Source organism: Geomonas diazotrophica, assembly GCF_019063885.1.
Lineage (GTDB): Bacteria > Desulfobacterota > Desulfuromonadia > Geobacterales > Geobacteraceae > Geomonas > Geomonas diazotrophica.
Genome location: NZ_CP077684.1, coordinates 3577543 through 3634944 on the forward strand (window position 1 = coordinate 3577543; position 57402 = coordinate 3634944).

General features: G+C 62.7%; 51 protein-coding genes (2 of these 51 cut by a window edge). 17 read left to right on the plus strand and 34 right to left on the minus strand.

The features are described from left to right. Positions 1–126: the 5' portion of an aspartate-semialdehyde dehydrogenase gene (asd, locus tag KP003_RS15625; protein ID WP_216789113.1), read on the minus strand. It extends 972 nt beyond the left edge of the window; only the first 126 of its 1098 coding nucleotides appear in the window; the start codon lies at positions 124–126; its stop codon lies off the left edge, out of view. Positions 127–194: 68 nt separating this feature from the next. Beyond that, positions 195–1283, minus strand: a complete 1089-nt coding sequence (gene leuB, locus KP003_RS15630; protein ID WP_216500018.1) for a 3-isopropylmalate dehydrogenase — start codon at positions 1281–1283, stop codon at positions 195–197. Positions 1284–1716: 433 nt separating this feature from the next. Between leuB and KP003_RS15635 the strand changes: the two genes are divergently transcribed. From KP003_RS15635 to KP003_RS15645, 3 genes are all read left to right on the plus strand, one after another. Beyond that, entirely contained in the window at positions 1717–2976 is a 1260-nt protein-coding gene (locus KP003_RS15635; protein ID WP_216789115.1) for a ChaN family lipoprotein, read from the plus strand. Positions 2977–3026: 50 nt separating this feature from the next. Continuing rightward, positions 3027–4268, plus strand: coding sequence for a glucose-1-phosphate adenylyltransferase (gene glgC, locus KP003_RS15640; RefSeq protein ID WP_216500016.1), 1242 nt, complete (start codon positions 3027–3029; stop codon positions 4266–4268). Positions 4269–4358: 90 nt separating this feature from the next. Then, positions 4359–6497 (plus strand): hybrid sensor histidine kinase/response regulator, encoded by a 2139-nt coding sequence (locus tag KP003_RS15645; RefSeq protein WP_217299876.1) that lies wholly within the window; start codon positions 4359–4361, stop codon positions 6495–6497. Positions 6498–6513: 16 nt separating this feature from the next. Here the strand turns inward: KP003_RS15645 and msrA are convergent, their stop codons facing one another. Further along, positions 6514–7068: a peptide-methionine (S)-S-oxide reductase MsrA gene (msrA, locus tag KP003_RS15650; protein WP_216789119.1), complete on the minus strand. Its 555-nt coding sequence runs from the start codon at positions 7066–7068 to the stop codon at positions 6514–6516. Positions 7069–7124: 56 nt separating this feature from the next. Further along, positions 7125–8912, minus strand: coding sequence for a GspE/PulE family protein (locus KP003_RS15655; RefSeq protein WP_216789121.1), 1788 nt, complete (start codon positions 8910–8912; stop codon positions 7125–7127). A gap of 155 nt (positions 8913–9067) precedes the next feature. On the opposite strand from KP003_RS15655, the gene KP003_RS15660 reads away from it, so the two are divergent. The 6 genes from KP003_RS15660 (at position 9068) to KP003_RS15685 (ending at position 18395) form a co-directional block, all read left to right on the plus strand. After that, on the plus strand, positions 9068–9400 hold the full coding sequence (locus KP003_RS15660) for a phasin family protein (RefSeq protein WP_216500012.1): 333 nt from the start codon (positions 9068–9070) through the stop codon (positions 9398–9400). Beyond that, positions 9388–11073: an ABC1 kinase family protein gene (locus tag KP003_RS15665; RefSeq protein ID WP_216500011.1), complete on the plus strand. Its 1686-nt coding sequence runs from the start codon at positions 9388–9390 to the stop codon at positions 11071–11073. Before KP003_RS15660 ends, KP003_RS15665 begins: the two co-directional genes overlap by 13 nt. 192 nt (positions 11074–11265) lie before the next feature. Continuing rightward, positions 11266–12183, plus strand: a complete 918-nt coding sequence (gene lpxC / locus KP003_RS15670; RefSeq protein WP_216500010.1) for a UDP-3-O-acyl-N-acetylglucosamine deacetylase — start codon at positions 11266–11268, stop codon at positions 12181–12183. Between the two features lie 127 nt (positions 12184–12310). Further along, positions 12311–14572 (plus strand): sensor histidine kinase, encoded by a 2262-nt coding sequence (locus KP003_RS15675; protein ID WP_216500009.1) that lies wholly within the window; start codon positions 12311–12313, stop codon positions 14570–14572. A 115-nt stretch (positions 14573–14687) separates the two neighbouring features. After that, positions 14688–17864, plus strand: a complete 3177-nt coding sequence (locus KP003_RS15680; protein WP_217299877.1) for a YhdP family protein — start codon at positions 14688–14690, stop codon at positions 17862–17864. Positions 17865–17975: 111 nt separating this feature from the next. Beyond that, entirely contained in the window at positions 17976–18395 is a 420-nt protein-coding gene (locus KP003_RS15685) for a hypothetical protein (protein ID WP_216500007.1), read from the plus strand. A 102-nt stretch (positions 18396–18497) separates the two neighbouring features. Here KP003_RS15685 and KP003_RS15690 read toward each other — a convergent pair whose 3' ends face one another. From KP003_RS15690 to cdaA, 3 genes are all read right to left on the minus strand, one after another. Then, positions 18498–20201 carry a B12-binding domain-containing radical SAM protein gene (locus KP003_RS15690; protein WP_217299878.1) on the minus strand — a complete coding sequence of 568 codons (1704 nt, stop codon included), beginning with the start codon at positions 20199–20201 and terminating at the stop codon, positions 18498–18500. A 63-nt stretch (positions 20202–20264) separates the two neighbouring features. Beyond that, positions 20265–21281 (minus strand): C40 family peptidase, encoded by a 1017-nt coding sequence (locus KP003_RS15695; RefSeq protein WP_216789128.1) that lies wholly within the window; start codon positions 21279–21281, stop codon positions 20265–20267. A 128-nt stretch (positions 21282–21409) separates the two neighbouring features. After that, complete coding sequence (gene cdaA / locus KP003_RS15700; RefSeq protein ID WP_216500004.1) at positions 21410–22579, minus strand: diadenylate cyclase CdaA; 1170 nt, start codon at positions 22577–22579, stop codon at positions 21410–21412. Positions 22580–22765: 186 nt separating this feature from the next. Between cdaA and ubiE the strand changes: the two genes are divergently transcribed. Then, positions 22766–23473, plus strand: a complete 708-nt coding sequence (ubiE, locus tag KP003_RS15705) for a bifunctional demethylmenaquinone methyltransferase/2-methoxy-6-polyprenyl-1,4-benzoquinol methylase UbiE (protein WP_216500003.1) — start codon at positions 22766–22768, stop codon at positions 23471–23473. Between the two features lie 90 nt (positions 23474–23563). On the opposite strand, the gene KP003_RS15710 is transcribed toward ubiE, so the two are convergent. Further along, the gene (locus tag KP003_RS15710; protein ID WP_217299879.1) at positions 23564–24166 is read right to left on the minus strand and encodes a class I SAM-dependent methyltransferase; all 603 of its coding nucleotides are present in this window, start codon (positions 24164–24166) and stop codon (positions 23564–23566) included. Between the two features lie 181 nt (positions 24167–24347). On the opposite strand from KP003_RS15710, the gene KP003_RS15715 reads away from it, so the two are divergent. From KP003_RS15715 to KP003_RS15730, 4 genes are all read left to right on the plus strand, one after another. Next, positions 24348–24611, plus strand: coding sequence for a hypothetical protein (locus tag KP003_RS15715; protein WP_216500001.1), 264 nt, complete (start codon positions 24348–24350; stop codon positions 24609–24611). A 211-nt stretch (positions 24612–24822) separates the two neighbouring features. Continuing rightward, positions 24823–26184: an OmpP1/FadL family transporter gene (locus KP003_RS15720; RefSeq protein ID WP_217299880.1), complete on the plus strand. Its 1362-nt coding sequence runs from the start codon at positions 24823–24825 to the stop codon at positions 26182–26184. A gap of 27 nt (positions 26185–26211) precedes the next feature. Next, a complete protein-coding gene (locus tag KP003_RS15725; protein ID WP_217299881.1) occupies positions 26212–28704 on the plus strand; it encodes a hypothetical protein in 2493 nt (830 codons plus the stop codon). A gap of 234 nt (positions 28705–28938) precedes the next feature. Further along, entirely contained in the window at positions 28939–30564 is a 1626-nt protein-coding gene (locus KP003_RS15730; RefSeq protein WP_216499998.1) for a fumarate hydratase, read from the plus strand. Between the two features lie 140 nt (positions 30565–30704). Here the strand turns inward: KP003_RS15730 and KP003_RS15735 are convergent, their stop codons facing one another. The 3 genes from KP003_RS15735 to KP003_RS15745 all read right to left on the minus strand — a co-directional run bounded on the left by KP003_RS15735 (position 30705) and on the right by KP003_RS15745 (position 32672). Further along, on the minus strand, positions 30705–31208 hold the full coding sequence (locus tag KP003_RS15735) for a chemotaxis protein CheX (RefSeq protein WP_239027559.1): 504 nt from the start codon (positions 31206–31208) through the stop codon (positions 30705–30707). A 202-nt stretch (positions 31209–31410) separates the two neighbouring features. After that, entirely contained in the window at positions 31411–32373 is a 963-nt protein-coding gene (locus KP003_RS15740; RefSeq protein ID WP_216499997.1) for an HD-GYP domain-containing protein, read from the minus strand. Positions 32374–32489: 116 nt separating this feature from the next. After that, positions 32490–32672 carry a MerR family transcriptional regulator gene (locus KP003_RS15745; RefSeq protein WP_216499996.1) on the minus strand — a complete coding sequence of 61 codons (183 nt, stop codon included), beginning with the start codon at positions 32670–32672 and terminating at the stop codon, positions 32490–32492. Positions 32673–32923: 251 nt separating this feature from the next. Here KP003_RS15745 and KP003_RS15750 point away from each other — a divergent pair, with 251 nt between their 5' ends. Continuing rightward, entirely contained in the window at positions 32924–33901 is a 978-nt protein-coding gene (locus KP003_RS15750; RefSeq protein ID WP_216499995.1) for an HD domain-containing phosphohydrolase, read from the plus strand. A gap of 181 nt (positions 33902–34082) precedes the next feature. Here KP003_RS15750 and KP003_RS15755 read toward each other — a convergent pair whose 3' ends face one another. Further along, complete coding sequence (locus KP003_RS15755; RefSeq protein ID WP_217299882.1) at positions 34083–34451, minus strand: glutaredoxin domain-containing protein; 369 nt, start codon at positions 34449–34451, stop codon at positions 34083–34085. Between the two features lie 2 nt (positions 34452–34453). Continuing rightward, positions 34454–34837, minus strand: coding sequence for a S41 family peptidase (locus tag KP003_RS15760; RefSeq protein ID WP_216499993.1), 384 nt, complete (start codon positions 34835–34837; stop codon positions 34454–34456). 109 nt (positions 34838–34946) lie between these two features. On the opposite strand from KP003_RS15760, the gene asnS reads away from it, so the two are divergent. Beyond that, positions 34947–36332: an asparagine--tRNA ligase gene (asnS, locus tag KP003_RS15765; RefSeq protein WP_217299883.1), complete on the plus strand. Its 1386-nt coding sequence runs from the start codon at positions 34947–34949 to the stop codon at positions 36330–36332. Positions 36333–36480: 148 nt separating this feature from the next. On the opposite strand, the gene KP003_RS15770 is transcribed toward asnS, so the two are convergent. The 4 genes from KP003_RS15770 to hpnJ form a co-directional block, all read right to left on the minus strand. Continuing rightward, positions 36481–37236: a DUF3108 domain-containing protein gene (locus tag KP003_RS15770; RefSeq protein WP_216499991.1), complete on the minus strand. Its 756-nt coding sequence runs from the start codon at positions 37234–37236 to the stop codon at positions 36481–36483. A gap of 167 nt (positions 37237–37403) precedes the next feature. Continuing rightward, on the minus strand, positions 37404–37784 hold the full coding sequence (locus KP003_RS15775; RefSeq protein WP_216499990.1) for an EamA family transporter: 381 nt from the start codon (positions 37782–37784) through the stop codon (positions 37404–37406). Beyond that, a complete protein-coding gene (hpnK, locus tag KP003_RS15780; protein WP_216499989.1) occupies positions 37777–38643 on the minus strand; it encodes a hopanoid biosynthesis-associated protein HpnK in 867 nt (288 codons plus the stop codon). Before hpnK ends, KP003_RS15775 begins: the two co-directional genes overlap by 8 nt. Before the next feature lie 43 nt (positions 38644–38686). Beyond that, positions 38687–40108: a hopanoid biosynthesis associated radical SAM protein HpnJ gene (hpnJ, locus tag KP003_RS15785; protein ID WP_216499988.1), complete on the minus strand. Its 1422-nt coding sequence runs from the start codon at positions 40106–40108 to the stop codon at positions 38687–38689. Positions 40109–40265: 157 nt separating this feature from the next. Between hpnJ and KP003_RS15790 the strand changes: the two genes are divergently transcribed. Beyond that, positions 40266–41039, plus strand: a complete 774-nt coding sequence (locus KP003_RS15790) for a phosphorylase family protein (RefSeq protein ID WP_216499987.1) — start codon at positions 40266–40268, stop codon at positions 41037–41039. A 2-nt stretch (positions 41040–41041) separates the two neighbouring features. On the opposite strand, the gene ptsP is transcribed toward KP003_RS15790, so the two are convergent. The 17 genes from ptsP to KP003_RS15875 form a co-directional block, all read right to left on the minus strand. Then, positions 41042–42802: a phosphoenolpyruvate--protein phosphotransferase gene (gene ptsP, locus KP003_RS15795; protein WP_216499986.1), complete on the minus strand. Its 1761-nt coding sequence runs from the start codon at positions 42800–42802 to the stop codon at positions 41042–41044. Then, positions 42783–43049, minus strand: coding sequence for an HPr family phosphocarrier protein (locus KP003_RS15800; RefSeq protein WP_216499985.1), 267 nt, complete (start codon positions 43047–43049; stop codon positions 42783–42785). The genes ptsP and KP003_RS15800 overlap by 20 nt, the downstream gene beginning before the upstream one ends. A gap of 56 nt (positions 43050–43105) precedes the next feature. Then, positions 43106–43501 carry a PTS sugar transporter subunit IIA gene (locus KP003_RS15805; RefSeq protein ID WP_216499984.1) on the minus strand — a complete coding sequence of 132 codons (396 nt, stop codon included), beginning with the start codon at positions 43499–43501 and terminating at the stop codon, positions 43106–43108. After that, on the minus strand, positions 43498–44361 hold the full coding sequence (gene rapZ / locus KP003_RS15810; RefSeq protein WP_216499983.1) for an RNase adapter RapZ: 864 nt from the start codon (positions 44359–44361) through the stop codon (positions 43498–43500). Before rapZ ends, KP003_RS15805 begins: the two co-directional genes overlap by 4 nt. 1 nt (position 44362) lies before the next feature. Continuing rightward, positions 44363–45313, minus strand: coding sequence for an HPr(Ser) kinase/phosphatase (gene hprK, locus KP003_RS15815; RefSeq protein WP_216499982.1), 951 nt, complete (start codon positions 45311–45313; stop codon positions 44363–44365). 150 nt (positions 45314–45463) lie between these two features. Beyond that, on the minus strand, positions 45464–46012 hold the full coding sequence (gene hpf, locus KP003_RS15820; RefSeq protein ID WP_183349769.1) for a ribosome hibernation-promoting factor, HPF/YfiA family: 549 nt from the start codon (positions 46010–46012) through the stop codon (positions 45464–45466). A gap of 60 nt (positions 46013–46072) precedes the next feature. Further along, entirely contained in the window at positions 46073–47620 is a 1548-nt protein-coding gene (gene rpoN / locus KP003_RS15825) for an RNA polymerase factor sigma-54 (RefSeq protein ID WP_216499981.1), read from the minus strand. 277 nt (positions 47621–47897) lie between these two features. Further along, positions 47898–48635 (minus strand): LPS export ABC transporter ATP-binding protein, encoded by a 738-nt coding sequence (gene lptB, locus KP003_RS15830; RefSeq protein WP_217299884.1) that lies wholly within the window; start codon positions 48633–48635, stop codon positions 47898–47900. Continuing rightward, entirely contained in the window at positions 48616–49107 is a 492-nt protein-coding gene (gene lptA / locus KP003_RS15835) for a lipopolysaccharide transport periplasmic protein LptA (RefSeq protein WP_216499979.1), read from the minus strand. Before lptA ends, lptB begins: the two co-directional genes overlap by 20 nt. Continuing rightward, positions 49107–49679: an LPS export ABC transporter periplasmic protein LptC gene (lptC, locus tag KP003_RS15840; protein WP_216499978.1), complete on the minus strand. Its 573-nt coding sequence runs from the start codon at positions 49677–49679 to the stop codon at positions 49107–49109. The genes lptA and lptC overlap by 1 nt, the downstream gene beginning before the upstream one ends. 205 nt (positions 49680–49884) lie before the next feature. Then, positions 49885–50814 (minus strand): GDP-L-fucose synthase, encoded by a 930-nt coding sequence (fcl, locus tag KP003_RS15845; RefSeq protein WP_216499977.1) that lies wholly within the window; start codon positions 50812–50814, stop codon positions 49885–49887. Next, positions 50804–51856: a GDP-mannose 4,6-dehydratase gene (gene gmd, locus KP003_RS15850; RefSeq protein ID WP_216499976.1), complete on the minus strand. Its 1053-nt coding sequence runs from the start codon at positions 51854–51856 to the stop codon at positions 50804–50806. The genes fcl and gmd overlap by 11 nt, the downstream gene beginning before the upstream one ends. A gap of 75 nt (positions 51857–51931) precedes the next feature. Then, complete coding sequence (gene hldE, locus KP003_RS15855; protein WP_216499975.1) at positions 51932–53395, minus strand: bifunctional D-glycero-beta-D-manno-heptose-7-phosphate kinase/D-glycero-beta-D-manno-heptose 1-phosphate adenylyltransferase HldE; 1464 nt, start codon at positions 53393–53395, stop codon at positions 51932–51934. 148 nt (positions 53396–53543) lie between these two features. Further along, positions 53544–54083, minus strand: coding sequence for a transposase (locus KP003_RS15860; RefSeq protein ID WP_216499974.1), 540 nt, complete (start codon positions 54081–54083; stop codon positions 53544–53546). 187 nt (positions 54084–54270) lie between these two features. After that, entirely contained in the window at positions 54271–55227 is a 957-nt protein-coding gene (locus KP003_RS15865) for a GSU2086 family protein (protein WP_217300713.1), read from the minus strand. Positions 55228–55396: 169 nt separating this feature from the next. After that, a complete protein-coding gene (locus tag KP003_RS15870; protein ID WP_216499973.1) occupies positions 55397–56416 on the minus strand; it encodes an NAD-dependent epimerase in 1020 nt (339 codons plus the stop codon). A gap of 132 nt (positions 56417–56548) precedes the next feature. Then, a protein-coding gene (locus KP003_RS15875) for a capsular polysaccharide export protein, LipB/KpsS family (protein ID WP_216789168.1) crosses the window boundary here: on the minus strand, positions 56549–57402 show its 3' portion. The gene runs 628 nt beyond the window's last position; 854 of the gene's 1482 nt are visible here — the last part of the coding sequence; its start codon lies off the right edge, out of view — the gene reads right to left on this strand; its stop codon occupies positions 56549–56551.

A 57402-nucleotide genomic window follows, 5' to 3' on the forward strand; every position in this document is an offset into this window, starting at 1 on the left:
GGGCTGCCCGACCTGGGACGTGGTGAAGAATACCGGCTCAACCCCTGCGAAATCGTTCTCTTCCTGCATGCGCTGCATGAGAACCGAGCCAACCATGCCACGCCAACCGACCATTCCGACTTTCATAGGCGACCTTCCTTTCTATTTAATATTTGATGTAAGTGCGGCGGGTCTCCCCGCCTCAACCGTGCTGTCTAGAGGTTGGCGATGATGGCGTCGCCGATTTCCTTCGTGTTGACCAGCTTCTCGCCCGCCTTCTCCTGGTAGATGTCGCGGGTGCGGTACCCCTGGTCCAGCACCTTGGCGACGGAGTTGTCGATGGCGTCGGCCGCCTCGACCATGCCGAAGGAGTAGCGCAGCATCATCCCCGCAGAGAGGATCTGGGCGATCGGGTTGGCGATCCCCTGCCCCGCGATGTCCGGGGCGCTGCCGCCGGAGGGCTCGTACATGCCGAAAGTCCCCTCGGCAAGCGAAGCGGAAGGGAGCATCCCGAGAGAGCCGGTCAGCATGGCGGCCTCGTCGGAGAGGATGTCGCCGAACATGTTCTCGCACAGGATCACGTCGAACTGCTTGGGCCACTTTACCAGCTGCATGGCGGCGTTGTCCACGTACATGTGGGAAAGCTCGACATCCGGGTAATCCTTGGCGATGTTGATCACGATCTCGCGCCAGAGCACCGAGGTGGAGAGGACGTTGGCCTTATCGATGGAGCAGACCTTCTTGCCGCGCTTTCTGGCCGCCTGGAAGGCGACGTGCGCGATGCGCTCGATTTCGGGAACGCTGTAGCGCATGGTGTCCACGCCGACGCGGTCACGGCCGGCCCCATCGATCCCCTTGGGCTGGGAGAAGTAGATGCCGCCGGTCAGCTCGCGGATCACCAGTATGTCGAAACCGCCGGCGATCACCTCTTCCTTCAGGGAGGAGGCGCTGGTCAGCGACGGGAAGATGATGGCGGGACGAAGGTTGGCGTAAAGGCCGAAGATCTTGCGAAGCGGCAACAGGGCGCCGCGCTCGGGCTGCTCGTCCGGGGGAAGGGTCTCCCACTTGGGGCCGCCCACCGAGCCGAACAGGATGGCGTCGGCAGCCTTGCATATATTTACAGTGGTCTCGGGAAGAGCGCGCCCTTCCAGGTCGATCCCCGCGCCGCCTACGTTGGCGTGGGTACGCTCGAATTTCACATCGTAGCGCTTCTCGATCGCATCCAACACCTTCAGTGCTTCTGCCATAACCTCCGGACCGATGCCGTCACCCGGCAGCACCGCCACCTTAAAAAGCTGTCCCATTGCACAACCTCCGATATGTATTAAATTAGCGATTCTATTTGCGAGACAGTGATATTGTCAACATAAAAAAGGCCGTCAAACATACGTTTAGCGCCCCAAACCATGACTGCGAGCTAATGCTTTGGGGACTGATCCAGTTCCGGCACGAAATGAGCCTTACCAGAGGCTTTTTATTAGAGAACGGTAAAACTTTCGGTTTATCTCCGTGAGGTGTTGTGGTACATTCCCCGACTACCGACCCGGCTCATCCGGCTCCAGAAACCTCGCCGCAGGCGCCGCTAACTAAAGAGCTGCTAACGAGAAGCGCCGGCTGGACAAATTCATTAGAGTAGGTATCATTCCTAGGCGCCCGCAAGGAAGCCTCCCCTCTCGATGGAGCCGTGAACGCCATGACCGTCCCCCCAGAGGGAACATCATATTTTCAGGAGAAGAAATGCTATCGATCGCTCGTCTCGCGCAGTACGCCGCCGTGCTATCTCTGCTCACCATGACCGCCTGCTCGACGCCCCGCACCGGCAAGCACGTGCTCGGCAACCCGGAGAACCCGTACCCCCTGCAGAAGGCTCCCGAGATCGGCGACGTCATCCACCTCCCTACCGGTACCCTGGTGACGCCGCAGCAGATGTTCGACGTGGTGACCGATGCCCGCGTGGTCTACGTCGGGGAGACCCATGACAACCCGGCGGCCCACCGCCTGGAACTGGATACCCTGAAGGCAATGGAGCAGCGCCATCCCGGCAAGGTCGCGCTCGGCATGGAGATGTTCGTGAGGTCGCAGCAGCCGGTCCTGGACCGCTGGGTGGCGGGGGAACTGGATGAGAAGGCCTTCTTGAAGGCGTCGCGCTGGTACGACAACTGGAAGATGGATTTCGCCTACTACCGCGACCTGCTCCTCTACGCGAAGGAGAAGCGCATCCCGGTCATCGCGCTGAACGCGGAGAAGGAACTGGTGCAGGCGGTCCGTTCCAAATCCCTTGACGAGCTGACGCCGGAGCAGAAGGCGCAGCTGCCACAGATGGACCTCTCCGACCCGTACCAGCGCGCCCAGACCGAGAGCATCTTTTCCGGACACGGCAGCCACGGCAAGCTCGCCGCCGAGGGGTTCATCCGGGTCCAGACCCTGTGGGACGAGACCATGGCCGAATCGGCGGTGCGTTACCTGACCAGCCCCGAGGGGAAGGAGCGCAGCCTCCTGGTGGTGGCCGGCGGTACCCACGTCAGCTACGGTTTCGGCATCCCGCGTCGCGTCTTCCGCCGCCTCCCCACCTCCTACGCCACCATAGGCGGCCGCGAGCTTGCTGTGCAGCGCGCGGAAAAGCCGGAGACCATGGACGTGGAACTTCCCGACTACCCGAGCGTCGCCTTCGACTTCCTGGTGAACTACGCCTACGAGGGGCTCCCCGAGCCGGGGGTGCTGCTCGGCGTCATGTTCGAGCCGGACCCGAAAGGGCGCGGGTTGGTGGTCAACACGGTGGTACCGGACTCCAACGCCGCCCGGGCCGGGGTGCAGACGGGGGACCTGTTGCTGGCCCTGGACAACGATCCGTTGAAGGACAGCCTCGACCTGATCTACGGGGTGAAACAGAAGCACGTGGGGGACAAGTCCACGTTGAAGCTGGAGAGAAAGGGAGAGGTCTTGAACCTCGAGGTGGTCTTCAAGATCGGAGAAGCCCACAAACACGGCAACCCCTGACAACCGCAGGGTAGCCACCCAGACCGCGATACCGGAGGACAACGACTGTTATGTATGCCATGAGTAATGTCGGAAACACCATCGCCATGGTGCTTGCCGGCGGCAAAGGGGAGCGCCTCAGCCCCCTCACCAGCAGAAGGGCCAAGCCGAGCGTCATGTTCGGCGGCAAATACAAGATCATCGACTTCGTCTTGAGCAACCTCTTCAACTCGGGGATCAAGAAGGTCTACATCCTGACCCAGTACCGCGCCTACTCGCTCACCAAGCACATTCGCGAGTCCTGGGGCAAATGGACCGGCCTGGGTGAGTTCTTCGTGGCCATCTCGCCCGAGACCAGCTCCGAGAGCGAGGAGTGGTTCAAGGGGACCGCGGACGCCATCCTGCAGTACCTGCGTTTCGTGGAATCCTCCGATGCGGACTACGTGGCCATCTTCGGCGGCGACCACATCTACAAGATGGATGTCAGCCAGATGATCGACTACCACCGCAGAAACCGCGCCGACCTGACCGTGGCGGCCCTCGAGGTCCCGGTGCAGGAGGCGAGCCGCTTCGGCGTCTTCTCGGTCGACGACGACTTCAAGATCACCGCCTTCGCCGAGAAACCGAGCCACCCAGAAAGCATCCCCGGCAGGGACACCTGCTTCGCCTCCATGGGCAACTACATCTTCTCGACGAAGAAGCTCATCGAAGTGCTGCAGGTAGGCAAGAAGCTGTACGAGGACCTCGACTTCGGCAAGCACGTCATCCCGATGATGCTGGAGAACCGGGACAAGGTGTTCGCCTACAACTTCAACGACAACATCATCCCCGGCATGAAGGCGGAGGAAAAAGGGTACTGGAAGGACGTCGGGACCATCGAGAGCTACTACGAGGCCAACATGGACCTGATCCACGTCTCGCCGCAGCTGAACCTGTACAACTACAAGTGGCCCATCCTGACCAACCAGGGGAACCTGCCGCCGGCCAAGACCGTGTTCGACGAGGAAGGGCGGCGCGGCATGAACATCGACTCCTACGTCTGCGCCGGCTGCATCACCAGCGGCGCCACGGTGCGCCGCACCATCCTCGGCCCGCGCTGCAAGGTGAACAGCTACAGCGAGATCGAGGATTCCATCCTCTTCGAGAACGTCACCGTCGGGCGCCACGTGAAGATCAAGCGCGCAATCATAGACAAGAACATCGTCATCCCCGACGGCACCGAGATCGGCTACGATCACGACAAGGACCGGGCCAAGGGGTACCGGGTCACCGAATCGGGGATCGTCGTGGTGTCGATGGCGGAAACCAAGTAACCGGGCGGCCTCGGCCGCCTCCAAACAAGTCGAAACGGCAGCAAACACCTCGGCCACCGCAGCCTATACGTCCCATGGGCGGGAGCACGCATGCGGGGAGCATCGAAGCGCAACCAAAGACGCGAGATAAACAAGATTGTCGGGGTCTACGCCCTGTTCGGCAGCGCCTGGATCTACCTCTCCGGCTACGCACTGATATGGCTGGTTTCCGACCGCCACATCGCGGAGCAGATCGAGGTCTACAAGGGGCTCATGTTCATCATGGTGACCTCGGCGCTGCTCTACCAGCTGATCTCGCGCTTCGCCCGCCGGCTGGCGGAATCGGTGAGCAGGCTCGAGGAGAGCGAGGCCCGCTTCCAGGCGATCTACCACAGCGTCAACGACGCGCTCTTCATCCACGATGCGGTTACCGGGCAGTTGGTGGACGTGAACCGCACCATGTGCGAGATGTTCGGCTATACACCGGAGGAGGCCCGGAACCTCACCGTGGGGGAGTTGAGCTTGGGGGAACCTCCCTACGCTGAGGAAGACGCACGGCTTCTTCTGAACCAGGCGGCGGCGGGTCCCCCGATGACGGTGCGCTGGCGCAGCAGGAAGAAGGACGGCTCGCTTTTTTGGTCCGAAGTCAGCCTGCGCCGGGCCGACATCGGCGGCAGCGATCGGGTCCTCGTCCTCGTGCGCGACATCACGGCGCGCCACGAGATCGAGGAGGCGCTGCAACAAAACGAGGAGATCCTCAAGGTCCTCATGGAGGAGATGCCGGCAGGGGTGGGGTGGGCCGATGAGAGCGGCAGGGTCCAGTACCTCAACAGCTACGTCAGCGACTGGCTGGGCTACGTCTCCGAGGATCACCCCACCCTTGAAGAGCTCATGCAACGCGCCCTTCCCGACCCGACCTACCGGGAACAGGTCCTGGGGGGCTGGCGCGAGGAGATCGGGAAGACGCTGGAAAGCGGCGTCCCGGTCACTCCGCAGGAGGCGAAGATCTCCTGCGTCGACGGCTCCTCCAGGCACGTCATCCTCAACACCCGCCTGGTTCACCACCGCATCCTGTTCACCCTGACCGACATAACCAAGTGGGAGGCGATGCAACAAGAAGTGCTCAAGGCCCAGAAGCTGGAGTCCCTGGGGGTCCTGGCAGGCGGCATCGCCCACGACTTCAACAACATCCTCACCGGGATCCTGGGCAACCTATCCTTCGCCGAACTGCTGCTCGCCCCGGACCACCCGGCGCAGGGAGCGGTGAAGAACGCCGAGAAGGCGTCGCAGCGCGCCGCGGAACTGGCGCACCAACTGCTGACCTTCTCCAAGGGGGGCCAGCCTATCAAGAAGGTGATTCCGCTCGGGAGACTCCTGCAGGAATCCCTTTCCCTTGCCCTGCACGGCACCAAGGTGCAGACCCGGCTGAAGCTCCAGGACGGGCTGCACGCCATCGAAGCGGACGAAGGGCAGATGAACCAGGCCTTCAGCAACGTCATCATCAACGCCTGCCAGGCCATGCCGGGCGGCGGAGTGCTGACGGTCGAGGCGGCAAACCTCTCCCTCACGGCCAACAACGAGCTGGCGCTTCCTCCCGGCGACTACGTGAAACTCTCCTTCATCGACCAGGGGTGCGGCATCCCCTACGAGGACCAGAAGTTCATCTTCGACCCCTACTACAGCACCAAGCCGGGGGGGAGCGGACTGGGCCTCGCCTCGGTGCATTCCATCGTGATCAAGCACGGCGGCAGGGTCGAGGTGGCGTCCACGCCCGGAGCGGGCACCACCCTCACCTTCTACCTCCCCTCCGCAGGCGAGGCGGTCGCGGAAGAGGCGCCGCGGCAACAGGAACGGACCGCCAAGGCGGGGGAAGGAATGGTGCTGGTCATGGACGACGAAGAGGCGATCAGGACGCTGACCCGTGACATGCTGCAGTACCTTGGGTACCAGGTGGTGACCTGCGTGGACGGGGAGGAGGCCGTGAGGCTGTACCGGGAGGCGGCCCAGGCGGGGAAGCCATTTGCGGCGGCCATCATGGACCTCACCATACCCGCCGGCATGGGGGGAAAGGAGGCGGCGCAGCGGATCCTCGAGGTAGACCCCGCCGCCAGGCTGATCGTCTCCAGCGGCTACTCAAACGACCCGGTCATGGCGGAACATGCCGACTACGGCTTCTGCGCCGCCGTGGTCAAGCCGTACCGCTGCGACGAGCTGCAACAGGCCCTGGAGAGGGTGCTGTCCGCCCCCTGAGCGGCGCTACCCCGGGCTACTCCTTTTCCCGCCCCCACAGTTCCTTCAACCTCCAGTTTCGGCCGCACCCCTCGTGGTAGCGCTGGTAATGGTAGGGCTCCTTCTGGTAGTACTGGCGGTGGTACTCCTCGGCCGGGTAAAATTCCGAAGCCGGCAGGATCTCGGTGACCACGGCGGCGCCGAGCTGGTTGGAGCGCTCCGCGTCCTCCCTGCTCTCCTCGGCTTCCCGCTTCTGCTCCTCGTCCAGGTAGAAGATGGCGGTCTGGTACTGGCTGCCGTAATCGCAAAACTGGCGGTTCTTGGTGGTCGGGTCGATGTTCCGCCAGAAGACCCGCAGCAGCTCGCGGTAGCTCACCTTGGCCGGGTCGAAGACGATCTGCACCGCCTCGACGTGCCCGGTGTCCCCTTGGCAGACCTCCCGGTAGCTTGGGTCCGGCGTGCTCCCGCCGGTGTATCCCGGCAGCACCGAGAGCACCCCCGGCATCCTGTCGAAGACCGGCTCCATGCACCAGAAACAACCGCCGGCAAAGATGGCGGTTGCGGTGCCGGCGTCGGTGGCACTGTTTTCCATGGTTCCTCCTTTGGCGCCGCGTGGGTTCGCGCGGCAGGGCAGACGGGTCAGACCGGTCAACCGGTCACCGCGACGACCTCCTCGTAGGTGGTGACCCCTTCCAGCATCTTGCGCACCGCCTGCTCGCGAAGGGTCACCAGCCCGTCCTTCCGGGCCGCCGCCTGCAACTCGGCCAGGTCGACCCGCTCGCCGATCACGGCCTTGATCGCCTCGTTCACGTCCATCACCTCGAAGATCCCCGTCCTCCCCTTGTAGCCGGTGCCGCGACATTCGGCGCACCCCTCCCCGGACCAGACCCTGGCCGGCCGCTTCAGCCCCAGGTACTCCGACTCCTCCGCACTCAACTGGCTCTCCCGCTTGCATGCGGGGCAGATCCTCCGCAACAGCCTCTGGGCGATGATGCCGATCACCGTGGAGGAGATCAGAAACGAGGGCACCCCCAGGTCGATCAGCCGGGTGACCGAGGAGGGGGCGTCGTTGGTGTGCAGCGTGGAAAGGACCAGATGCCCGGTGAGAGCGGCCTGCACCGCGTTCTCGGCGGTCTCCTTGTCACGGATCTCGCCGATCATGATGATGTCAGGATCCTGCCTGAGCACGTTTCTGAGCACCTTGTCGAAGGTCACCCCGATGCCGCTTTGCACCCCCACCTGGTTGAACTCCTCCATCACCATCTCGATCGGGTCCTCGACGGTGACGATGTTGACCTCGGGCGAGGAGAGGGTTCTCAGCGACGAGTAGAGCGTGGTGGTCTTGCCGCTGCCGGTGGGGCCGGTGACCAGGATGATGCCGTTGGGACGGCGCAGGAAGGAGCTGTAGAGCTGGTACTCGCGCGGGTAGAAGCCGATCGAGTCCAGCTCCTGCATCAGCACGTCCGGGTCGAAGATCCTGATCACCACCTTCTCCCCGAAGGCGACCGGCAGGGTGGAGACGCGCAGCTCGACCTCGCGCCCCTGGTGGCTGGTCTTGATCCTGCCGTCCTGGGGGCGCCTCTTCTCGGCCAGGTCCATGCGGGAGAGCATCTTGATGCGGGAAACGATGGGGGGATGCAGCTGTTTGGGGACCACGTGCACGTTGTGCAGCACCCCGTCCACCCGCAGGCGCACCAGCGACTTCTCCCGCTTGGGTTCGATGTGGATGTCGCTCGCCCGCTGGTCGAAGGCGTACTGCAGGAGAAAGTCCACCGCCGAGATGATGTTGCGGTCGGTTCCCTCGATCTCGTGCCCGCTCTTCAGGCGCACGAACTGCTCCAGGTTTCCCAGGTCCACGGAGGCGGACACCTCGCTCTCGGCGGCCTGCACCGAGGCCCTGAAACCGAAGAACTCCCTCAGTATCTTCAGGATGTCGTTGCGCGAGGCGAGCACCCGGCGAAACTCAATCCGCTTCAACGCCTTCAGCTCCTCGATGACCTGCTCGTTGAAGGGATCGGCGACGGCCAGGGTGACCACACCGTCGGCGACCCCCACGGGGACGATCAGGTGCCTGAGGGCGAAGGGGCGGGAGATGTGGGTGGTGACCAGGTCGAGGTCGAGCTTCATCGGGTTGATCTTCAGGTAGGGGAGCCCCACCGCGGCGGCGAGCACCTCGGTGACGGCGTCTTCGGTGAGGAGCTTGCCGCCGGAGCCGGGGATCTCGAGGTTCAAGGAGGCGATGATCTCCGCGGGGGATGGCTTTTCCGGGGTCTGCTGCAGCCGCCGGGAATACCCCGCCTGCTGAGCGCCCGCCAGCCGGTGGGCCTGCGCCTCCCCCTTGGCCAGCAGTTCGTCGAACTGCTTCTCGTCGACCAGTCCCCGCTGCAAAAGGATCTGGGCCACGTTCTTGATGGTGACCATCTTCTTTTTCTGCATGCCGTCACCCTTTAATGGGAACAAGTATGCGATTATCCGCGAGAAACATAGTGATGTCAAGGAGGTGCGAGTTTGACAACGGGCGCCCCGCCGATATCATTAAATAGCGCCTATGTGGGAGGCGTGCCACTACCAGATGCCAAAGGAGGGATACCATGTTCGAACTGTTCGAGAAGGCTGTGCTCACGGCGCTCGGCGCGGCGGCGCTCACCCAGAAAAAAGGGGAAGAGCTGATCCAGGAGATGAAGTCGCGCTACAAGATCAGCGAGGAGGAGGGGCGCGCCTTCCTGGACCGGATCCAGGAGATGGCGCGCACCGGGCAGCAAAAGACCGCCGAAGTGGCCGAGACCGAGGTAAAGAAGGCGCTGGACCGGATGGGTATGGTGTCGCGCGACGACTTCGAGAAACTGGAACGGCGCGTCAGGGCGCTCGAGGCCCTTTCCGCCGAGAGCGTCACCTCCCAGCCGGAGGACGAGTGCTTAGGCTAGTAAACATCAACCGCAACGTCAGGAGCATCCGGCGCTACCGCCAGATCATCACCGTTCTCGGCGGCTACGGGCTTGGGCACCTCCTGGAGTACCTGAACCTCGGCCACGTGGTCGACTTCTCGCGCCGCGTCTTCAGGCGACGAAGCCCCAAGACCGAGCACCTGACGCCGCCGGAGCGCCTGCGCCTCGCCCTGGAGGAGCTCGGCACCACCTTCATCAAGCTGGGGCAGCTCCTCTCCACCCGCGCCGACATCATCCCCGCTTCCTTCGTCCAGGAGCTGGCCCACCTGCAGGACAAGATCCCCTGCCTTCCCTTCGAGGAGATCAGGGAGCAGATCGAGCACGAGTTGGGGGTGCCCCTGGAACAGCGTTTCCTGCACGTGGAACCGGAGGCGATCGCCGGGGCCTCCATCGCTCAGGTGCACCGCGCCACGCTTGTCACCGGCGAGGACGTTGTGGTCAAGGTGCGCCGCCCGGGGGTGGTCGAGGCGGTGGAAACGGACATCGACATCCTCATGGGGGTGGCGCTCCTTTTGGAGCGCCACATGGCCAGAAGCGACATCTACGATCCGGTCGGGGTGGTGCGCGAGTTCTCCTACACCATCAGGCGCGAGTTGGACCTGACCCGCGAAGGACACGCCATCGAGAAGATCCGGGACAACTTCAAGGGGGATCCCAACCTCTACTTCCCCCGGGTCTACTGGGAGGCAACCGCCAAGGGGGTGCTCACCACCGAGTACGTCGAGGGGATCAAGGTAAGCGACATCCGCGCCATCGAGGCGGCGGGGCTGGACCGGCGCGAGATCGCCCGCCGCGGCGCCCGGGTCTTTCTCGAGATGGTGCTGGAACACGGCTTTTTCCACGGCGACCCCCACCCCGGCAACGTCCTGATCTTCAAGGACAACGTGATCTGCCTGCTCGACTTCGGCATGGTGGGGAGGCTCGATCCGGCCGTGAAGCGCTACCTAACCGACGTCCTGATGGCGGTGATCAACCGCGACATCGAGGGGCTCGCCGACATCATCGTGGAGGCCGGGGACGCCGGCGAGACGGTGAACATGCAGGCCCTGAAAAAGGCGCTCGCCGAGTTCATGGACAGCTACTTCGAGATCCCCCTCAAGGAGATCGAGGTGGGGCGCATGCTCATGGAGTTCATCGACCTGATCTCCACCCACCGCATCAAGGTGCACCCGGACCTGACCATGCTGGTGAAGGTGCTGGTGGTGGTGGAGGGGATGGGGCGAAAGCTCGACCCGGATTTCGACATGGTCGGGCACCTGCGCCCCTTCCTGGAGCGGGAGTTCCGCCGCCAGCGCTCGCCCGGGCGCCTGTTCCAGGAGATGGAGCAGGGGGTGGAGGGGTACCTCACCCTGGCGCGCAACCTGCCGCGCGACATCAAGGAGATCCTGAACAAAGTCAACCGCAACAAGTTCCGCATCGACCTTGAGCACCGCGGCCTGGACCGCTTCTCCAAGGAACTGGACCGCTCCGCGAACCGCCTCTGCCTCTCCCTGATCATCGCGGCCCTTTTGATCGGCTCCTCGATCGCCATGCAGGGGAACCGCGGCCCCATGCTCTGGGGCCTTCCCGCCTTCGCCTTTTTCGGCTACAGCTGCGCCGGCGTGGTCGGCGTCTGGTGGATGGTCGCCATCCTCCGCTCCGGCAGACTGTAGCAAAAAAGCCACACCCCCCGTTGCACTGGCACCACAGGCGCAAAATCGCCACACCCCCTCCCCGCCCCCATCCCCGAACAGATCCCGTCTACACACCCGAAGCAGCACGCTTTTTTCCAATGAGAAGCACCCGGCCGCCGTTGGCGCATTATTTGCTTAATAGTAAGCATACTGACTATCAGGAGCAAGCAGATGATATTCCAACAGACTTTGGGCAACAAGGTAACCTTCAGCGGCATCGGCCTGCACTCCGGCAAGACGATCACCATCACGCTGCGTCCGGCCGAGCCCGGCACCGGCGTCGTCTTCCACAGGGTTGACCTCACCCCGGCTGTCTCCATAGAAGCGCACGCGCAGAACGTGGTCAACACCAGGCTCTCCACCACCATCGGCCGCGGCGAGGCAAGCGTCTCCACCATAGAGCATCTCATGGCGGCCCTGTACGGCTGCGGCATCGACAACGCCCACGTGGACATCAACGGCCCGGAAGTCCCGATCATGGACGGCAGCGCCGCCCCCTTCGTGGCGGCCATCGTCAAGGCCGGCATCAAGGAGTCCAAGAAGCCACGCAAGTACCTGGTGATCAAGAAGCCGGTTTCCGTCACCGAAGGCGACAAGAAGGCCTCCATCATCCCGTCGCGCCACTACAAGATCTCTTTCGACATGCAGTTCGCGCACCCGGCCGTGAAGAGCCAGTTCCGCTCCTTCGAATTCAGCCAGGCCAGCTTCACCGGCGAGTACGCCGCCGCCCGCACCTTCGGCTTCCTGGCCGAGGTCGACATGATGAAGGCCCACGGCCTGGCCCTGGGCGGCTCACTGGAGAACGCGGTGGTGATCGGCGACCAGGGCGTGCTGAACCCGGAAGGGCTCAGGTTCCAGGACGAGTTCGTGCGCCACAAGATCCTCGACTCGGTGGGCGACCTCTCCCTCGCCGGTCACCGGCTGATCGGGCACGTCAAGGCCACCAAGTCCGGCCACGACCTGAACCACAAACTGGTCATGGAGCTCCTGAAGCGCCCCGACTGCTACACCCTGATCGAGTTCACCCCGCAGGCCTTCAACGCCCCCTTCAACCTCGCCCTGCCCGAACTGTCCTGGCTGGAGGCTTAAAGACAGGTCAGGGTCAAGGTCGAGTTCAAGAGAAAACGAAGCAGCTCCCGCCGGGGGCTGCTTTTTTCGTTCCCTGCGCAGCATCGAACTGCTTGAAACTGCTGCCTCATTCGTATAGAGTGGCCTGATGCCGATGTCCGACCCAAAAGGGGGGCTCCCCCCGCACACCCAGGGTGCCGAACTGCCCGCCGGAGAGATCCGAAAGCGCAAGCGCGAGGCGATCATCGTCTGCGTGTCGCTGCTCTCGATCGTGCTCCTCACCTACCTCGAGATCCACCTGTCGCGCCTCTCCTCCGAGGTGCCGATGGGGAGCAACATCGTCATCTTCGCCATCATCAACGTCATCATCCTGCTCATCATCCTGCTGGTCTACCTGGTGTTCAGGAACATCACCAAGCTCTTCCTGGAACGGCGCAAGAACACGCCGGGGGCCAAGCTGCGCACCAAGCTGGTGCTCGCCTTCGTCACCCTGTCGCTGGTGCCGACCATGCTCCTGTTCTTCGTTTCCGCCGGCTTCATCACCAACAGCATCCAGAACTGGTTCAACAAGCAGGTGGAAACCTCCCTGAACGAGTCCATGGAGGTGGCGCAGGTCTACTACAAGACCTCGGCCGCCAACGCGCTCTACTACGGCGAGCAGATCAGCGACGCCATCAAGGAGAGAAAGCTCCTCAACGAGGAGAACCTCCCCCAGTTGAAGGCCCTGGTGCGCCAGAAGCAGAAGGAGTACAACCTGGGGGTGGTCGAGGTCTTCTCGGCGCAGCGCGAGGAGCTGTTCCGCGCGGGGAACCCCAAGCTCCCCCTGGGCGAGTTCACCAACCCCTCCTCCGAGGACATCAACGTGGGGCTCGCCGGGCAGAAGCTGACCCGGGTCAACGCCATCGGCAAGGCCGACCTGATCCGCGGCATCGTCCCGATCCGGAGCAACTTCAACGACAACGACGTGGTCGGGGTCATCGTGGTCAACTACTACGTCCCCTACTCCCTGGTCTCCAAGATGCGGGAGATCTCCGCCTCCTACCACGAATTCCGCCAGCTGAAGATCCTGAAGCACCCGATCGCCACCGGCTACATCCTGACCCTGTTCCTGATAACCATGGTGATCGTCTTCCTCGCGGTCTGGTTCGGGGTCTACCTGGCCCGCAGCCTCACCATTCCGATCCAGGAGCTGGCCGAGGCGACCCGCCAGGTGGCCGAGGGGAACCTGGACGTGCACCTTGGCGAGGGGGGCGGCGACGAGATCGGCATGCTGATCGCCTCCTTCAACCGGATGACCGAGGACCTGCGCGAGAACCAGCTCGCCCTGCAGCACACCAACGAGGAACTGCAAAAGAGCAACCTGGAACTGGAGCAGCGGCGCCGCTACATGGAGGCGGTGCTGGCCAACGTCACCGCCGGCATCATCTCGGTGGACAAGGACGGGCTCCTCACCACGGTGAACAAGTCGGCCGAGAAGCTTCTCTTGATCAACAGCGACAAGGTCACCGGCAAGAACTTCCGCGAGGTGCTGCAGGTCGAGCACCTGGACATCGTCAAGGGGCTCCTGCGCGACATGGTGCTCGACAAGCACGACGCCATCGTGCGCCAGGTCACCATCCCTATGCGCGACGGCGAGCTGACGCTTCTCACCAACCTGACCGTCCTCAAGGACGAGAATGACGCCTTCATGGGGATGGTGGTGGTGCTGGACGACCTCACCTCGCTGATCAAGGCGCAGCGGATGGCGGCATGGCGCGAGGTGGCCCGCAGGATCGCCCACGAGATCAAGAACCCGCTCACCCCGATACAGCTCTCGGCGCAGCGGCTGAGAAAGCGCTACCTCTCGCGCTTCGAGGGTGAGGAAGAGGTCTTCGACCAGTGCACCAACATGATCATCAAGTCGGTGGACGAGCTGAAGGGGCTGGTGAACGAGTTCTCCAACTTCGCCCGCATGCCGGCCTCGGTCCCCAAGCCCAACGACCTGAACGACATCCTCAAGGAGGCGCTCACCCTCTACGTGGAGGCGCACCGCCACATCCGCTTCACCCTCAACACGGACGACAAGATGCCCCCCATCATGCTGGACCGGGACCAGATCAAGCGGGTGGTGATCAACCTTTTGGACAACGCGGTGGCCGCCATCGAGGGGGAGGGAGAGATCGAGCTCGCCACCTGCTACGACAGCACCCTCAAGATGGCCACCTTCACCGTCTCCGACACCGGCCACGGTATCGCCGCCGAGGACCGCCCCCGGCTCTTCGAGCCGTACTTCTCCCGGAAGAAGAGCGGCACCGGCCTTGGCCTTGCCATCGTCAACACCATCATCTCCGACCACCACGGCTTCATCCGTGCCAAGGAGAACCACCCCAAGGGGAGCCGCTTCATCATCGAGCTCCCGGCCGATGCATGAACTTCGGGTCGAGGTAAAGGTCGAGGTTGAACCTCGAATCGAGACCAAAATGAAGATCCTAGCGGACAGGTTGAGATCGGGCGTGCCGACGCCGGCTCCCCTGCAGAGATAGCTTATGCCTCTTAAAAAGATTCGGGCCTGGCTTTTGCCGCTTCTGGCCACCATACTGACCGTCGTCGTCCTCGGGGTGAGCCTCCTCCCCCGCCTGCTCGACCTCGACACCTACAAGTCCGAGATCCTGGCGCAGGTGAAAACCTCGCTGAAACGGGACCTGCAGTACCAGACCGGCGCGTTCACCATGCGGCTCACCCCCGCCTTCACCTTCACCGGAGTCACCATCAAGGAGAAGGACGGGACCACCGAGTTCGCCACCGCCGATCGGCTCACGGTCAGGATCGCCATCCTCCCTCTTTTGCGCCGTGAACTCGTGCTCTCCCGGATCGAGCTGGAACGCCCCACGCTGAGGTTGTGGCGCGACCGACAAGGGGTCTTAAACATCGCCGACCTCCTCACCCCCAGCGGCGGCGAGGCCCCGGGGATCCGCGGCGTCGAGCTTAAAAAGGCCCAGATCCGGTTCACCGACTACGCCTTCGCGGAGCAGCCGCTGATCACCGAACTCTCCGACACGGACCTCTTCCTGAGCCGGATCACCCGCGGCAGGGATTGCGACTTCAAGCTCGACGGCCAGCTCCTCTCGGGCAGGAGCAAGGTCCCCATCCACCTCTCCGGCGTCGCGGGGATCCCGGCAGCCGGGGCACCGTTGGCAGCCATGCCGGTGCATGGCAAGATCAAGACCGGCCCCATCGACGTCGGCCATTTCTGGCCCTACTACAGCCGCTTTGTCCCGTTTAAAAGCCTATCCGGCCAGTTGGAACTGGAGGCCAGCCTCAAGGGACACCTGAACGCCTTCAAGGGGAAGACCGAGTTCCGCTTCACCAGGATGAACCTCGACTATCCCCAGGTGTTCCACGCGAGGCTCACGCCGAAGTCCTTCAAGGGGTCCTGCTCCCTGGAACTCACCGAGCGCAACCTCGAGATCGATCACGTGAAGGCCGACCTGGACGGCTTCAAGGTGAACGGGAAGGTTAAGCTCTCGGACCTGCACTCCGGCGACCTGCGCATCACCGCCAGCGCCAGCAGCAACAGCTTCAACCTGCGCGACTACCGGCAGTACATCCCCTACGGCATCATCGTCGACGACACGGCGCATTTCATCGAGCAGAAGATCACGGGGGGGGTATACCGGCTGGACCAGGGACGCCTGGACGGGCGGGTGAGCCAGATCCTGCACATGGAGCGGGGGCAGAACTACAACGTCCTCTACATCAAGGCGCACGTGGAGGAAGGGGTGGTCAACTACGGCTCCGGCATACCGGTCTTCAGCGGCATCAAGGGGCAATTGGAGCTTGCCGGCAAGGACTTCTTCCTGAAGGGGATGACGGGACGCTTCGGCACCTCGCCCCTTGCCCTGGAAGGGCGCATCACCGACTACCCGCTCGACCACCCGTGCCAGTACCCATTCACAGCGAAGGTCCAACCGAGGCAGCCGGAAGTGGTCTGGCTGCTGGGGAAGGGAATCGGCTCCTTCACCACCAACTCGATCCTGAACCTGAAGGGTGAGGGAGGGACCGCGCTCTACCGGCTCTCCGGCGACAGCGACCTCACCACGGCCTCGTACAGCTTCAAGGACCTGGTCGCCAAACCAGCCGGACGCACCAACAGCGTATCCTTCAGCATGGACTTCGACAAGGAGCAGTTCCGGATCACTTCGCTGCATTACCAGCTCCCCCCCGCGTCCCTCTCGGCCACCGCGGTGAGCCGGTACGACGGCCCGGTGACGTTCGAGATAAGGACCAACCCATTCCAGAGCACCGAGGTCGGGCAGCTGGTCCCCATGGTGAAGAAATACCACCCCACCGGGGTGGTCCAGCTCCTGTTGCACGCCGGCGGCCCCGACATGGACCGGCTCACATGGAGCGGCAACGTGGGGCTCTCCGGGGTGACCCTGAAACCGGGGGAGAAGATCAAGCCTTTGACCGGGGTGAACGGCACGGTGAAGGTGAACGGCGAGACCTTCGAGACCTCGCAGCTCCAGGTGAGGCTCGGCAGCACCAGCATCAGCGGGCGGGGCGTCCTGACCGGGCTGCAGAACCCCAGCTGGCAGCTCGTCTTCAGCTCTCCCTCGGTGGATCCCGCCGACATAGGCTTCGCCAACGGCGGCGCCCCGGTGCGGGTTGAGAGGGTGCAGGGGAACCTCACCTACCAAAAGGACAACCTGCAGATAACCTCCCTCTCCGGTTCGCTGGGCAAGACATCGCTCCAGGTTAAGGGAAGCGTCAAGGACCTGCAGCACCCACTGGCGGAGCTGGTGGTCGCCGCTTCCTACCTGAACCCCGACGACCTGATGCCGCTGTTCGGCGGGCCCGGCGGAGAGAACCACCTCACCCTGAGGGCCCACCTGACCGCGGCGGAGGGAAAGCTCAAGGACTTCCCGTTCCAGCACCTAAGGACCAGCGTCTTCTACGAAAACCACGTACTGCAGCTGCTCCCATTCGAGTTCAGCTCCTTCGAGGGGGAGGTCACCGGCAGGCTGCGCAGCGACCTCGCAGCGCCGGCGCGCCACACGCTCTCCTGCACGGTGCAAAAGGTCTCGGCGGCCGCGCTGTTGCACTCGTTGGGGGTGAAGAAGCAGGAGGTCACCGGGGCCATGTCCCTGCAAGGCGACCTGGCCGTGCGCGGTGAGAGCGCTGCCGACTTCAAGCGGAGCATCCAGGGGAACGTGAAGCTCAGGATCGAGCGCGGCAGCATCAGGAAGTTCTCCACCCTCTCGAAGATCTTCTCCATCCTGAACGTGTCGCAGCTCTTCAAGGGACAGCTCCCCGACATGGTCTCGGGAGGGATGCCCTTCAACAAGATCACCGGGGACATCGCCTTCAACAACGGGGTCGCCACGACCCAGAACCTGTTCGTGGACAGCAACGCAATGAACATATCGGCGGTGGGGAAAGTGGACCTCGTGAAAGACGAGCTCGACTTGAACGTCGGGGTGCAGCCGCTGCAGACGGTGGACAAGGTGGTGAGCAAGATCCCCATCTTCGGATGGATCCTGACCGGGAAGGACAAGTCCCTCATAACCACCTATTTTGAGGCGAAGGGGCACATCGAGGACCCGCAAGTCACGGCGGTACCGGTGAAGTCGCTCGCCAAGGGGGTCTTCAACATCTTCAAGAGGGTGTTCGAGCTCCCGGCGCGCCTGATAACCGACACAGGGGAAGTAATCATAGGGCGTTAGGGCCTCCACGGGCGCATGTATACCAGACTTTTTAGTTGTAAAGTCAGCTGGGGTTGTGCTATTTTTTTGAGCGTTGTCAATTTCTTAATTCCATCCAACACGGAGGACACTGTGAAGAAGACTTTGGTTGTAATGTTGGCAATCGTTGCCGTGGCAGCTGCCGGCTGCAAGAAAAAAGAAGAAGCACCGCAGGCACCTGCTCAGCAGGCACCGGCTGCAGCGCCCGCAAGCCAGATGCCCGCAGCAGCCCCGGGCACCGATCCGCACGCAGGGCTGAAGCCGCAGGAAGTGAAGCCGGGCGCAGGTCACAAAGGAAAGGTCCTCGAGACCATGGACTCCGGCGGGTACACCTACGTCCAGATCGAGGAGAAAGGCGAGAAGCTGTGGGTTGCAGCAATGCAGACCAAGGTGAAAGTCGGCGACACCGTTGAGTTCCCGGATTCCCCGCCGATGATCAACTTCCAGAGCAAGACTCTGAAGCGCACCTTCGACAAGATCATCTTCGCACCGGGCCTGGCCGTCAACAAGTAAGCCACCCCGCAGCAAGGATAAAAAAAGGCGCCCCCCGCAAGGGAGGCGCTTTTTTTGTCCGTTTAATGATGCATGCCGCTATCCCCTGATAATCGCGCCCCTTTACTTCCCGCGCCCGGGTTTGTGGCCAGGTTTGCCCCGCCCCGCTCCCGCCTGTGCGGCGCCTTCGAGAGCCGCCTCGTCACAGGGGTCGAGCTCCAGCGCCCTTTGATAGTGACGTGCCGCCGCGGCACGGTCTCCCTGGGCCAGGGCCAATTCTCCCATGGCCACGAAGGCGGGGAGGTGCAGGGGAACCAGCTGCGCAAGTTTTTGGTAGGAGCGCGTCGCACCGGCCAGGTCGCCGGCACGCTCCTGCAGGCCGGCCAACTGAAGCCAGCCCCAAGGGTTGTCCGGCTCCTGCCTCGTCATCCCACGGCAGAGCCTGACCGCCCCATCCCAGTCCCCTTCCTGCTCCAGGGCTTCCGCCTGCAGCAGCTCGGTCACGAAGCTGTACCCCACCAGTTCCCGCTGGGCCGCGAAGTCGGTCCGGGTGAAGCGGGCCTTTTTCCCCGCCTTTTGCAGCGCCTTCAGTATGGACTGGCGCGAGCGCTCCACGAAGGGGTCGCGGCGCACCAGGAACCCCTCCCCCTCCTCTTCGTCGAAGAGATGGGACGTCACCTCGTGACGCCGCACCGCGCGTTGCAGCAGTTCGGTTCCCGGGTAATACACCAGGGGGGATACCTGCCCGTCCTGAGGGCGGATCCGGTCGATCAGGCGCACGGTCTGCTGCAGGTCCTCGTCGTTCTCCCCGGGAATCCCGGTGATGAGGTAGACGGAGAGGTTGATCCCGGCCTTGCGCGCCGCTGTCGCCGCCCGCTCCACGTCCGCCGGCAGGATCTTCTTCCCCAGCGCCTTGAGCATCTCCGGCGAGCCCGACTCCACGCCGAACTGGATGCACTCGCACCCGGCGCGCTTCATGGCCACCAGCATCTCCTGGTCCACTGCGTTGACGCGGGATTGGCAGTTCCAGAGGATGTGCAGCCGCTGCTGCTCGATCAGGCGGCAGATCTCCAGCACCCGTGCACGGTTGGCGGTGAAGGTGTCGTCACGGAAGGAGAAGTAGATGAGCCCGTAGCGCTCCTTCAAAAGCCGCAGCTCCTGCACCACCGAGGCGGGGGAGCGGAAACGGACGCCGCGCCCCCAAAACAGAGGGGAAGAGCAGAACAGGCAGCTGGCCGGGCACCCACGGGAGGTGATCACGAATTCGAGCTGGCGCCGCAGGTCGACGCCGATGGTCTCGCCGGGGTCTTCAGCGGCCAGGGGGAGCCGGTCCAGGTCGGCCACGGCGGCGCGGGGCGGTCCCAGCACGGCCTCTTTCCCTTCCCGGCAGGCAACGCCCGCCACCTGCGACAGCGGCCGCCCGTCAACCAACGCCTGCACCAGTTCCAGCAGGGTCTGCTCCCCTTCCCCCAGCACGATGGCATCCACCTCGCGGTGCCGCTCCAGCTGTTCCTGCCAGGAATGGGTCGCGTGCGGGCCGCCGAAGACGACGCAGCATGCGGGGTCGAACTCCTTGGCGAGGGAGGCGAGGCGGATGGATTCCGAGCGGTTATGGGTGAACTGCGAAACGCCGACCAGCTCGGGGGAGAGCCACTGAAGGAGTTCGCGCACCTCAGTCCAGGAGGAGCGGGAGAGATTGGCCAGGGTAACCCGGTGCCCCGCCTGCCTGAGCACGGCGCTCAGGGAAAGCAGGCCGACCGGCAAGAGCGAGGTGAAGGGGTCACGCGCCCCTTGGGGGTGGCATTTGTAAGCCAGGAGAATCTTCATGCAGCGCTCATAAAAAAATCCGGCCCGAGGGCCGGATTCGTGAAGGGTAACGTGTGCCGGAGGTTAGTTGCTGGTGAGGCCATCCTCTTCCATCGAGTTTTCGGAGTTGTCCTCCTCGACGCCGAGGATCAGGTCGTCAAGCTTGAAGACGTCCGGGTTGACCTTGGCGATCCGCTTGGCGCCCAGGAAGCGCGACCGGTAGTAGGAGGTGTTCAGGGAGGAGATCACTACCCTGCGGTCGCGCGAGGAAGCGTGGATCATCTTGTTGTTGCCGAGGTAGATGCCGACGTGGGAAGGATAGGAGGCGTAGGTCGCGAAGAAGATCAGGTCCCCCCTCTGCAGATCGCCCGGCGCCACGGCGTTCCCGACTTCGAACTGCTCACGCGCGGTACGGGGCAGGGAGACTTCCAGCTCCTTGAACACGTGCTGCACGAAGCTGGAACAGTCGATACCGGAACGCGAGCTCCCGCCGAAGCGGTAGCGGGTCCCAAGGAAGCCGTAGGCGGATTTCTTGAGCTCCTTGATGCTGTCAGCCTTGAGCTCGGTGCTCTTGGAGAGGTCGACCTGGCGTTCCGGCTCGAGCGAGGCGAGTTCCTGAATGCTCTGCTCGTAGTCCTTCTCGTTGAAAAGATCGGGGTGGCGCAGCTGCAGCTTCTTGGTGACCTTCACCTTCGGCTCGTCCGCGGGCTCGCTCTCCTTCAGTACCAGCACCTTTCCCGCCTTGACCCTGCTGCTGCTAAGGCTGTTCAGCCTCTTCAGCTCGGCAACCGAAACGCCGGTCTTCTTGGCGATGCGGGAAAGGGTCTCACTCTTTTTAACCTTGTACACCTTGGCGGCGGCCGACGCGCTCTTCCCCTCGGATACCGAACGGGGCGGGATGACCAGGAGCACGCGCGGCTTCACGCTGTTGCCGACCAGGTTGTTGGCGGCCTTCAGCTCTTCGACGGTGACGTTATATTTTTTGGCGAGTGAGTATAAGGTTTCGTGCTTTTTGACACGATGGGTCTTTGCGGCGAAGGCGAGCGAAGGTATGGAGAGCATGACGATGCACAGGGTAAAGAGCTTCAGGCTTTTTATCATGAGTCCTCCTTCATTGTTTTAGAAAAAAAAGCGGGTGCGTCGATTTATATAACAAAAGACACGCCATGTCAACGTTAATGACCTTTCCTGGCCTTGCTCCGAAGAGCAAACCCTTTGTTTTCGAAACCTTAGCGTTTGCGGGCGGAAGGCTTCGGTTGTTTCTTTTCCACGGTCACCCGCACCAGGGAGCGGTCTAGGTTCACCACCACCACGCCGGGGGGGAGCCGAATCAGGTCCTTGCTGATCTGGATGTTGTTGTTCCCCTCCTTTGCCTTGGACAGGTCCAGGTCCACCACGATGTCGAGATTCTTCGGCGACCCCACCAGGTTGGAGAAGGACTTGAGCTGCAGATCCACCTCGTCCGGGTAGCTGCGGGTCAGGGTGAGGCTGTCGGGGAGGTTGTGGAAGGTAACCGGCGCTGTGACCGTCAGGATCTCGCCCTGGCGATAGGTGATCAAAAGCCAGCTCACCACGACCACGCAGAAGATGGCGACCTTGGGCCAGAAGTTGGAGAAGAGCCGCTTGAAGATCCCCACGCGCTGCTCCTCGCGGGATAACGGCTGCAGCAGGGAGGTGAGCCGCTCGTGCAGTTGCGCCTGCGACGCCATCACCTCCAGCTCCCCCTGCAGGGAGAGGGAGACCTCGCCCCGCTCCTCGGAAACCACCACGATAACCGCATCGGAGCGCTCGGAAAGGCCGAGTGCGGCGCGGTGGCGGGTACCCAGGTGCTGCGGCACCTCGGCACTTACCGACAGCGGGAGATGACAGGAGGCGAGGGCGACCCGGCCGTCCTTCACCAGCACCGCTCCGTCGTGCAGCGGAGAGCCGGGCATGAAGATACTGGTGACCAGGGAACCGCTCACCAGCGAGTCCATGGGGACCCCGTGCAGGATCAGGTCGTCCAGGAGCTCCGCGCGTTGGAAAACGACCAGTGCTCCGATGCGCTGCGAGGCGAGCGAGAAGACCGTGGCCGAGAACTCCAAGAGGTCGACCCGTACCACGCTCTCCTGGTGCTCGAACAGGTTGCGCAAAAGGCTCAGGCGGTACAGCGCCTGCCGGATCTCCGACTGGAATACCACGATCAGCAGGACCAGGAGCACGGTCCCCAGCTCCTGCAGGATCCAGCTGGTCATGAAGAGCCCAAGCCCCTTGGTGACGAAGTAAATCACCCCGAGGAACAACAGTCCTAACACGACCTGGAGTGCCTTGGAATTCTTGAACCAGCTGTAGAGCTGGTAGAGCAGGAAGGTCATGATCAGGATATCGGCGATATCCTGGGGCCTGATTTGCGGGAACAACGGTGGCCTCCTTGGGGGACGGCGCTGGCGGGGAGCCTTAGGCGGACGGCGTTAAAACAGGGGGGGCCGCTTTTTGCTGGCAAGCCGTGGCGCTTTGTGCTAAAAATCAAGCCTTGCAAAAGGGCTTCCCGCGTGGGGAAGCGGTCAAAATTTATAGCATTTCGGGCGCCAAAAAGGTAGGAAAATATGTACGCATTATCGGAAAAGGGTGAGCGCATCCGCGCCATGTTCGGGAGCATAGCTCCGCGCTACGATCTTTTGAACAGGCTCCTGTCGCTCGGGATCGATCGCCGCTGGCGTCGTTTCGCAGTGGGGAAGATCGGTCTGCGCGGTCCGGGGCTCGTGCTGGATGTGGCTACCGGCACCGGCGACGTCGCCCTGGAGATAGCGGCCCAGACCCCGACTTCCGTGAACATCGTCGGCATCGACTTCACCCCGGAGATGATCGAACTGGGACGCGTCAAGGTACAGGAGTCGCGTCACGCCGGCCGCATCACGCTCGAGGTCGCCCCCTGCGAGGATATCCCGTACCAAGACGGCAGCTTCGACGCCGCCACCATCTCCTTCGGCATCAGGAACGTCGTGGACCGGATCAAGGGGCTAACCGAGATGCGCCGCGTGCTCAAGAACGGCGGCAAGATCGTGATCCTCGAATTTTCCACGCCGACCATGCCCGTATTCAAGGACATCTACCACTTCTACTTCCTGAAGGTGCTCCCCAAGATCGGCGGCGCCTTCTCCCGGTTCAGCGCCTACCAGTACCTTCCCGACTCGGTCCTTGAGTTTCCCTCCCGCGAAGTGTTCAAGGGGATGATGGAGCAGGTTGGTTTCAAGGACGTTCACCACTTCGATCTCACCGGCGGCATCGCCACCGTCTACGTCGGAACCAAGTAGAAACAGGTTGAGGTTAAGGTTGAGAAAAAGGCTGTGGCTTGCGACCACAGCCTTTCTTTTTGCCCGGGCTCAAGCGACACGGTCGGCCTACTAGACTTCCTCAACCTCAACCTTGACCTCAACCTGCTTCTGAAACATGACCCGCGCTACCGGCATCTCCGGCGCGTCGACGTCTTCCTCCAGGAGCAGTATCCTACCGGCATACCCCGCGAAGATCCGTCCCAACTCACCTGGTTGCAGCAGGAAATCCTTGCGATGCTCTCCCGGCACCCCCGGCGCGTCCAGAATGGTCTCCATGAGCAGCACCCCTCCCGGGACAAGCACCTCCACCAGCGAGGGGATCAGGTCCCGCATAAGGAAGTTGAAGTTAAGGATCAGGTCGTACCCCCCTTGCGGCCGCCAGCTCTCCAGGTCAGCCTCTATGAACTCCGCGGCGACACCGACCTCGGCCGCCCGCCTTCTGGCGCGCTCCAGCCCCCGCGGCGAGATGTCCACCCCGGTCGCATCGAAGCCGTGCTGCGCCAGGTAGATGCTGTTGCGCCCCTCACCGCAGGCCAGGTCGAGAGCCCGCCTCCCCGGAACCAGGAACAGGATGCGCTCCAGCGAATCGGCCAGCAGACGCGAGGGGGCCAGCGAAAAAAAATGTTCCGGACCGCTGTAGCGCTGGTCCCATTTGACACGATCGGACTCCATCCTCCATCCCCCCCCTGCCGTTCTCCGAGTCGAGCCCCCAAAATCCGCATTTTCGGAACGATTGTCAAGCCTTTCCACTCCCGCCGGCAGTCACCGGCGCCACCGCGTCCACCCCGCTCACGCGCAGCGACATTTTCTGTCGCGCGCATGTGGTTTCCTGTAGAAAAACAGGAGGTGCACCATGATCTACCTAACCAACGATGCGCTGGACCAGGCGGTTTACTTCGAGATGCGGGGCAAGGAGGCCCTGCGCACCGGGAAATCCTTCCAGCAGGTCTACCACGGGCTCCTGGGCAACGGCGTGCACGAAGTGGAGGTTACCCTGAAAAAGAGAAGGGGCTCCGTGGAAGTGGCCTTCGGCGACAGCGCCCTGTTCTGCTTCGTAGAAGAGGACGCCCTGCGCCGGATGCTGGAAGGGATGATGAAAGGGAAGACCGTGCACTGAGCGCCGGATCCCCCCCCGCTTGACTTCGACCTCACGGGCGGTAGCATTAGCGAATGCTAATTATTGCCGATCCCTCGGGGTTCACATGCAGACAGCCGCTTCCCGGCGCGCTGTCCCCCCTCGGGCCAAAATCCTATGGCTAACGCGGCCTTGCCACTTGCGGCAACGCTTGTAGCGGCCGAATATAAGCAGGATCGGCAGGGGGACACCAATGAGAAAATGGTTGTGGTGCGTTCTGCTCCTCAGCGCCCTCCCGGGGCTGCGCGGCGTGTGTCATGGGGCCGGCTTCAAGGTCAGCGAGCAGGGAGCCAAGGCGATGGGCATGGGCAACGCCTTCGCCGCCCAGGCCGATGACCCGAGCGCCCTGTACTTCAACCCGGCCGGCATAGCCTTTCTGCCGGGCATCCAGGTGAACCTCGGGGCGTTGGGGATCATGGTGCCCCAGACCGAGTTCCAGGGGACCACGCCCCTGTCCGGCACTCCGCCCCTGGCCACCGGCACCGCCGTAGTCACGGAACGCTCCCGGCGCGACGTCGTCATCGCCCCCAACTTCTACGCGAGTTACACGCTGGAAGGCCTCCCCCTCTCCTTCGGCCTCGGCATTAACGCGATCTATCCCTTGTCCAAGTCCTGGGACGACTCCAGCGTCTTCCGCAACCAGGTCCAGATCGCCTCGATCAAACCGATCAACTTCCAGCCCACCGTCGCCTACCGTTTCGACGCCTTGAACCTCGGGGTCGCCGCCGGGATCGACATAACCTACGCGCAGGTATCGCTGCAAAGATCGCTCTATTCGCCGGCCATCGACCCCACCGCACCTGTGCCCCCTTTCGGCGCCTACGAGTTGGGCTCGCTGGGGCTGGACGGCACCGCAACCGACCTCGGGTACAACCTCGGGTTCCTCTGGAAGCCGCGCCGCGCCCTGAGCTTCGGCCTCGCCTACCGCAGCAAAATCACCCTCGACATCCGCGGTGAAGCCAACTTCCTGGCCACCACGCCGACCGGGTTGGGCGCCATCGTATTGGCCGATTCCGCCCTTTTCCCCTACACCAGGGCTCGCGCCAGCAGCGACGCCTCGACCAGCATCACCCTTCCCGACACCCTTGACCTCGCGGTCGCCTGGCGGCCGACGGAACGGCTCACCCTGGAATTCGACGCCACCCGCACCGGATGGAGCAGTTTCGAACGGCTGGAGTTCCACTTCGACTCCCCCGAATTCGCCTCCTTCAACCACCAGCCCGAACTCCGGAACTGGCGTGACGTGTGGAGCTACAAGTTCGGGGGGCAGTATGAGGTCAATCCACGGCTTGCCCTGCGCGCAGGCTACTCCTTCGACGATTCCCCCGTCCCCGACCACACCGTGGACCCGCTGCTCCCCGACGCGGACCGACACAGTTTCTCGGTGGGCGCCGGCATCGCCAACACGCTGGGGACCCTCGACCTCGCCTACATGTGGGTGCACTTCGTGGATCGCACGGTGCACAACCAGGACATGGCTACCCTGCGCGGCGCCAACGGCGTCTTCAGGAGCGACGCCTATCTACTGGCAGCGAACCTGAACCTGAAGTTCTGACCCCCATCCGGCAGCGGAGGATACCACATGACCCAGCACCTGCAACGCCTGTTAGGAACACTGCTGTTCCTCCTCACCCTGGCCGGTTGCGGCTCTGACTCGGGGGTGAGCCAGTCGATCAGCCCCAATACGGCCCTTTTCGATCCCACGACCAGCGAGATCCCCCTCCCCAACGTGCTGGCAACTGCGACGGCGCGGGACCCGATCACCCAGTACACCGACCCTGCCACCGGAGCCGTGGGCATGAGGCCGGCGAACCGCCCCATGAACCCGTTGGAGGCGCTCGCCTACGTGAACCGTTACGAAGTCGGCGGGACCAACGCGGTAGCCGGCGTCAACGCCCCCATTTACCTCCGCTTCGCCCGGCCGCTGCAGCCCGTCACGGTGAACGCGGACAACATCAAGGTGTTCCGGATCGGAGCCGACAGCGCGGCGCCCGCTGCGACCGAGAACAACCCGCTCAGCTTCAGCGACGTGACCGGCAATTTCAGCTTCAGCTACGCCCCCGGACGCAGCGACGTCTCTCTCTTCCCCAGGTTCCCCCTCCAGCCCGGCAGCCGCTACCTCTACCTGGTGACCGACCGGGTCAAGGACGCGGCCACCGGCGGTTCCGTGAGCAGTTCGGTCTACTTCTCGGCGTTGAAGTCCGGGCTCCCCCTGCGAGGCCCTTTCGAGCCGCTCGAGCGGATCAGGGGCAACACCGTCGACGGCAGCGGCAACGTGCTCTTCTCCGGCTACGCCAAGGTCATGAACGACCTGACCGCGTCCCCGGCCGTCACCAGCGTGGCGAGCCGCAGCCAGATCGTCCTTTTGGGGCGCTTCAACACGACGGCGGCGGGTTTCGTGGCTGCCGATCCGGCCGCCCCGGTCGGGAGCCTGGTGCCGGTGGAGAGCGCGCTGCGCGCCTTCGCCGCCGGCAGCGACCTTCCCGGCGGCCTGACAGGCAAGAGCTGGCTCGGCGCGGGTCTTAACATCGCCACCGTCACCGGCACCCTGGCACCGGCAACGTATTGGAGCGCGGTTCTCGCCGGGACCGGCATCCCCGCCTCGGCACCGGCCAGCGTGGGCGCCGTGATCACCGGGAGCTTCGCCAGCGCGGACATCTCCATGAACCCGGTCGTGGCGCGCAGCAACCCGGCGATGAACCAGAACCTCGCCTTCGGCAGTTACAGCGCGGCGAGCGCCGTGCTGCTCCCCTTCCGCGACCCGGGCACCGGCAAGCTCACCGGGTTTTACTACACCGATCGCCAAGTCCCCTTCGTGTACTTCGCCCCCTCCGGCACCCCTCCCGCAGGGGGATGGCCGCTGGCCATCTACCAGCACGCCATCAACGGCAGCAAGGAGCAGGCGATCGCCGTGGCCGGCACGCTCACCGCCGCGGGGTACGCGGTGGTCGCCATCGATCTCCCGCTGCACGGCGAGCTCGCCCTGCCGGGTCACCTCACCGGCACCGACTGGGGCGAAGACTTCATCGCCCTGGGGGCGCCGCTTGCCGCCCGGACCAACGTCCAGCAGGCCGCCTTCAACCTGGACCGGCTGGAACTGGTGCTTGCCACCCCGTCCTTCAACCCCGCCTTAGCGGCGATGGGGTTCGCCGCCTTGGGTGGAAACGCGCCGAACCCGGCCCTGAAGCCCAAGTTCGTCGGCGTGAGCCTCGGAGCCATCGTGGGAGCCTACTACCTGGCCGGCAACACCACCCTCTCCCCGGCGCCGGGCACCCCTCCCTATACCCAGGCCACCCTCGACGCTGACATGAAGGGGCTCTTGAGCGTCCCCGGCGCGCGCATCGCCTATCTTTTGCAGGACAGCGTCGCTTTCGGCCCCAGCATCGACGCCGGACTGGCGCAGGAGGGTATCGCGGCGGGTACCCCGCTCTACAACAAGTTCTTCCAGCTCACCCAGTCGGTGTTCGACCCGGTCGACCCCGCCACCATGACCACGCCGCTGCCTGATCTGCGCACCGGGAGCACGCTCCCATCCAGGCTCTCCGGCCGGGTGTTGATCCAGGAGGCGACCAGCACGGCTTTCGACGCCGGCGGGCGCCCGACCAACGGCGACCTCGTCATTCCCGACTGGAGCACCCGTTACCTGGGTAACGCCCTTGGTGGGCGCGGCGTGCTGGGGACACCGGAAGCCCTCGCGGTGGCGCCCGGTTTCGACCAGGTGAGCTACCTCTCCGGCCGGGTGCCCGTCCCCTTCATGATGACCCGCTCCGACGGCACCATGATCCCGAAGGTCGAGCCGGCCGCCGGCGATGTCGCGGCGAGCGGACCGCGCGAGGGTTACTTCCAGTTCGACCAGCCGGACGTGAGCCATGGCTTTTTGATCGACCCGGTCACCTCACCGCAGAGTTTCCTGTTGGGCCAGAGGCAGATGAGCTACTTCGTTCGCACCGGGCTGGTGATCGATCCGACCTTCGTCTCTGCGGCGCTGCCCAAGCCGGTTCGCGCCCCGCCGCCCCTGCCTCCCTACCGGGTGATTCCCCCGCCGCTGTCGCGGCTCTTCGCCCAGCCGTCCTGATCCAGGGCCGGGCCCCGCCGTCTCTGGCGGGGCCCGCCACCCTTCCGGCACCGCGCACGCACCGCAGCCCCCTCCCCCAATACCTTTGCAGACACTCCCCGAGTAAACTTAGCTCTCGACAAAATTGGCCTTTTGCAATATATTCCGCGAATCGTGTATACATTTTTTACCGTGCCGTCCGCACGGTTACGAATACCAGTCACCATCAATCCCACGCAAAGGAGAACAGAACCGATGGCAACTCCAGAGTTCAAGTACCAGGAAGCTTTCCCGCTCGGGCCGGACACCACCAAGTACCGCCTCATCCCGGACTCCCAGCAGTACGTTTCGGTCGCCAACTTCGAAGGGCAGGAGGTGCTCAAGGTAGCTCCGGAGGCCCTTGCCGTAGTGGCCAACGCCGCCATGAAGGACCTCTCCTTCCTGCTCCGCCCTGAGCACAACGAGATGGTCGCCAAGATCCTGACCGATCCGGAAGCCTCCCAGAACGACAAGGGTGTTGCCCTCGCCTTCCTGAGAAACGCTGAGGTGGCGGCCAACTTCGAACTCCCCATCTGCCAGGACACCGGCACCGCCATCGTCATGGGCAAGAAGGGTCAGCAGGTCTGGACCGGCGCCAACGACGAGGAGTACCTCTCCAAGGGGGTCTACCGTACCTACACCGAGGAGAACCTGCGCTACTCCCAGACCGTCGCCTTGGACATGTACAAGGAGACCAACACCGGGACCAACCTCCCGGCCCAGATCGATCTGTACGCCACCAAGGGTGCCGAGTACAAGTTCCTGTTCATGGCCAAGGGTGGCGGCTCCGCCAACAAGACCTACCTGTACCAGGAGACCAAGGCGCTCCTCAACCCGGACAGCCTGATCAAGTTCCTCGTGGCCAAGATGAAGACGCTCGGCACCGCCGCCTGCCCGCCGTACCACCTCGCCTTCGCCATCGGCGGCACCAGCGCCGAGGCTTGCCTCAAAACCGTTAAGCTCGCCAGCGCCAAGTACCTCGACGCGCTCCCGACCAGCGGCAACGAGCACGGCCAGGCCTTCCGCGACCTCGCCCTCGAAGCGGAGCTCCTGAAGGCGGCCCAGGAGTCCGGCATCGGCGCCCAGTTCGGCGGCAAGTACTTCGCCCACGACGTGCGGATCATCCGCCTGCCGCGTCACGGCGCCTCCTGCCCGGTCGGCATGGGCGTTTCCTGCTCCGCGGACCGCAACATCAAGGCCAAGATCAACAAGGAAGGGATCTGGGTCGAGCAGATGGACGAGAACCCGGGGCGCCTCATCCCCGAGCGTTTCCGCGGCAAGCACGAACACGGCGTCAGGATCAACCTGAACCAGCCTATGAAGGACATCCTGGCCGAGCTCTCCAAGCACCCGGTCTCGACCCCGCTGCTCCTCTCCGGCACCATCGTGGTCGGCCGCGACATCGCCCACGCCAAGTTCAAGGAGATCCTCGACTCCGGCAAGCCGCTTCCGGAGTACCTGAAGAACCACCCGATCTACTACGCGGGTCCGGCCAAGACTCCGAAAGGAAAGCCCTCCGGCTCCTTCGGCCCCACCACCGCCGGCCGCATGGACTCCTACGTCGATCTGCTCCAGGCCAACGGCGGCTCCATGGTCATGATCGCCAAGGGTAACCGCTCGCAGCAGGTAACCGACGCCTGCAAGAAGCACGGCGGCTTCTACCTCGGCTCCATCGGCGGCCCGGCCGCGATCCTCGCCGAGGAGAACATCAAGAAGGTGGAGTGCATCGACTTCCCCGAACTGGGGATGGAAGCGGTCTGGAAGATCGAGGTTGAGGACTTCCCGGCGTTCATCCTGGTGGACGACAAGGGGAACGACTTCTTCAAGCAATTGGGAATTTAGTTGCAGAAGTGAGGGGGGCGAATGATTATTCGCCCCTGCAGAATCATCGTTGGATGGAAGAAAGCCCCCGTGCCGTCATGGCAGCGGGGGCTTTCTTTTGGTTTCTTCTAGTCCCTAGTCCCTGTAGTTGCCCTAGTCAGCTACATGTAAACCATGACCCGGAAGTGGAGCTTCCCATCCATGGTGGTGAAGGGGATGGTGACCCCCTTACATTGCACGCTCATGCTCCCGTCCATGGTGGACTGTTCGGGGGGATCGGTCATCGGCCGCAGCCGTCCGGAGAGAACCAGGGGAAGTCCCAGGGCCACGCTGCCGTACTGCTCGTGGTACTTGGTCTTGAAGACCCCGGCAATGTTGTTGGCCACCTCGCCGACCGCGTCGCTGATCGCCTCGTCGTCAGCCTCGTCCAGCATCAGGAGGTCCTTGGCGATCTGTTCCGCCGGCCCCTTCTCGGTCGCGAAGATGATGTAGCCGACCCGGTCTCCCGCCACCCCCACGATCCCCACCACGTCGCTTTGTAGCGGGTTGATCTTTTTCTCCACCTTGCCCGCGTATATGTCGGTATTCATGTAGCTCTTGAAGGTATCCTGGGTCGCCGACATGATGGTGAACATGATCTCTTCGAACGTTATGCTGTTGCTCAAGGCACCCCCCTTTGCGCAATTGAGAGTCGATAATTGACTACGATTTTCCTGCCTTCACTACTTCTTCGTCACTTTCGCCCATACCTTTAGAACGCAATTGCCGCCGTCCTTGCCAGGGCGTTGACTCCCTCTTGCCCGTGGAGCTATAGCCATGAACGGGCAGCCTCCACGGTTCCCGCTGTCCATCCATTGCCCGTTGCCTCTAGAGGAACTGTGCCGGGTTATCGGTACAGACGATTCCCTCCAGGGCATCCAGCAACCGCTCGTTGAAGGAGCCCTTCATCTCCTGCTTCATGATCAGCAGGGCTATTGCCGAGGAGAGTGCCTTGCGGCAGGAGCGGTCTATGGTCAGGGTGCAGTAGACATCGCAGATGGCGGCCACCTGGGCGCTGCGCGAAATCTCAGGCCCCTTCAGCCCCTGCGGGTAGCCGTTGCCATTGTTGCGCTCGTGGTGGCAACGCACCACCCCCAGCGAGATGTCGGAGAGCTTGGTGTGTTTCTTCAGGTACTGGTACCCCTCTTCGGGGTGCCTGCGGTACTCCTCCAGCTCACTCGGGGTAAGCTTCCCCTCCTTGCTGAGGATGGTAGGGGAGACGAAGACCTTGCCGAAGTCGTGCAGCAAGGTCCCGATGCCGACGTCGAGCATCTCGTCATGGGAAAGAAGGTAGGCCTCCGAATGCAGCAGCACGGACAGGGCGGTCACCTGCAGGCTGTGCACGAAGGTGTAGTAGTTGTGGGTCATCACGCTTTCCAGCGACTGGAATGAGTCCCGGTCGCTGGACAGGTACTGCAGGAGGTTCTTGACCATCCTCTGGCTGCGGGAGAAGTCGGAAACCTTCTCGGGGTGTTCGAAGATGTCCCCCACGAAGTTTATGGAGGTCTGGTAGATGATCTTCCCCTTGATCTTTGCCTGCAGCGTGTCGTCATTGAGTACACGCTCGGCGTTGCTCTCCATGTAGGCGGTGATCACCTCGAGATCGGCCGGGCTCACGAATAGGAATTCGACCTTGTTCTCCATCAGGCGCGCGGCATCCTGGTTGGAGAAATTCCGGCCATGACTCTTGTAAAGGATGTACTTGTCGCCGCTTTTTATGTAAAGGGCGACATCCGGGAAGACATCCGCCTGGATGCTTTCTATGCTGACGGGTACGTAGAGCTCCCCCATGGCTACCTCCGCATGGAACTCGTGCGGCGTATGGATGAAACGCGCCGCACAAGATCCTTATCGGCAGCAAAGGGGCGACCTTGAGTCTCGCCGGCCGCTTTCTCACCAAAAAACAGTTAGATCCCGGTCAACTCATCGATCTTCAGTTCCAGATCGTCGCCGTTTACCCGCACCACCTTGCCGCTCTCCTCCTCGGTGCGGATCACCCCCTCGTCGATCCATACCTGCAGACGCTCCATCTCCACGCCGAATTTCTCGCACGCCTCGGCCAGGGTGTACCAGCTCTTGGATACCAGCATGATCGTCCCTCCTTCGCTTCGGTCCCACCCGGAGCTGAGGCGCTTGCGTTGAAAAGAGAGCAGCCGCCTCGGTTTTAATGACAGTTTCACCGTTGGATGGTACCGCTTAAGCCTACCATGTCAAGCCGGGGCATGGCGTAGCACCTCAAAACGATTAGGATTTTAGGCAGCGCTATTTTTTCCCTTTTCTTTGCGGGAATTATGCCGATAAGGAGACCGTGGCTACTTAATGAGTAGCTGGGAGAGAGCGCATGCAAAATAAGGAACTACAGCGCGAGACGGTGCTATTCGTGGACGACGAGAAGAGCTACCTGGCGTACACCAGCGAGCTCTTCGAGAACAGGGGACTCACGGTTCTCACCGCGTCTTCCGCTATGGAGGCGCTGCAGATCGTCGAGCACCAGTCGGTCGCAGTGGTCGTTTCGGACAACGAGATGCCCGGGATGCGTGGCATCGAGCTACTGTCGCGCATCAAGGAGATTTCGCCCCACACCGTCAAGATCATGATGACCGGCAGCGCCGACCTTTCCACGACGCTGGCCGCCATCAACAGCGGCGAGGTGTTTCGTTTCGTCCTGAAGCCCTGGAAGAAGGCCGAGATGCTGCGTGCCGTCAAGGACGGCATCCGCCGCTACCGCGTGCTGCAGGCCATCAAGCGGGAGGACGAGTTCATCCTGCACTCGCTGGCGCAGACCATCGAGCTCAAGGACGCCTGTACAAAGGGACATTGCGACCGGGTCGCCACCTTGGCCCTCCGGCTCGCGGCGAAGCTGGGGGTCCCGGAGGATGTCCAGCAGGAGATCAGGTACGGGAGCTGGCTGCACGATTGCGGCAAGATCGGCGTCCCGGAGGCGATCCTCAACGCCGAGCGAGCGCTGACTCCGGAAGAATTCAAGATCGTCATGAAGCACCCTGAGTGGGGATGCGAAGTGGTCAGAAAGGCGAACCTCTCCAAGACGGTCCAGAACATCGTGCTTTACCACCACGAGCGCTTCGACGGCAAGGGATACCCTTACGGGCTGGAAGGCAGCAAGATCCCCATAGAGGCCCAGATCGTCGCGACGGCGGACATCTGCGATGCGCTCACCATGGACCGCCCCTACCGCAAGGGGTTCAACCGTGAAGAGGTCATGTGGACCATGAAGGGGATGAGCGGCTGCAATATCGATCCAAAACTGGTGCAGGTCCTGTTCTTCCTGCTGGCAGAGGACGAACCGACTGAGATGTGAACCGGAACCTTTGGCCACGGAGAAAATCTGAGAACTTCTGAGTAAGGCAACAGCCGCTTTGGTTATCCCTGAAGCGTTCGCCTCTCTCCGATTTGCTCAGATGTTATCCGCGGCCAAAATATTGAACAAAAAAAGGGAGCATCGACGATGCTCCCCCCTTACCGACGGCTGATCCAGCCCGTTATTTCTTCTTGCGTACCTCGTCGAGCGCCTTCTCGAAGCGGGGCTGGTCAAAGCCCTTCAGCACCTTGGCGTCCTCCCCTATCACGATCACCGGAACCCCCTGGCTCTTGTACTTGCCGGTGACCAGTCCCATGGCGGCACTGTCCAACTCGACATCCCTGTTGATGAAGGGGATGTTGTTCCTGGTGAAGTATTCCTTTGCAGCCCGGCAATGGGGGCACCAGGAGGTGGAGAAAAGCACGATCTTCGGGTATTTGGTCTGCACGCTGCGGCTTCCGAGCGGGCTCTGCGGGAGTTGCTCGGCGCCGGCCCCGGCAGCCGGGGCCAGCAGGGATACGGCCAGGATTGCAGTCAGCAGGATGCGCATGTTCACTCCCCCTTTGCTTCTTTTTTGGCGGGTCCCGCTACCTTGAGTTGGCGCCGGACCAGTTTGAAACTCAGTGTCTTCGGGTTGCCGGGACGGTGCACCAGGACTAGGACCGAGGTCCCGGCGCGACCGCGCAACCGCCGCTCGACGATGAACTTGAAGTCGCTGCCGGCGGTCGGGGTGCCGTCAACCTGGGTGATGATATCACCGGCCTTGATCCCGGCCAGATGGGCCGGTCCACCGGCAACCAATTGCCGCACCACGATGGTGCCGTCTGCCCTGGGGACCCCGTCGATGCCGACTCCGCCGAAAACGGCGGCAGCCTGGCTGCGGGCCGGAAGGAGCAACAGGGCGAAGAGCAAAATGGCGCAAAGGGTCTTGATCATGGCCAGTGAAGTTATACGAGAGCCACCCCGGCTGTCAACTATGCTTTTGCCGAGCCCACCCCTGTATGCTATAAGTGATGCATTAAAATCCACCAGTGGAGTTGTTCACATGACTGCTAGAACCAAGGTGAAACAGGCGCTGGACCAAGGCAAACCAGGCAACACCATTCTCGTCAAGGGGTGGGCGCGCACGATCAGAAACAGCAAGGAGGTGACCTTCATCTCCCTGAACGACGGGTCGTGCCTCTCCGGAATACAGGTGGTTGCGGAGCCCGACCTCCCCAACTACGAGGAGGTTACCGGGATCGGCACCGGCAGTGCCCTTGCCGTCACCGGACTGTTGCAGGAGTCGCCGGCGGCAGGGCAGAAACTGGAGCTGAAGGCGCAGCAGATAGAGGTGGTCGGCGGGGCGGACCAGGAATACCCGATGCAGAAGAAGCGGCACAGCTTCGAGTACCTGCGTACCATCGCCCATCTCAGGGTGCGCAGCAACACCTTCGGTGCGGTGTTCCGGGTGCGCTCGGCCCTGGCCCAGGAGGTGCACCGCTTCTTCGCCGAACGCGGATTTCTCTACGTGCACACCCCGATCATCACGGCCAACGACTGCGAGGGCGCCGGGGAACTGTTCCGGGTCACCACGCTCGACCTCGCCCACCCGCCGCTCGTAAACGGAGAGATCGACTTTTCCAGGGACTTCTTCGCCACCGGTACCGGGCTCACCGTGAGCGGGCAGCTCGAAGGCGAGCTCTTCGCCCAGGCCTTCTCCGACATCTACACCTTCGGGCCGACCTTCCGGGCCGAAAACTCCAACACGGCACGCCATGCAGCCGAGTTCTGGATGATCGAACCGGAGATGGCCTTTGCCGACCTCGCCGACGACGCCGACCTGGCCGAGGCCTTTTTCAAGAGGCTGTGCCGCTTCGCGCTGGACCACTGCGGCGAAGACATGAATTTCTTCAACACCCAGATAGACAAGGGGCTGATCCAGAGGATCGAGGCGGTGGCGCAGGCCTCCTTCGCCAGGATGGACTACGGCGAAGCGATCGAGCGGCTCAAGAAGGCGCCGGTATCGTTCCAGTTCCCCGTGGAGTGGGGGCTCGACCTGCAGTCCGAGCACGAGCGCTACTTGACCGAACAGGTGGTGGGGGGTCCCGTCTTCATCCTCAATTACCCAAAGGAGATCAAGGCCTTCTACATGCGGCAGAACGATGACGGCAAGACCGTCGCCGCCATGGACCTGCTGGTCCCGAAGGTAGGCGAGATCATCGGCGGGAGTCAGCGCGAGGAGCGCCTGGAACTGCTGGAGCGGCGCATGCTGGAGACGGGGATCTCGTCGGAAGCCCTTTCGTGGTACCTCGACACCCGTCGCTGGGGTTCCACGCCGCACGCGGGCTTCGGGCTCGGCTTCGAGCGGCTGATCATGTACCTGACCGGGATGGAGAACATCAGGGACGTGATCCCCTTCCCCAGGACGCCGAGGCACGCGGAGTTCTAGGAACAGACTGAGATTAAGATTAAGACTGAGAGGAAACCCAAAACAAAAAAAAGGAGAGGCAAGGGCCATGGGTGCCTTGCCTCTCTTCGTTTTCTCAATCTAAATCTTAGTCTTAATCTCAGTCTTAATCTTAGTCTAAATCTTAGTCTTAATCTGCCTTTTGCGCCGCCTGCGGCCAGTAGCTCCCGCCGGTCAGCACTGCCTTAATCTTGCCGATCTTCACCTTGGTCGACACCATCACCGGTATCTTGAGCGCGTCATCGGTGAGCCATACCTTGACCTCACCGGTGCGCGCGAAGAACCCGTCTGCCTTCATCAGAGGCTGCACCACGATGGTCTTGAAGTGTCCCACCGGCGTATCGATCTCCTCCCGTTTGAGCACCTTCACCTCGGTATTCCAGAGTTTCTTGCAGTCGTAGATGTCGACGAAGAGGGAGCGACCGGGGACGAGGTCGAGGGTGCGGACGTAATAGACGATGGAAAGGGGATCGTAGGTGGTCGCGCTGATGTCATCGACGCGCTGGGTCTTGTGCAGGAGGTCCTTCGACTCCACCTTGAGCTTCTGCTGGTCGAACCTCGCCTCCTTGAGGCGGCGGTGATTTCCCTCGCTGATCTTGTTCCGGAAGTACCTCGGAAAGCCGAAGCGGTCGCCACTGCCGCGCACGACCACGGACTCGGCCCGGTCTTCGACCCTGAAGAAGGTGTCCAGCCACGGCGTGGAGCGGGTGGTGGTGACGATGTGAAGTTCGTTCCCCTTGGTGCTGAGCTCCTGTACCGTGACCCCCGCCTTGATCCCGGTCCAACTGACGTCGTAGACCAGCCTTTCGTTGGGGTTCATCGCGCGGGCGGGGAGAGCGGAGACTATGAGAACTGCGAAAAAGGACAATATGGCTGAAATTTTCATGTCCACAGATTAGCCCCTGGCGACATTTTTTTTCAAGGGAAAAAGCTTAGGGATTACCTAATGTTAGACATTTCACACGCGCGATACTGTCGGAATCGGGGAAGTTGACGGGAGAAGTCGTCGTAGGGCGAGGGGATGGGGGGGATGGGGCGAATGATTATTCGCCCCTACGCCCCGCTGCTCTTGGTGATCATGATCACCCCGACCGCGACCAGAACGGTCCCCGCCCAGCGCAGCGGGCTCACCACCTCGTGCAGGAAGTACTGGGACAGGAAGGCAACCAGGATGTAGTTCAAGGCCTGCATCGGCAGGGCCACCGACAGGTCCTCCCAGGAGAGAACGGCGAGCCAGAGGAAAAAGAAGACGGCGAGCATGGCGGTGCCGAACACCAGCTTCGGCGTGGTGAGAGCCTGCACGGCGACCCTCATGATCCCCCTCAGGTTCATGGTGGATATGTCTCCCAACTCCTTCATGCCGCTGGCCAGCAGCAGGTCCCCTATGGTCCCCGCCGTGACCGCCGCCAGCATGACCACTACGGTCTTAAACATACGTCTTTTCCTCTCCGCGGTAGTTTCTCAGTCTGATGCCGGCTCGGGCCAGCTTCTCCCTCACGCGCGGGCTGGTCAGTGCCGCCAGTTCCGCCTCGTGCTGATAGTCGGGCATGCGGCGCTTGAGCGTCGCACAGGGGTGGCAGCCGGGGTGGAAGTAGATCTCGGTGGTTCCCTCTCCCAACGCGTCCAGCACCCGCAAGAGGTACTCCTCCGTCATCTGCCCGGAGTTCAACAGTCCCTTCACCTCACCTGCGTAGCTGATGCCCAGCCGTTCCAACCGGGGACGGCAGCGGTCGGCCAAGCGGGCGAAGATGAAGGCGTCGGCACATTTCCCCGCCAGCCTCTTCCGGTCCAGCGCCAGGTTCGCCGTGAGGTTCTCCCTGGTGAGGCGAAAGCTCTTGATGCCGTAGCCGGGCATCAGCTCGCAGAGGATGTCGAACACCACCGGATGCATGTGGATGTTGAGGTGACCGTCGACGTGGGAAAGCTCCACACCCGCGTCCCGGCACTTCGCCAGTTGCGCATCGATCTCCAGCCGGAGCTTCTTCCTGAGTCCCTTCAGAAAGAAATAACGCATCCCCGCCAGCACCGGGTCGTCGGTGAACTCTCCGCCCGCGTCCGTCAATGCGGGCAATCCCCCCTGCGGCAGGACCGCGCTCCCCTGCACCAGGGTGAGGTGCAGCCCCACCTGAAGGCCGGGGTTCGCGCGCGCAAAGGCCGCCGCCTCCTCGAAGGCGTCTCCTCCCACCATGAGGGAGGTGCTGGTGAGGAGCCCCTCCTGCCAGGCCTTGATGATGCCGCGGTTCGCCCCGGCGCTCAGGCCGAAGTCGTCGGCGTTGAGAATAATCTCTTTCATATCGGCTCGGTGACTCCTCCCCCCGAAGGGGAGGGAGGAGCGACTAGCAGGCGGCCTGCTTGCGCTTTCTCATGTAGCTCAGGTACTGCGCCCCTTCCTTCAGAAGCTTGCGGCGCACCTGGGAGTCGACCAGCATGCTGAAGATGCTGCGCGCTATGTAGCGGGGACGGAAGTAGAACTTGTTGTAGAACAGCTCCACCGCGTCGAAGATCTCCTGGTTGGTGAGATCGGGGTAGTTGATGACGCACTTCTGGTGCCCGGTCTCGTCGAGGAAGCTGTCGGAGGCGATCCAGCCGTTCTCCTTGGCCATCTGGTAGAACTCGGTGCCGGGGTACGGGGAGGCCAGCGAGACCTGGATCGAGGTGAGGTCGAGGTCGATGGCGTAGGCGATGGTTTCCTTGATGGTCTCGCGGGTCTCGCCGGGAAGCCCCAGCACGAAGGCGCCGTGCACCGTGATGCCGAGTTTCTTGCAGTTCCTGGTGAACTCGATCGCCTGTGCCTTGGTGACCCCCTTCTTGATGTTCTTGAGGATCTGCTCGTTGCCCGACTCGTAGCCGACCACGACGTGGTGCATCCCGGCGTCACGCAACTCCTTCAGGGTCTCGTAGTCGCAGTTGGCGCGGGCGTTGATCACCCAGGAGACGTTCAGGGGCTTGATGAGCCTGGCAATGGCGATGGCGTGCTGCTTGTCCGCGGTGAAGGTGTCGTCATCGAAGGAGATGTCCTTCACGTAGGGGAGGTTCTCCTTGATCCACTTCACCTCTTCGTACACGTTCTGCGGACTTCTCTTTCTCAGGGTCCGCCCGGAGAAGGTCTGCGGCCAGAGGCAGTAGATGCAGCGCGACGGGCAGCCGCGGCTGGCGTAGATGGAAACGTAGGGATGCCTGAAATGCGGGATCACGTACTCTTCGATGGGAAGGTCGCGCTGATAGATCTGGCTGGCGAAGGGGAGGACGTCGAGGTCGGCGATGGGGGCGCGGTCCTTGGTGTGGACTACCGTCCCCTCTCTGAGAAAGCTGATGCCGTCCACCTCTTCCCACGGTTTCCCCTCACAGAGCTCCTTCGTGGAGTAGTCGAACTCGCCGCGGCAGACGATGTCGACCGCGCCGGCAGCGAAACGGAGGCTTTCCTCGGGGAGGATGCTGACGTGCGGACCGGTGAGCACCGTAACCGTGCCCGGTTTCTGCGCCTTGACCCGGCGCGCGGTCTCCACGTCGATGGCCAGCGTCGGGGTGGAGGTGTACATCACCACCATGTCGTAATCTTTGGCTATCTCAAGACAGGCATCGAGGTCCAGACGCTGCACGGGTGCGTCGACGACGCGCGACCCTTCGATCATCCCCGCCGGGTAGGTGAGCCAGCCGGGGAACCAGAAGGAGGTCACCTCGCGCGAGGCCTGGTAACGCGCACCGGCACCTCCGTCAAAATCCTCAAAGGTCGGCGGGTTCAAAAACAACGGCTTCATATAACCCCTCCAGATTAATAGCGTCACACAAAAAAAGAAGCCCTGACTATAAGACGGCGGCCCCCCTTTTGTCAAGGCGAACCGGGGCCAACTCCGGTAAAGCGTTGCGGTGGCGGCTCCCCTCTGATAAAGTGGCCGGTCGAAAGGGAGAAGCGCAATGACCAAGGAAAACAGAAACCTGGGTGTGGTAGCCGCCATGCCCCAGGAGATCGCGCCGGTGCTGGCGCGCATAAAGGGTTACGCCAAGGGGAACATCGACGGGCGCAACCTGTACCGGTTCCCCGTGAACGGCAGCTGCGTCTATCTCATCGAGTCGGGGATGGGCCCCGCCCAGGCGGCGGCGGCGACGAGGGCGCTGATCAGGCACGCACAGCCGGACGCCATCCTCAATTTCGGCTTCGGCGGCGCGGTCCTTCCCGGCCTGGAAGTCGGCGAACTTGTGCTGGCGGACAGGGTCTTCCGTCTGGACCAGGGCATCATCGGCGAACTGCCGCAGCCCGACTCCGCACTCGCGGCCCTCATCCAGGACTACTGCGCCAAGGTGGGGCTGCAGTTGCGGCGCGGTGGGTTCATCACCGCCTGCGGGATCAGGAACAAGGGCGAGATGGCCAGCCGGCTCGGGGGGAGCACCGCTCTTCCCCTGCTAGAGATGGAGACGGCGGCGGTACTCGAACAGGCACAGGCTGCGGGGATACCGTTGGTGTCGGTCCGGGGTGTGAGCGACGCGGCCGACGAGGAGCTCGGCTTTACCATCGAGGAGTTCTGCGACGCCAACCTGAACCTCAACCCGTGGCGGGTGGCGTGGACCATTTCCAAAAGACCTTGGCTGATTCCGCAACTGGTCAGGCTGGCGGGGAACTCACGCAGGGCGGGGAAGCGGCTGGCGCTGGCCGTCGAGCTCGCGCTGCAGGCGCTGACGCGGCAGACCTAGCTTTAGTCGAAGCTCTCGGAGAAACGGGCGGCGATCTCCCCCTTCAGGTAGGCGTCCGCCTCGGCCGCGGTGCAAAAGCTCAGGGCCTTCAGGGCCACCTCGCGCGCCTCCTGCACGGTGCAGCGACGCAGGATCTTCTTCACCCGCGGGATGGAGACCGCGTTCATGGACAACTCGTCGTAACCAAGCCCCAGGAGGATCGGAAGGTACTCCGGGTCCCCCGCCATCTCGCCGCAGATGCAGGCGTCGATCCCCGCCGCGTGGGCGGCATCGACGATGGTCTTCAGCGAGCGGAGCACCGCCGGGTGCAGCGGCTGGAACAGCGCGGAGAGGTGCTCGTTGGTGCGGTCGATGGCCAGCGTGTACTGGATCAGGTCGTTGGTGCCGACGCTGAAGAAGTCGACCTCCGCCGCCAGGAGGTCGGCTATGACCACGGCGGAAGGGATCTCGATCATGATGCCGACCTGCACCTTCTCGTCGAAGGGGTGCTTCCCGCGCAGTTCCTCCTTCACCTCCTCCAGAAGGGCCTTGGCGGCACGCACCTCGGCCACCCCCGACACCATGGGGAAGAAGAGCTTCACCTCGCCGAAGGCGCTCGCCCTCAGGATGGCCCGCAACTGGGCCTTGAATGCCTCGGGCTGGCGCAGCGAAAGGCGAATCGCCCGCACCCCCAGCGCCGGGTTCATCTCGTCGGAGAGGTCGAGGTCGGTGAGGCACTTGTCACCGCCGATGTCCAGGGTCCTGATGGTCACCGGCTGCGGCGCCATTTTCTTCACCAGCGCCGAGTAGGCCTCGAACTGCTCCTCTTCGTCCGGCAGCGTGCTGCGGTTGAAAAAGAGCATCTCGGTGCGGTACAGCCCGATCCCCTCGCCGCCGTGCTTGTGCACCGAGGCGACCTCCTCGATGAACTCCACGTTCCCCTTGAGACGCATCCGATGCCCGTCCAGGGTCTGGGCCGGCAGGTCCCGCAGCTTCAGCAGTTCCCGCTCCACGTACTCGTAGCGCTGCTTCTTCTGCAGGTACTCCTTGAACTCCTCCGCCCCCGGGTTGACGATGACGACGCCGGTGGAGCCGTCGATGATCAGGGTGTCCCCTTCGCTGACCTCGGCGGTCGCCCGCTCCAGCCCCACCACCGCGGGAACCTCGAAGGCCCGGGCCAGGATGGAGGAGTGGGAGGTCTTCCCCCCCAGGTCGGTGATGAAGCCCATCACCTTGGCCTTGTCGATCTGCAGGATGTCGGCCGGGGAGAGGTCGTGGGCCACCACGATCACCTTTCCCTCGATGTTGTCGAGGGGCTCCAGCTTTTGCCCCACCATGTGCCTCAGCACGCGTTCGACCACGGTCTCCACGTCGCCGCCGCGCTCGCGCAGGTACTCGTCGTCCACGCCTTCGAAGAAGGCCTTGAAGCGCCCGAGGGTCCTTTTCAAGGCCCCCTCGGCGTTGATCCCAAGCCGTTCGATGTACTGCGTGGTCTCGCCGACCAGCATGGTGTCGTCCAGCAGCATGAGGTGGGCGTCGATGACGCAGAGGTGCTCGGGGCCGTGGGTGCTGGACAACTGCTCCTTCAGGTCGTAGAGCTCCCCCTTGGCCCGCTCGATGGCCCTCGTGAAGCGATCGAGTTCCCCCGGGATCTCCTCGTTGGCCACCAGCACCTCGGTGACCGCGACGCGGCGCCGGTCGGTGATGCGCACCTGCCCGATGGCGATCCCGGAAGAGGCACCGATCCCCTTCAGCTGTCTCGACTCACTCTTCTCCGAATCCATTCCGGATCAGCTCCCCGATGGCGGCGTAGGCCTCGACCTCGTCCGCCCCCTCGACCTTGAGGGTGATGGTGCTCCCCTTGGCGGCGGCCAGCATCATGATCCCCATGATGCTTTTGCCGTTCACCTCGATCCCCTCCCGCTCGATTCTGATCTCGGAGGAGAAACCGCTCGAGGTCTTCACCAAGAGCGCGCTGGCCCTGGCGTGCAGCCCCAGCTTGTTCGGTATTACGAATTGGCCTTCTATCATATCGTGCACCCCCCTGTCCGCGGCAAGGACCGCGGCGGGCGAATCCTCCTCTGTCTTTACTTCTTCAGGAAATCCCCGGCTACCGTGATACCCTCCTGGGCGCTCTCCTTGAGCTTCAGGGCCAGTTCACTGACGCTGCAGCGGTTGCGCTCCTGGGTGAAACGGATCAGCATCGGGAGGTTGACCCCGGTCAGCACCTCGACCTTCCCTTCCTGCAAAAACGAGATGCTCATGTTGGAGGGGGTGCCGCCGAACATGTCGGTCATGATGATGGCCCCGTCGCCGGAGACCCGGGACACCGCGTCCTTGATGGCGGCCATGACGTCGGCAGCGGACGCGTCGTGCGCGATCCCCACCGCCTCGGCGAGTTCCAATTTCCCCACTATCATCTCCGCCGCGGTCAAAAGCTCACTGGCCACGCCGGCGTGTGCTACCAAAAGCAGTCCTATCATCCCAGCCCCTTCTCTATATCTCTGTGAGAAATTTTAATGTTCACGTTCCGTTGCCGGAAGTAGTGGTACAGCTCTTCTGCGATGGCCACCGAGCGGTGCCTGCCGCCGGTGCAGCCGATGGAAACGGAGAGGTAGGACTTCCCCTCCCTCCGGTACCCGGGCAGCAGGAACTCCAGCATGTCCCGGAAACGTTCCAGGAACACCATGGTTTCCTTCTGCTTCAAAACGTAGTCACGCACCCCCGGCTCCAGGCCGGAATAGGGGCGCAGCTCGGCCACGAAGTACGGGTTGGGGAGAAAGCGCACGTCCATGACCAGGTCGCTCTCCAGGGGGAGCCCGTAGCGGAAGCCGAAGGACTGCAGGTTCACCTGCATCTCCAGGGCCCCCTCGCCCCCCTTGACCAGCCCGATCACCACCTCCTTCAGGCGGTGCACGTTCATCTCCGAGGTGTCGATGATCGCGGTGGCGATGCGCCGCAGCCCAGCCAGCTGGTCGCGCTCGAAGCGGATCCCCTCGGGGACGCTCGCCCCCTCCAGCGCCGGGTGGCGGCGGCGGGTCTCGGAGAAGCGCCGGATCAGGACCTCGTCGGTGGCGTCGAAGTAGAAGATCTTGACGCTGTGCCCGGCCGAGGCGATGGACTGGAAGACCTGGTCGTACCCCTTGATGAAGTCGCGGCTCCTGATGTCCATCACCAGTGCCACGTCCTTGATGTCCTCGCGGGAGTGCTCCACAAGCTCGATGAAAGTGCTCACCAGGGAGACCGGGAGGTTATCCAGGCAGAAGAACCCCTCGTCCTCCAGCGCCTTCACCGCCGTCGATTTCCCCGATCCGGAGAGGCCGGTTATGATGACGATGCGCATGCTATTCCACCTCGTTGCCCAGGGGGCGGAACTCCAGGCGGGCCAGGAGCTTCTCGTGGAACTCGCGGGCCGAGTGGTACCCCATCCCCTTCAAGAGGAAGTTCCTCGCGGCGACCTCGATGATGGAGGTCAGGTTCCGGCCCGGACGGACCGGGATCTTCAGGTGCGGCAGGTCGACACCCAGGATGGTCTTCACCGGCTCGTCGATACCCAGCCGCTCGTACTCCTGGTTCGCGTCCCACTCCATGAGTTCCAGCACCATGTCGATGATCTTCTTCTCGCGGATCGAGGAGACCCCGTACAGGTCCTTGATGTTGATGATCCCAAGCCCGCGGATCTCCATGTGGTACTGGATGGTCTCCCCCGCCTGCCCCACGAGGGCTGCCGGCATCTTCTTCTTTATGTGGATCACGTCGTCGGCCACCAGCCGGTGCCCGCGGATCACCAGGTCCAGGGCGCACTCGCTCTTGCCGATGCCGCTCTTGCCCAAAAGCAGCACGCCCACCCCCAGGACGTCGACCAGCACGCCGTGGATGTGGGTGGAGGGGAGCAGGCTCTCTTCGAGGAACTTGGTGATCAGGCTGATGAAGGTGGAGGACTGGTGGTGGGTCACCAGCAGCGGGATGCCGGCGGCCTGGGCGGAACGCTTCAGGAACTCGGGGGGGTCCAGCCCCTTGGTGACGATGAAGCAGGCGATAGGATAGCTGCAGAGCTTCTCGATGTGCCGGGAGCCGACCTCTTCGGGGATCTGGCTCAGGTAGGAGATCTCGGTGTTGCCAAGTACCTGGACCCGGTCCGGATGCAGGTGCTCCGTGTAGCCGGTGAGGGCCAGGCCCGGCTTTTGGATGCGGGAGCTGTAGAGCCGATTGCTAAGGCCCTCGTCACCGCACAGAAGCTGGAGGTCGAGGCCGTAAGCCTTGTCTTCCAACAGATCCTTGATGCTGAGGCTCATGCTTGTCAATGCTTCGACCTTTCCCCCGTGCACGCGAACAGCCCCAGAAGGGGCCGTTATCACGATGGGAGGCGCCACGGGGACGCCTCCCATCCGCTCCTCGACCCGGAGTCTTACGCTCCGGACCGTTCTTTCAGTTCAAAAAGAGCGCTACGGGTTCTCCGGGGAGATCAGGCCGTAGTTGCCGTCTTTCCTGCGATACACCACGTTGATGGTCTCGGTGGAGGACTCGGTGTAGACCAGGAAGTCCTTGTGCAAAAGTTCCATCTGCATCACCGCCTCTTCGACGGACATCGGTTTCATGGTGAAGCTCTTGGTCTTGATGATGACCGGGGCCTGGGTCCCTTCTTCGATCCCCTGGGCCTGCACGATCGCCTTCTGCACCTGGCGCTCGCGCGCGTCGGAAGCCGGTTTGTGGGCCTTGATACGCTCCTTGAAGCGGCGCAGCTGGCGCTCGATCTTGTCGGATACAGCATCGATGGAGGCGTACATGTCGTTGGTCTCTTCCGCGGCCTTGATGGTGATCCCCTTGGCGTTGATGGTCACCTCGGCCATGTGACGGATCTTCTCAACGGTCAAAAATACCTGGACGACAATCGGCTCGTCTATATATTTCTTAACCCGGTCCAGCTTCTCCTCTGCGTAGCTCTTCAGCGCTTCGCTCGGTTCCATGTGCCTGAAAGTCGTGGTTATCTGCATACGAAGTACCTCCCTTTATTGTCAATACACGCGAAGTGACCGCCCGGGGCGGGGTCCGCGTTAGAAATGCTTCTTGCGCTCCGAGGACGAGCCGATGCGGAGCATCTCACGGTACTTGGTAACGGTGCGCCGGGCGATCACGATGTTGTGGTCGGAAAGGAGCTCCGCCAGGCGCTGGTCCGAGTAGGGGCGCTTAGGATCCTCGTTGTCCACCAGCTCCTTGATCTTGCTCTTGACGCTCTCGGAGGCAATGAAATCCCCCTCGCCGGTGGAGATCCCCGAGTTGAAGAAGTACTTCAGCTCGAAGAGCCCCTGGGGGGTCTGCATGTACTTGTTGGTGGTGACGCGGCTGATGGTGGATTCGTGCATGCCGATGTCCTCGGCGATGTCGCGCAAAACCAGCGGGCGCAGGTACTCGATGCCGCGGTCCAGGAAGTCGCGCTGGAACTTGACGATGCTCTTGGCCACCTTGAAGATGGTGCGCTGGCGCTGCTGGATGCTCTTGATGAGCCAGATGGCGGAGCGCATCTTCTCGCCGATGTAGTCCTCGGCCACCTTGTCCACCTGGCGGGTGCTCTTGGTGTCGGGGGCGTAGATCGGGTTGATCCTCAGGTTGGGCATACCCTCGTCGTTGAGCATGACCACGTACTCGTCCCCCACCTTGTGCACGAAGATGTCCGCGGAGATGTACTGCACGTCGTCGCTGCCGAAAATCCGCCCCGGCTTGGGATCGAGCTCGGCGATGATACGGGTCGCCGCCAGGATGTCGTTCACGTCCACGCCGAGCACCTTGGCCGCCTGCTTGTACTTGTGGCTCTCCAGGTCCTTCAGGTGGTCGCGCAGCAGCGCCTCGACCAGGCTTCCCGACATCCCCAGGCTCGCCACCTGGATCAGCAGGCACTCGCGCAGGTCGCGCGCACCCACCCCCACCGGGTCAAATTCCTGGATCCGCTTCAGAACCCCCTCCACCAGTGGGGTCAGCACACTCTCGGCGAAGCCGTCGGCCGCTTCGGTCAACTGCTCCTCGGGGGCGCCGGCGGAAAGTCCCGACCACTCCAGGGCCTCTTCGCTGAAGGGGCTCACCTGGACGCAGGCCGAGGCGATATCCTCGAGGCTCGCACGCAGATAGCCGTCCTCGTCGATGTTGCCGATGATCTCGGCACCCACCGCCATCTCCCGGTCGGTGAGACGGGTCAGGCTCAGCTGCCAGAGCAGGTGGTCGAAGAGGGTGGATTTCTTGGTGAGGAGATTTTCAAAGGAGGGGCGGTCCTCGTCGTCGTAGTACTGCTCGCCGGAACTGTAGTTGTAGCCGTCTATGTAGGAGTCCCAGTCGGCCTCGCGGGTCTCTTCACCGGCACGGACTTCCTGGAAGTCGCTGGCGGAACTTTCCGGCTCGGCTTCCTTTTCGCGCAGTTCGAGCTGTTCGGGCTCGCGGATCTCCTCCTGTTCAATCACCTCGTCCAGGATCGGGTTCTCCTCGAGTTCCTGCCGCACTACGTCCTGCAGCTCCAGCCGGGAGAGCTGAAGCAGCTTGATGGCCTGCTGCAACTGGGGGGTCATCACCAGTTGCTGACTCATTTTCATCTGCTGGCGCATCTCAATTGCCATAAGTCCTCACAAACCCTTGAAAACCGAATAAACCTTGAAACCCGTTTTACGTGCTACGCAACGTTCTATGTTCCATGCTCTACGTTGAAAAGCTTGGGAACCCTTTGATAAATCGTGTAATTGACGAGCTCGAGCTGTGTGAGAATTGAACTTTCCGATGTTCATGGAGTATCCGCTCTCTTTGTTCTCATTATAGCGCGGGCAAGGAACTTTGGCGACCTCGATTTCGCATTTTAACGTAGAACCTGGAACGTAGAACATAGAACGTCTTTTTTCTTTACAGCCTGAACTTGTCTCCCAGATAGATTTCCCGAGCCTTCTTGCTCTGCGAGATCTGAACCGGATCACCCACTTCGAGAACCTCGCCGGCGTTCATGATGTAGGCCTTGTCGCAGACCCCCAAGGTCTCGCGCACGTTGTGGTCGGAGATCAGCACCCCGAGCCCCTTCCCCTTCAGCGCCCTGATGATGTTCTGGATATCGATCACCGCTATCGGGTCGATGCCGGCAAAAGGCTCGTCCAGCAGGATGAAGCTGGGATCGGTAGCCAGAGCCCGGGCGATCTCGACGCGGCGCCTCTCACCGCCGGAAAGGGCGTAGCCGCGGCTGCCGGCGATGTGCTCGATGCGGAATTCCGCCAGCAGTTCCTCCACCCGCTCCCTGCACCGCACCGGCTCGAGGTCCATGGTCTCCAGGACGGCAAGGAGGTTGTCCCTCACGGTGAGGCGCCGGAACACCGACGGTTCCTGCGGCAGATAGCTGATGCCGCGGCGCGCCCTCTGGTACATGGGGAGCCCGGTGATCGGCTCGCCGTCCAGGAAGACCTCTCCCTGGTCCGGGCGGGCCAGCCCCACCACCATGTAGAAGGTGGTGGTCTTGCCGGCGCCGTTGGGACCGAGGAGCCCGATCACCTCGCCCGAGGAGATCTCTAGGTCCACCCCCTTCACCACCATGCGCTTGTTGAAGCCCTTCTGGAGTCCCTTGGTGTAGAGGGTGCTACGGCTTGGCACCGACATTCTTTCCTCCCGGATGGATGACCGCTTCCACCCGTTCCTTCGGGCCGCTGGTAACCACGCTCCTCTGCTCGTTGACGTAGTAGATGATGACCTTGCCGGTCACCACGTCCTCGCCGGATACCACCTTCGGGTTACCGTCCAGAACGATGCGCGCCGTCTTCGGATCGTACACCCCGTGGGCGCCGGTCGCCTGGCGGTCCTCCTGGACGATGCGCACGTTGCCGAAAGCCTCGACCTGCGACACCTCGTTGTTGGGCCCGTTGTAGGAAACCACCATGCGGTCCGTGTACAGGGTCATGTCACCCTGGCGGGCGACCACCTTTCCCTCGAACGTCGCGGTCTTCTTCTCGTTATCGGTATTGAGCGTGTCCGACTTTACCTTTAAAGGCTCTTTGTTGCTGACGCCCTGCGCGGCATAGCCCGCCGTCGCCAGGGCAAGCAGCAGCGCGAGACAGGAGACGATACGGCGCATCACTTCCCCCCCTGCCGGTACACGGCGCTTACGTCCTTCAACAACCTGAATTTTCGAGTCTGCGTGTAGTACTCCATACCTGTCCCTTCCAACTCGCTTCCGATGTCCGTCAACCTGGCCCGCTCGGAGGTCTGCAGCATGCTGCGCGCCGCGACGTAGTTGACGCGGGGGGCCGAGAACCCGTACCCCTTGCTGCTTTTCCCTCGCACGTTGCCGATGAGGGCGACGTCCCTGGTCCCGTTATGGTATTCGCCGCGGTCCGCCGTTATCAGCAACTCGCCGACCCCTCCCGCCCCGTGCACCACCATCTGCACGCCGGAAAGGTAGGAGATGTCGGCCTGCTTGTTATAGTCGGCTCGGTCGGCGGCGAGCTCCCAGCGCTTGATGCCCTGTTTGGTTTCCGTGTAATGGAACTTGTGCAGGGAAACATCCACCTGGAGCGGAAGCTTGCGCACCGACAACTTCGGGGCCACTTCCTGCTGCATACGGAAGACTATGGTGGCAATCACCAGCAGGGAAGCAACAACTGCCAGGACACCGAGGAATCGCTTGAAATTATTGAAGTTATGCATGATTTCGCTGGAAGTATAGCATCTAAGAATTTCACTGTAAAGCGCATTTTGGTGCGCTTCGAAAATTTTGGCACAAAGATTGAAGAAGGCGCAAAATAGCGGTTGGCCGACTAACTCATGAGAATTCGGCACCTTAAATGCGCCGCCGGTCCCGGCCTGAAAACGGGACGGGCGGCGCCTGGAGCTGTCGGAAAAGGAGACGCAATCAGCAGCGGTTGGCGAGGTACCAGGCGTAGGTGTCTTTGAGCCCCTGGTCGAGCCCGATCTTGTGGTGCCACCCCAGCTCGTGGATGCGGCTCACGTCGCTGAGCTTTCTGGGGGTGCCGTCGGGTTTGGAGGCGTCGAACAGGATCTCTCCGGCAAAGCCGACCACCGCCGCGATCCTGCGGGCCAGGTCGGCGATGGAGAGTTCCTCGCCGCTCCCCACGTTCACCGGGTCCCATCCCTCGTAATGCTGCATGAGGAAGAAGGAGGCGCCGGCGACGTCGTCCACATGGACGAACTCGCGGTATGGGGTACCGGTCCCCCAGATGGTGACGCTTTCCGCCCCGGCCGCCTTGGCCTCGTGGAACCTGCGGATCAGGGCGGGGAGGACGTGGGAGGTGGTGAGGTCGAAGTTGTCGTTGGGGCCGTAGAGGTTGGTGGGCATGGCGCAGATGAACCGGGTCCCGTACTGGCGGTTGTAGGACTGGCACATCTTGATGCCGGCGATCTTGGCTATGGCGTACGGCTCGTTGGTCGGCTCCAGCGGACCGGTGAGCAGCGCCTCCTCCTTGATCGGCTGCGGGGCGAGCTTGGGGTAGATGCAGGTGGACCCCAGGAGCAAGAGCTTCTTCACCCCGGCGAGGTAGCTCGAATGCAGCACGTTGTTCTGGATCATCAGGTTGTCGTAGATGAACTCCGCCGGAAAGCTGTTGTTGGCGACGATGCCGCCCACTTTCGCCGCCGCCAGGAACACGTACTCCGGACGTTCCGCCTCGAAGAAGGCCCGCGTCGCCCCCTGGTCGCGCAGATCGAGCTCGGAGCTCTTACGCAGCAAGAGGTTCCGGTACCCCTGGCGCTCCAGTTCCCGCACCAGTGCGGAACCGACCAGGCCGCGGTGCCCGGCCACGAAGATCCTGGCGTCATTTTCCATCGGCTCTCAGCTCCCGTTCCGCGATGGCGAGATCGGCCTCGGTCATCATCTTGACCAGTTGCGGAAAGCTCGTCCTGGGCTCCCAGCCCAGCTCGCGCCTGGCCTTAGTGGCGTCCCCCAGCAGCAGGTCGACCTCGGCCGGGCGGAAATAGCGCGGGTCGATCTCGATCAGGACCTTCCCGGTCTTGACGTCGATCCCCTGCTCCTGCTCCCCCTCCCCCTTCCAGGTGAGCTCCATCCCCAGGCTGCCGAAGACCTGCTCCGCGAACTCACGGACGCTGTGGGTCTCGCCGGTCGCCACCACGTAGTCGTCGGCCCGGTCCGCCTGGAGCATGCGCCACATCGCCTCGACGTAGTCGCCGGCGAAGCCCCAGTCCCTCTTCGCCTCCAGGTTACCGAGGTAAAGCCGGTCCTGCAGCCCGAGCTTCATGCGCGCGGCGGCCCGGGTGATCTTCCTGGTCACGAAGGTCTCGCCGCGGCGCGGGGATTCGTGGTTGAAGAGGATGCCGTTGCAGGCGAACATGTTGTAGCTCTCACGGTAGTTCACCGTGATGTAGAAGGCGTATGCCTTGGCGCAGGCGTACGGCGAGCGGGGGTAGAAGGGGGTGGTTTCCTTCTGCGGCGTCTCCAGCACCTTGCCGTAGAGCTCGGAAGAGGAGGCCTGGTAGAAACGGGTCGTGATCCCCGCCTCCTGGATTCCCTCCAGGATGCGCACCGCCCCCAAGGCGTCCACCTCGCCGGTGTACTCCGGGACGTCGAAGGAGACGCGGACGTGGCTCTGGGCGCCCAGGTTGTAGATCTCATCGGGATGGATCTCCCGCAGCAGGCGGTTGATGGAGCTGGCATCGTTGAGGTCGCCGTAATGGAGGAACAGCCGCGTGTCCGCCTCGTGCGGGTCGCGGTAGATGTGGTCGATCCGGCCGGTGTTGAAGGAGGAGGAACGGCGGATCATGCCGTGCACCTCGTACCCCTTTTGCAAGAGGAGCTCGGCGAGGTAGGAGCCGTCCTGGCCGGTGATGCCTGTGATAAAAGCCTTTTTCATGATTCCTCCAGGGAAAATCGAATTAGATATGAATAGCATGCCGGGCCCGGACCGCAACCCGGCGCAGGCGCTGCGTCAACTGGAGGAGAGGATCTTCTCGATGATGCGGCTGGTGGAGCGACCGTCGACGAACTCGATCAGCTCGACCCGCCCTCCCATGGATTCGACCAGTTCGCGCCCCACCACCTGGTCGATGCTGTAGTCCCCCCCCTTGACCAGGATGGACGGGCGGAGCGCCTCGATCACCCTGAGCGGGGTGTCCTCGTCGAAGAGCACCACGAAGTCCACGCACCCGAGGGCCGCCAGGATGTGGGCCCGTTCCTTCTCCTCGATGAGCGGCCTCCCCTCCCCCTTGAGCCGGCGCACCGAGTCGTCGGTGTTGAGCCCCACCACCAGGATGTCGCCCAATTCCCGCGCCTTTTGCAGGTATTTCACGTGCCCGACGTGCAACAGGTCGAAGCAGCCGTTGGTGAAGACCACCTTTTTACCCCGAGCGCGCTCGCGGGCCGCCAGGTGGGCGAGGACGTCCAGGTTCTTGATCTTGGAATCGCTGTCGCGCAGGGAGTGGCCAACCTCCGCGATGATCTCGCGGGGAGAGACCGTTGAGGTGCCGAGCTTGCCAACCACGATGCCGGCGGCCACGTTGGCCACCCAGGCGGCATCCGCGAGTGTCACCCCGCAGGCAAGCCCGAGCGACAGGACCGAGATGACCGTGTCGCCGGCGCCGGTCACGTCGAAGACCTCGCGGGCCACGGTCGGGATGTGCACCGCCTCCCCCTGGGCCGGGAAGAGGGACATGCCCGCCTCGCTGCGGGTGATGAGGAGGGCGTCCAGCTCCAGGGTGGAGAGCATCCTGGCTGCAGCCACTTCCAGCGAGGCCTGGTCGATGATGGCGGTCCCCGAGGCGACCTCGGCCTCCTTGCGGTTGGGGGTGAGCAGCGTGGCGCCGCGGTACTTGGCGAAGTCGTCCCCCTTGGGGTCGACCACCACCGGCACGCCGAGTTCGCGCCCCTTGCGGCAGAGCGCGGAGAGAAGCGACGGGGTCAAGACCCCCTTCAGGTAGTCAGAGACCACCACCACGTCGAACTCGCCCAGGTGGTTGAGGAGGTAATCGAGCAGCGTCTTTTCACTGGCTGCACCGATCGAGGAGCGCATCTCCCGGTCGATCCGGACGATCTGTTGGTTGGCGGCGATGACGCGGGTCTTCTTGCTGGTGGTCCGCTCGGGGTCCTCGACCAGCCCGTCCACCCCGGCCCCCTTCTCCTCCAGGGCGTGGCGCAGGAGCTGGCCGTCTTCGTCCGTGCCGATCACCGAGCCGACAGACACCCGGCAACCGAGGGCGGCGAGGTTGTTGACCACGTTCCCCGCCCCGCCAAGGCGCAGGTCCTCGCGCGCCACCTCGACCACCTGCACCGGCGCCTCCGGCGAGATCCGTTCTGCGCGTCCCCAGAGGTATTCGTCCAGCATCAGGTCGCCGACCACCAGGGCGCGCACGCTGGCGGCGCGTTCGAAAAGGGATTCTACTTCTCGCCTATCCATGGGTTCTCCTGATGGTGCTTGGGACGGTGGCAGGGCGAATGATTATTCGCCCCTACGGCCATTGCACCGTCATTGGTTTTATTGCAGGGTGGCTGGACCGTCAGGGCGAATGATCATTCGCCCCTTACAGATGCAACCCGTTGCAGCGTCATTGGTGTTCGTGCAGCTTTGTTGGGTTCTCAACTATGTATTGCCGGGCCAGATCCAGCTCGTTGTCGTTTCGGATTACGTGTTCATAGTAACTACGCTGCCAAACCTTATCGGCACATGGTTGGTTTTCTTTGAACCATTTCGTTACACCAATCTTGAATCCTCTAACCACTGAACCTACCGTCAATGATGTTCCGTGCTCCTGTAGGGGCGAATAATCATTCGCCCCCCTTACCCGCCCCGAGACCGGTACGTGCCCTGACAGTAACATGATGCCATGCACATGATCCGGCATGACGATGAACGCATCGAGGGTGACCAGTGGGAAATGCTGAGGTATCTCCAGCCAATATCTCTGTGCCGCCTGCCCGGCCGGGTTAAGTTCTACAGTAGTTTCAGTATCACCCGCCCGTAGAGCCCCGAAGAGAGGTTGTCTTTCATGGGCACACACCGTGACGAAGTATGCGCCATTTTGTGAATAGTCGAAGCCTTCCAGGCGAACGGATCGCCGATGGTGCAGCCTTGGATCATACGGCATCACCAACCTCTGAACGGATGTGGAATAGCCTGCGGCGGGGGCGAATGATTATTCGCCCCTACAGGTTCTGCAAAAAACCAGCGGCGTTCGTATCAGTTACTTTGGCATTACCCAAAAGCGGCATGATGAGCTGTGATCCAGTGTGCGTAGGGGCGAATAATCATTCGCCCTTGACCAATCTGCAACGTCACCCTTTGTTCCCCATTCTGTCGAGGATCCCTGCCGCCAGCAGCGGCAGCATGATCTCGTGATGCCCGGTGACCGTGTAGCCGCGGCTGTCGCCGGAGGTGGGACGCTTGACCACGTTCACCAACGGACGGTAATGCTGCTGCATGTCGAAATTTGCGGTGGTGAAACGGTCGACGTGATGCCCAAGGTTCTGTGCTATGGAAAGGGCCTTCAGGAACACTTCGGGCAGGAGCACGGCGCTGCCTATGTTGAGGTAGACACCGCCGTCACCTAGCTCGGAAACTACCGAGGTGAAGATCCGGAAATCGGTGAAACTCGCCGCGCCCAGAACGGCGCCGTCGGCGGAAGGATGCTGATGGGTGATGTCGGTGCCGATGGCAACGTGCACGGTGACCGGGATCCCCTTCTGCACGCAGGCGGCCATGAGGCTCTGCTCCCGGTAGGGAAGCTCGCGCTCCAGGATCATCCGCCCCAGCGCCTCGCCGTGCCCGAGCCCCTGGAGGACGCCCTGCTTCAGCGCCTCGTTGATCTGGGCCCCGGTCTCTTCCGCCATGCCGAAGGTGCCGGCATGGAGCACGGCGCCCACGTCCTCGCTGGTAGCGCCGATCAGGGCGATCTCGAAATCGTGTATGGAACCGGAGCCGTTCAAGGCGACGGCGGTGATCACGTCGGCATCGATCAGCGCCTTAAGCACCGGCTGGAGGCCGCACTTGATCACGTGTCCCCCCATGGCCATGACCACCGGCTTCCCCTTGGCACGTGCGGCGACGACCGCGTCGATGACGCCGTTTAAGGCCTGGGAGCCCAGTTGGTCTGGCATGGCGGCCAAGAGCTCGGCGACGGTCATGCCGGGTCTCACCGGCTTGGCGAAGTGCTCCTGCACGTTCATCTTGTTTTTGCGGGACGATATCGGGTAGGTGCTGACACCAGAAAAATCGAGTGGCCGGTATTTCACAGCGATCCTTTCTGCAGCTTTGGTGGTGTAAACATCCAACATCGCCTCTCCCTCCGGGAGAGGCCTGGGTGAGGGGAGTTTCCAGCTTCAAAAAGCCCCTCACCCGCCCTTCGGGCACCCTCTCCCGGTGGGAGAGGGAACTGGAGAGCTTGATGATTAGGGATGCCTGTTACAGGCCTTGTCCCCTGTAGAACTCGCGGTACCAGGCGACGAAGCGGTTGATGCCGTCCTCTATGGAGGTGGCGGGGCGGAAACCGACGTCCCGCATCAGGTCGTCCACGTCGGCATAGGTGGCCGGAACGTCGCCTGCCTGGATCGGGAGCAGGTTTTTCTGCGCTTCCTTGCCCAGCGCCTGTTCCAACACCTCGATGAAGCGCAGCAGCTCCACCGGGTTGTTGTTGCCGATGTTGTAGATCTTGTAGGGGGCGTAGCTGGTCCCAGGATCGGGGTGGGCACCGCTCCAGGTGGAGTCCTTCTGCGGCACCTTGTCGATGACGCGGGTGACACCTTCGACGATGTCGTCGACGTAGGTGAAGTCGCGCTGCATCTTGCCGTAGTTGAAGACGTCGATGGGGCGTCCCTCGAGGATCGCCTTGGTGAACAGGAAGAGCGCCATGTCCGGGCGCCCCCAGGGTCCGTACACCGTGAAGAAGCGCAGGCCCGTGGTGGGGATGCCGTACAGGCTCGAGTAGGTGTGGGCCATCAGCTCGTTGGCCTTCTTGGTGGCGGCGTAGAGCGAGACCGGGTGATCCACGTTGTGGTGCACTGAGAAGGGCATCGAGGTGTTGGCGCCGTACACCGAACTGGACGAGGCGTAGACCAGGTGCTTGACGCCATGGTGGCGGCACCCCTCAAGGATGTTCATGAAGCCGGAGAGGTTACTGTCCACGTAGGCGTAGGGGTTGATCAGGGAGTAGCGCACGCCGGCCTGGGCGGCGAGGTTCACCACAACGTCGAACCGCTCGCGCTCGAACAGTGCCGCCATCCCATCCCGGTCCGCGAGCTCCATCTTGACGAAGCGGAAGCCGGAGGTCTCTTCCAGCTGCTTCAGGCGGCCGTACTTCAGGTTGACGTCGTAGTAGTCGTTCAGGTTGTCGAGACCGACCACCTCGACGCCGGCGGCCAAAAGTCTTTTGCTAAGGTGAAAGCCGATGAAACCGGCGGCACCGGTGACCAGCATCTTCCTCATGACTCCTCCTATGCCGCGGGGGGCGGCCAGATTTCTGGGATGGCAATATGTACTGGCTGCAACAGGAGGCCGGCGTCTGGCGCCGGCTTTTGGCATCGAAGCGCCGCTGGTGCGGCGGCGCCTGTTTCCGGCCTAGGCGGCGGGGCCGGGGTTGAAGGTGAACTCCGCCTTCCCCCTCAGGAGGTCCATCAGGAGCGTGCAGACACCCTCGTCGTTCTTTGCCGCGTCGTAATCGGGGACCAGCTTGGTGTAGTGCCGGTCCACGACGCCGTCATGACACTTGAAGAGCAGCGCACCGAAGGCCTGCTCGAGTTCGGCGTGGTCGACCCGGTAGTTCATGATCTCGTCATAGCTGGTAGCATCCCCGTACTTGAAGACCCCGGGGAAGGACTGGTACCAGGTGTTGCCGAAGATGAGCGCCTTCTTCCCCTTGATGAGCGCCTCCCAGCCGACGGTCCCGGTGATGGTGCAGACGAAGAGGGAACGGTCGGTCAGGGTGTGGGTGTTGGCGAAGGAGGGGAGGACCACCACGTTCTTGATGCGCCGCAGGCGGTGGTAGAAGAGCGGCCCCCTGTTGTAGGCTCCCTGCTTCGGGTTCTCCTTGACGTAGATCTTTACGTTTTCCGGGAGGATGCTGGCCAGGCACTCGATGGCGAGCGCCTGGTCCCGGAAGTACCCGCCCAGCGCCGAGGTGGTCATCTCAGGCTGCAGTTGCAGCGGGAAGTAGACAAACGGGACGTCCAGGTCGTACTCCACCTTCTCGTACTGGATGATGTGCTCGAAATACTCCAGCTCGTTGACATGGAAGAACCGTGCGAAGGGGTCGCGCCACTTGGGCAGACGCCGGTAGATGTCGTTGGTGCGCTTGAGGATATCGTACAGCTTGGCCGGGTTCAACAGGTACGAAGGTTTCTTGATGGCCAGGAAGGAGAGGATGTGGCCGATCGCCTTGGCGGTGATCTTCCCGGTCTCCCCCTGCTCCTGCT

Coding starts and splice junctions, on each gene's coding strand:
- KP003_RS15730 (WP_216499998.1), top strand. CDS start 28,939: ATGGCAACTCCAGAGTTCAAGTACCAGGAAGCTTTCCCGCTCGGGCCG.
- KP003_RS15870 (WP_216499973.1), bottom strand. CDS start 56,416: ATGAGGAAGATGCTGGTCACCGGTGCCGCCGGTTTCATCGGCTTTCAC.
- KP003_RS15680 (WP_217299877.1), top strand. CDS start 14,688: ATGCCTCTTAAAAAGATTCGGGCCTGGCTTTTGCCGCTTCTGGCCACC.
- lptA (WP_216499979.1), bottom strand. CDS start 49,107: ATGCGCCGTATCGTCTCCTGTCTCGCGCTGCTGCTTGCCCTGGCGACG.
- lpxC (WP_216500010.1), top strand. CDS start 11,266: ATGATATTCCAACAGACTTTGGGCAACAAGGTAACCTTCAGCGGCATC.
- KP003_RS15755 (WP_217299882.1), bottom strand. CDS start 34,451: ATGCGCATCCTGCTGACTGCAATCCTGGCCGTATCCCTGCTGGCCCCG.
- hpnJ (WP_216499988.1), bottom strand. CDS start 40,108: ATGAAGCCGTTGTTTTTGAACCCGCCGACCTTTGAGGATTTTGACGGA.
- asnS (WP_217299883.1), top strand. CDS start 34,947: ATGACTGCTAGAACCAAGGTGAAACAGGCGCTGGACCAAGGCAAACCA.
- KP003_RS15715 (WP_216500001.1), top strand. CDS start 24,348: ATGATCTACCTAACCAACGATGCGCTGGACCAGGCGGTTTACTTCGAG.
- KP003_RS15660 (WP_216500012.1), top strand. CDS start 9,068: ATGTTCGAACTGTTCGAGAAGGCTGTGCTCACGGCGCTCGGCGCGGCG.
- KP003_RS15740 (WP_216499997.1), bottom strand. CDS start 32,373: ATGGGGGAGCTCTACGTACCCGTCAGCATAGAAAGCATCCAGGCGGAT.
- KP003_RS15760 (WP_216499993.1), bottom strand. CDS start 34,837: ATGATCAAGACCCTTTGCGCCATTTTGCTCTTCGCCCTGTTGCTCCTT.
- KP003_RS15635 (WP_216789115.1), top strand. CDS start 1,717: ATGCTATCGATCGCTCGTCTCGCGCAGTACGCCGCCGTGCTATCTCTG.
- KP003_RS15805 (WP_216499984.1), bottom strand. CDS start 43,501: ATGATAGGACTGCTTTTGGTAGCACACGCCGGCGTGGCCAGTGAGCTT.
- lptB (WP_217299884.1), bottom strand. CDS start 48,635: ATGTCGGTGCCAAGCCGTAGCACCCTCTACACCAAGGGACTCCAGAAG.
- rpoN (WP_216499981.1), bottom strand. CDS start 47,620: ATGGCAATTGAGATGCGCCAGCAGATGAAAATGAGTCAGCAACTGGTG.
- KP003_RS15675 (WP_216500009.1), top strand. CDS start 12,311: ATGCCGATGTCCGACCCAAAAGGGGGGCTCCCCCCGCACACCCAGGGT.
- KP003_RS15790 (WP_216499987.1), top strand. CDS start 40,266: ATGACCAAGGAAAACAGAAACCTGGGTGTGGTAGCCGCCATGCCCCAG.
- KP003_RS15800 (WP_216499985.1), bottom strand. CDS start 43,049: ATGATAGAAGGCCAATTCGTAATACCGAACAAGCTGGGGCTGCACGCC.
- leuB (WP_216500018.1), bottom strand. CDS start 1,283: ATGGGACAGCTTTTTAAGGTGGCGGTGCTGCCGGGTGACGGCATCGGT.
- ubiE (WP_216500003.1), top strand. CDS start 22,766: ATGTACGCATTATCGGAAAAGGGTGAGCGCATCCGCGCCATGTTCGGG.
- KP003_RS15770 (WP_216499991.1), bottom strand. CDS start 37,236: ATGAAAATTTCAGCCATATTGTCCTTTTTCGCAGTTCTCATAGTCTCC.
- KP003_RS15690 (WP_217299878.1), bottom strand. CDS start 20,201: ATGAAGATTCTCCTGGCTTACAAATGCCACCCCCAAGGGGCGCGTGAC.
- KP003_RS15725 (WP_217299881.1), top strand. CDS start 26,212: ATGACCCAGCACCTGCAACGCCTGTTAGGAACACTGCTGTTCCTCCTC.
- KP003_RS15645 (WP_217299876.1), top strand. CDS start 4,359: ATGCGGGGAGCATCGAAGCGCAACCAAAGACGCGAGATAAACAAGATT.
- KP003_RS15750 (WP_216499995.1), top strand. CDS start 32,924: ATGCAAAATAAGGAACTACAGCGCGAGACGGTGCTATTCGTGGACGAC.
- glgC (WP_216500016.1), top strand. CDS start 3,027: ATGTATGCCATGAGTAATGTCGGAAACACCATCGCCATGGTGCTTGCC.
- ptsP (WP_216499986.1), bottom strand. CDS start 42,802: ATGGATTCGGAGAAGAGTGAGTCGAGACAGCTGAAGGGGATCGGTGCC.
- KP003_RS15745 (WP_216499996.1), bottom strand. CDS start 32,672: ATGCTGGTATCCAAGAGCTGGTACACCCTGGCCGAGGCGTGCGAGAAA.
- gmd (WP_216499976.1), bottom strand. CDS start 51,856: ATGAAAAAGGCTTTTATCACAGGCATCACCGGCCAGGACGGCTCCTAC.
- hpf (WP_183349769.1), bottom strand. CDS start 46,012: ATGCAGATAACCACGACTTTCAGGCACATGGAACCGAGCGAAGCGCTG.
- KP003_RS15710 (WP_217299879.1), bottom strand. CDS start 24,166: ATGGAGTCCGATCGTGTCAAATGGGACCAGCGCTACAGCGGTCCGGAA.
- KP003_RS15860 (WP_216499974.1), bottom strand. CDS start 54,083: ATGCCGTATGATCCAAGGCTGCACCATCGGCGATCCGTTCGCCTGGAA.
- hldE (WP_216499975.1), bottom strand. CDS start 53,395: ATGGATAGGCGAGAAGTAGAATCCCTTTTCGAACGCGCCGCCAGCGTG.
- fcl (WP_216499977.1), bottom strand. CDS start 50,814: ATGGAAAATGACGCCAGGATCTTCGTGGCCGGGCACCGCGGCCTGGTC.
- KP003_RS15775 (WP_216499990.1), bottom strand. CDS start 37,784: ATGTTTAAGACCGTAGTGGTCATGCTGGCGGCGGTCACGGCGGGGACC.
- lptC (WP_216499978.1), bottom strand. CDS start 49,679: ATGCATAACTTCAATAATTTCAAGCGATTCCTCGGTGTCCTGGCAGTT.
- KP003_RS15720 (WP_217299880.1), top strand. CDS start 24,823: ATGAGAAAATGGTTGTGGTGCGTTCTGCTCCTCAGCGCCCTCCCGGGG.
- rapZ (WP_216499983.1), bottom strand. CDS start 44,361: ATGCGCATCGTCATCATAACCGGCCTCTCCGGATCGGGGAAATCGACG.
- hprK (WP_216499982.1), bottom strand. CDS start 45,313: ATGAGCCTCAGCATCAAGGATCTGTTGGAAGACAAGGCTTACGGCCTC.
- hpnK (WP_216499989.1), bottom strand. CDS start 38,643: ATGAAAGAGATTATTCTCAACGCCGACGACTTCGGCCTGAGCGCCGGG.
- KP003_RS15695 (WP_216789128.1), bottom strand. CDS start 21,281: ATGATAAAAAGCCTGAAGCTCTTTACCCTGTGCATCGTCATGCTCTCC.
- KP003_RS15655 (WP_216789121.1), bottom strand. CDS start 8,912: ATGCAGAAAAAGAAGATGGTCACCATCAAGAACGTGGCCCAGATCCTT.
- msrA (WP_216789119.1), bottom strand. CDS start 7,068: ATGGAAAACAGTGCCACCGACGCCGGCACCGCAACCGCCATCTTTGCC.